Here is a 56719-nt window from a genome sequence, read left to right on the forward strand (position 1 = left end):
GCGTTTCTGCCGTGATCGCCGGCTGCGGCATTACCCATTCCGGACCCGGCACTGCCTCGCCCTGCAGCACCTTCACTGCCGCGATGATTGGCGTGCGCCATTGGTAGGTCGGATAGGTCGGGGCTATCGCCTTAAAGCCTTCCGACTTCCACTTGACCAGGAAGTCCTGCTGGTCCTCGCCGGTAATGATCGGGGGCGGCAGGCCCGCATCCTCGAAGGCTTCGAGGGCTGCAACTGCTGTGGCACCAGCGTCCATCCAGATCGCGTCGATTTTGCCGCGTTGCAGGTAGTCTTCGACGATCGACTTGGTCTTGGCATTGTCGCCCTCGGTGAATTCCTCGCCGATGACGTTCAGCCCTGTCTCCTTGAAAATGCGCTTGGCCGCGGACGCGCGGGTCTCGAGCACATCGACACCCGGTACGATGCGCAGCATCAGGACGTCGGCGCCCGCGGGTGCCGTCGCCGCCACGAACTCGCCTGCCTGGATACCGAAGCCGTAACCACCCACCGGATGGATGAAGGTGACCGGGCATTTGGTGTTGACGCCGCGGTCAAAGACGATCACCGGAAGCTTCGCACAAGCCTTCTCGACTGCAGGCGTCAAGGCTGCCGTCGTATTCGGCGAGACAATCAGGGCCGAACATTTGCCGCCGTTGATGAGGTCGTCGATGTCGGCGATCTGCTTGTCGTCTGACCCTTCGGCATCGACGTGAATGAGCTCCTTGATTTCCGGATGGAGCTTTACTTCGGCCTGCATGTTCGTCCAGCCGGTTACCCGCCAGGCATTGTTCACGCCGGCGTTTGAAAAGCAGATCGTGTAGGGACCTGGCTTCTTGTACTTTGCGGTGTCGGCCATCTGGTCGCCGTAGTACTGCTCCCAAGGCTCCCCGTCGGGACCATTGGCCTTGGCCGTCAGCAGCGTCCGCTGTCTGTCGAACTCGGCAGTATCGTCGAAGTTCAGCTGTTGGCTATGCGCCGTGCCGGCGACGAGCGCAGCCGAAAGTGCGGCGGTCAGCAATTTTTTCATGTCTCACTCCCATTGATCATGATTTTTCAGTTCCTCCCGATGGCCTGGAGCGGAATGCGGAAAGCGCCCGCAACCCGCTCTGACCCTCGAAATCAGGTCCCGCCGGCGCGGTTGCGCCGGTAGGTTGCAAGCACGACTGCGGCGATCAGGATCAAGCCCTGGACGACATCGCGCGTCGGCTTCGGCAGTCCGATGAAGTTGAGCAGCGTGAAGATGGCGGTCAGCGTCAGCGCGCCTGCAATCGAGGCGGGCACGGAGCCGCGGCCGCCGAGAAGCTGCGCTCCGCCGATCACGCAGGCGGTGATCGCCTGCAGCTCGTAGCCGACGCCGACATCGGTTGATACGCCCGCAAATCCACCGAGCAGGATGCCAGCCGTCACCGCGCTCAGCGACGAGGCGACAAAGGCGATGATGCGCACCCTCTCGATCGGCACACCCGACATTTGCGCCGCGCGCGGATTGTCGCCGAGCGCATGCAGCATGCGCCCGAGATTGGTGCGATGCATGAGCCAGAACAAGATGAAGCCGACGACCAACAGCACCAGCAATGCCACCGGCAGGAACTGGATCAATGGAATGCCCTGAAGGCTGGCGCGCCCGAAGAAGCGGAACGTCTCCGGCAGGTAGCCGCGCGGTGATCCGCTCGACCACATGAAGGCAGCACCATTGAGCGTGATCATCATGCCGAGCGTGGCGATCAATGACGGCACCCGCAGATAGGAAACGACCAGGCCGTTCACCACGCCGACGGCGAACCCCACCGCATACATGACCGCAATCACCCACCAGGTCGCATCGGCACTGTTGTCGAGCAGCATCGACGAGCCGACGACCGTCAGCGTGATGAGCGAGCCAGCCGAAAGGTCAAAGCCGCCGGAGACGATGACGTAGATTTGGCCGGCCGCAAGGATTGCAAGAGGAGCGGCTCGCTTCAGGAAATTCATGTAGCCCGTGGGCTCGATGAAGTTCGGGTTCGAAAACGTGATGGCGACGAGAAGGGCTGCCAGCACGAAGAAGACGGGATTGATCTTCGGCAGCCGCCCAATGCTTGCCACGCCGCGCGTCTTTGCGGAGCCGACGGTTTCCTGGATCATGCCACTATCCTCTTTGAACGGACTGCGTAAAAGGCGACGGCGGCGACGATGATGATGCCGCGCATTACCTGCTTGGCGAAGGCGTCAATGCCGGCGAGATTGAAGATGGAATCGATCAGCGAGAAAATGATCACGCCGGCAACAGTGCCCCAGATCCCACCCTTGCCGCCGGAGAGGATTGTGCCGCCGATGACGACGACGGCGATCGATTCCAGATCATAGGCGCCCTCCGTGCCGATCCAGGGCGAACCGGATTTCAGGCGGCTGGCCAAATAGAGGCCGGCGAGCGCCGCGCAAAGGCTGCAGATGATATGGCTCGCCATGACGACCCGCGTCGTGTTGATGCCGGCCGCGCGCGCCGTGTCGCGGTTGCCTCCAACCGAGTAGATGTTGGAGCCAAAGCGCGTGAAGCGCAGGACGATCCATGCGCCAAGGACCAGCAGCGCCAGAACGACCAGGCTGACCGGCAGCCCGAGCACCTCGCCATAGGCGAAATACTGGAACGCATCCGGTACCGAGCCGCCGAACCGGCCATGAAAGGAGGCAAGACAGCCCTGAATGATCAGCGCCATGCCGAGCGTCGCGATAAGCGGGTTGACATCGAGGCGGGTGATCAGGAGCCCGTTGAGGGTTCCGACCACCGTCCCCATCACGAGCACCGCAGCAACGGCCGGCACCATCATCGCCGGGTCGCCGTTCATGATCGCAGAGGACACCACGGCCGAGGCCGAGATGAGATGGGCCACCGACAGGTCGATCGAGCCGACGAGGATGGTGAAGGTCTGTCCAACGGCGGTGATGCCGAGCGCGATGGACCGGTTAAGGATGGAGACGGTCGCCTCCGGTGTCAGGAAGCGTGTCAGGCCGAGGCTGAGCGCAATCGCCGCATAGATCAGGACGGCCAGACCGAGCAGAAGCGCCGGCGCGTAGTGTTCCATGCGCCAGGCCGGACGCCGGATGAGAGTTGCCTTGTTCATGCTGCCACCGCCTCCTCGCCGGTTGCCGCCAACATCACATCGGCTTCAGAGGCCCCGCGCGAAAACGCCGCGACGAGTTCGCCGTTCCACATCACAAGGATGCGGTCGGATACGCCGAGAACCTCCGGGAGATCGGACGAGACCATCATGATGGCCGTGCCCTTGCGCGCGAGATCGCGCATCAGGTGGTAGATCCCGGCCTTGGCATTGACGTCGATGCCGCGTGTCGGCTCGATGAAGATCAACAGCCGAGGCGCCAGCGCCAGCCAGCGCGCAACGATGGCTTTCTGCTGGTTGCCGCCCGACAGCGCCTTGATGTCCTGGGCAAAGCTGCCGGCGCGCACGTCGAGTTCGCGCAGCAGCTTTTCCATCGCTTCCGCCGAAACGAAAGGCGTCGCATTGGCATTGCCGGAAAGGCCGGAGAGTGCGCGAGACGTAAGCATGCCGTTGTCGACGACCGATTGCATCAACACCAGCGCTTCGGCCTTGCGATCGCCCGGCAGCAACCCGACCCCGGCGCGGATCGCCTCGCGCGGACTGGTGAACCGCGCCGGCTTGCCGGAAAGGGTGATCTCACCCTTGGTGAAGGGAGAAAGGCCGAATATCGCCTGCGCGAGCGCGACGCGCCCTGCCCCTTGCAAGCCCGAAAAACCGACGATCTCGCCTGCGCGCAGTTCGAAGGACACATTTTTCAGCCGTTCGTTGCCGGCGCTGCGGACTGAGAGCACGACGCCGCCGATCTCCTGCGGTGCTGCCGGTTCCGCATAGAAATCGCCAAGGTCGCGGCCCACCATGGCTCGTACGATCGCCTCGGGCTCAGGCACATGGTCGAAGCGAACCGCCACCTCGCCATCCTTGAGCACGGTAACACGATCGGCCAGCCGCGTGATTTCGGGCATGCGGTGGGTGATGTAGACGATCGCCACACCGCTTTTCTTCAAGGTGTCGACGAGACCGTAGAGCACCTCGCATTCGGCCTCGTTCAGCGCTGCCGTCGGCTCGTCCATCACGATCACCTTTGCCTCTAGCGACACCGCCTTGGCGATCTCCACCAGTTGCTGGCTGGCGACGTCGAGGTCAGCGACAACGGTGCTCGGCTCGATCCGGTGCGCCGAGCCGAAGAGCGCAAGCACGCGCCGCGCTTCGTCGTTCATCGCCCTGTGGTCGATTAGACCGCGGCGCGTCGGCTCGCGGCCGAGGAAGATGTTCTGTGCGACGGTTCGCTCGGGCAGCAGGGAGAATTCCTGATAGATGACGGCAATGCCCGCGCGGATCGCCGCAAGCGGATGCGTGAAATGCCGTTCCTCACCGTTTACGACAACCGCACCTGCGTCCGGCCGATAGATGCCGGAGAGGATCTTCATCAGCGTCGACTTGCCGGCACCGTTTTCTCCCGCCAGCGCATGGACCTCACCGCAATGCGCGGAGAAGCTGACGTTTTTCAACGCCTTGACACCGGGGAAACTCTTGGCGATGCCGCGCATCTCGATAGCGGGGTGTTTCGTGTTCATGCAGCAGCCCATGTCTTGCGGATGAATGTCGCGCTCTCGGAAAAGAGCGTATCGAAGTCGGGAAACAGCGGCCGCCAGACGCGGGTCGCCGTCGCGATCGCCGGCAGCCCGGCGCCGAATGCCTCAAGCGTCAGCCAACCGTCATAGCCGATCTCCTTCAACACCGTGAACATCGCGCCAAATTCGATATGCCCCCGCCCGGGAATGCCACGATCGTTCTCGGAGACATGGAAGACCCCGATATCCTGGCCAATCAGGCGGATCGCCGCCTCCGGCCGACGCTCCTCCACATTGGCATGGAACGTGTCGTACATGATCTTGAAGGCAGGATGCGCCACGCGATCCACATAGGCACGCGCCTGCTCCATCGTGTTGAGAAAATAAGTCTCGAAGCGATTGAGCGGCTCGAGGCTCAAATGCATGCCGTTGGCCGCCGCCCGCTCCGCCAGCGCATGGTGCGCGTCTGCCCCATACTTCAACTCGTCTTCGCTGGCGCCCCTGCCGGTAAAGAAGCCGATCGGGGCATGAAACGGCCCGCCCATGCTTTCAGCACCAAGCGCTATTGCGCAATCCAGCGCCCAGTCGAGATGGGAAAGCCCGCGCGCCCGCACTTCGGCATCGCAACTGACGGGGTTTGCCTCAGGCGTCGGGACGATCGATGTGGTGGATCGGCCAAGGCCGAGCCCGTCCAGTTCGCGGCCCAGGCGTTCGTAGTGACTGACCTTGCCCGACAGAACCGGCACTTCGACGCCATCATAGCCGAGATCGCGCAACCGGCCGATATTGTCGAGATGCCTCTCCTCGACGAAATCGGTCAGGCAAAGGAGATTGATACCAAGCTTCATGACGCGCTCACTTCAGCGAAATGCCGAGATCGCGACACGTCGCGCGGATCCAGGCCAGTGACGTTTCGATCATCGGGCCGGCGGCGCCTTCGCATTCGAGGCTGAGTACGCCGTCGTAGCCGTGGTCGCGAAGCATGGCGAGACAGGTCTTGATATTCTCGGCATTGACGCCATCGCCGAGCGCACAATGGCTGACCGCGATCCCGGTCTGTCCGCCACGGGCAGCCGCTGCCAGCGACGGTGACACGTCCTTAAGATGGACATGAGACACCCTGTCGATGAACCGCGACAGAAACTGCGGCGGTTCCTGGCCGGCGATGAAGGTGTTGCCGGTGTCCATGTTCATGCGCAGCCACTTGCTGTCTGCGAAGGCGAGCATGCGCTCCATGAATTCCGGACGCGTCGTGAAATGACCATGAGGCTCGATGTTGACGACGATCTCGTGCGCTTCAGCGACTTCGACGATCTTTTCGTAGCTGCGCTTCATCAGCGCCATCGAGCCTTCTTCGGTAAGTCCGGGCGGCATGTGGAGCCCGTCGGTCGTGTCGACGCAGGGACTGCCGGCCTGCGCGGCCCAGGCAATCGACTTCAGCACATAGGGCACACCTCTGAGCGGTCCGTCCTCACCAGACAGCGGATAGGCCGCATCGACCTGGGAAAAGCGCACGCCGTAACGCTCCATCTTGCGACGCAAGAGGACCGGGTCCTCGTAGAGCGCGACATGCGGTTGATAGCCCAGTCCGTGGATCCAGCTCACGCCGTCGATCAGACCACACTCGATGAAGTGCAAATCGTTGTCGCTTGCCCATTCCAGGCATTTTTCAAACGACCAGTAGGCCGAGTTGAACGCGTCCGTGTGGAAGCCTATCCGCACCGGCAAAATCCTCCCAATTTCCCCCATGCCATTGAGTTTCAATGGCAAATCATCAGCGTCTCCAAAATGGAGCTTGATGATGTCCAAGCATTGCGCAATAAATCGCTGCCTGCGTTCGAAATAGACGACTGGTAAATTTTAAACATCCGCGGGGGAGCGGAATGACGAAGAGCAGCAACGAACGGGCCGTCAATCGGCCCGCTGTCTTCCGCGAGCCGGGCGCCCTGCTCTATGCCGGCAATTGCCAGGACCTGATGAAGGCCTCGCTTGCGGGCCAGGTGTCGCTCAACGCCTGGACGCGACGCGGCTATCCCGGCATCGACCTCGGCGCGGCGCTGCCGCAGGTCTGTTCCGTCGGCGGATGGGATGCGACGACCCCGCAGGACTGGGGCCTGCGCGAACATTGCAACGAGGGGGTCAAGATCGCCTATCTGGCGCGCGGCTCATTGACGATCACCATGGATGGCCGCAGGACGACGATCAATGAAGGCCAGATGTTCGTCGTGCGGCCCTGGCAGTTGCACGCGCTCGGCGATCCCAATGTCGGTGCCAGCCACATAATCTGGGTGCTCATGGATATGGGCGTGCGCCGACCACACGAAACCTGGCTGTGGCCCGACTGGATCGGCTGGCCCGAGCGCGACCGAAAGCGCCTGAGCGAACTTCTGTCGAAGAACGAACAGATTTCCTACAACGCCTCCCGCGAAGTTACCCGCACCTTCCTCGACATCCACGAGGTGGTGGCAGGCGGCGATATCGACGGTGGAGAGGCGCACCTGCGCCTCTTGATTTCGATGATGCTGCTGCAATTCCGCCAGATGCTGGAAAGCCAGGCACCGGTTCTCGATCTTGCTCTTGCAAGCTCGAAGCGCACGGTCGAGATCTTCCTGAAGCGGCTGCGTCATGCGCTCGACGAGGACTGGACGCTCGAGAACATGGCGGCGGAGTGCAATCTTTCCCGCACGCAATTTTCGCAGCATTGCCAGGTGCTGACCAATATGACGCCTGTCCGCTACCTCCAGACGCTCCGACTCAACGCCGCACGGCTGCTTCTTGAAAGCGGCGCGCAATCGGTCACCAACATCGCCTTTGATTGCGGCTTCTCATCGAGCCAATACTTTGCCACCTGTTACAAGAAGCGCTTCGGGTTTTCGCCAATGGAAACGCCGCGTCAGTCGCTATCGATCGCCAACTGAAAGTGGGCCGCCGCGACCGGATCAAAGCCGAATGGACAAGAAAGCTCTCCTGACGCCACGAAAGGTCGCTTCGCAGCAACGCTCGCGAGCGATGATCGAGGCCTTGGTCGAAGCGACTGCGCGTGCATTGATCAAAGAAGGATTTGAACGCGCCAACACAAACCGGATTGCCGAAGAGGCCGGCGTCAGCATCGGCTCTCTCTATCAGTATTTTCCGGGCAAGGAAGCGCTCGTCGTTGCCGTCATCGAACGCCACAAGAGCGAGATGGTGGATGTCTTGCGGGGTACGCTGGCCAAAGTGGCGACGCTGCCGCTCGACAGTGCCGTGCGCGAACTGGTCAAGACGATGATCGATGCTCATCGTGTGAACCCGGACCTTCATCGGGTGTTGGTCGAGGAAACGCCACGTGCAGGGCGGATCGGTACGATCGACGGTTTTGACAGAGAGTTCTATGGGTTGATCAGGGCTTATCTCGAATTGCACAAGGAAGAACTGCGGCCGATGGATCTGGATCTGGCCGCTTACATTTGCGTCAGCTGCACGGAGGCGCTGACGCACGGCGCGGTGGTCGACAGTCCAGAGAAGCTAAACGATGGGAACGTCGACGCCTTCATCAACGAAGTGACGACGCGCCGGCGTCCAACTGCGCGAACTACCGGGGGAATATGAACCGGGAGCGCTCGCAGAGACAGCTTCTCGAACGCGAGTAGATTTTTGCGAGTGATCGCTCACAATTAGGCCTGCACGCGGCCAGTCCGACAGCCAACCTCGTGTCGAAATCAAATGCAGCACGAGCGGTCGAGCGACCGCTTCTCGAAGCTCCATACCAAGGTAACAAGAGATGTACGCACACGTCGTGATGATTCATGCCGCGGCCATGGGCACGGTATTTCTGCTGTTTGCAGCAAGGGAGCTCCTTTTCATTTCTGCCCGGCGAGGGCAAATCGGGGCTGCAAAGTTGGCCCTGACCGCAAACAGGATTGCAGGTCTGCTCACCGGCATAGGGATTGCCGGAGGCATTGGCCTCATCGTTTTGGGTGGGTGGCCGCTATCGACACCCTGGCTACTGATGTCATTCACCCTGATCGCCGCCTTGATGATTGTCGAAAGCAGGGTCGTGCGGCCATGGGAGGCACAGGTGCATCCAGCCCTTGAAGGCACGATCGACAAAATGGAAGTCCGAACGCTTCTTAGAAACAAGCGCGCTTTGGGCGGCCGCCTGGCATCGATCTCGCTTTTTGCTCTGATAATAGCTCTGATGGTCGTCAAACCCGACCTACTCGGCGCCTAGGGCGACGCCATCGGACGCATCGGTCGCTCATCAACGGAGTTGAACTCACCGCCCCTATATGCGGAGCGATGAGTTGTCTTTTCAGGGCGTCATCACGCCAGCGCGGGCAGCAGCTGGTCGATGCTCTTCTTGGCGTCGCCGTAGAACATGCGGGTGTTGTCCTTGTAGAACAGCGGGTTCTCGATGCCGGAGTAACCGGTTCCCTGGCCACGCTTGGAGACGAACACCTGTTTGGCCTTCCAGACTTCGAGCACCGGCATGCCGGCGATCGGTGAGTTCGGATCCTCCTGGGCGGCCGGATTGACGATGTCGTTCGAGCCGATGACGATGACGACATCGGTTTCGTGGAAGTCTTCGTTGATCTCGTCCATCTCGAGCACGATGTCGTAGGGAACCTTCGCTTCGGCCAAAAGCACGTTCATGTGGCCCGGCAAACGGCCGGCGACCGGATGAATGGCAAAGCGCACGTTCTTGCCGGCCGCCCGCAGCTTGCGGGTGAGCTCGGAGACCGATTGCTGCGCCTGCGCCACCGCCATGCCGTAGCCCGGCACGATGATGACGCTGTCGGCGTCGTTAAGGGCTGCGGCCACGCCATCGGCATCAATGGCGATCTGCTCGCCGGTGATTTCCATGGCCGGCCCCGTGGTTGCCCCGAAGCCGCCGAGGATGACCGACAGGAACGAGCGGTTCATCGCCTTGCACATGATGTAGGAGAGGATCGCGCCCGAGGAGCCGACCAGCGCGCCAGTGACGATCAACAGGTCGTTGCCGAGCGTGAAGCCGATAGCCGCGGCCGCCCAGCCGGAATAGCTGTTCAGCATCGACACCACCACCGGCATGTCGGCGCCGCCGATGCCCATGATCAGGTGATAGCCGATGAAGAAGGCGGCGAGCGTCATGACAAGCAGCGTCCAGGTGCCGGCGCCATTGACGTAGAGCACCAGCAGCACGAGCGAGAGAAGGGCAGCACCGGCATTGAGCAGGTGACCGCCCGGCAGCTTCTTGGCCTTGCCGTCGACCTTGCCGGCAAGCTTGCCGAAGGCGATGACGGAGCCGGTGAAGGTGACGGCGCCGATGAAGACGCCGAGGAAGACCTCGACCTTCATGATCGACAGCTCCACCGGTTCCTTGTGGGCAAGGATCGCGGCAAAGCCGGTCAATGCAGAGCGGGCCGCCGCATCGAGGCCGGCGACATCAACCGCTTCGATATGGGCGTTGAAGCCGATGAAGACTGCGGCAAGACCGACGAAGGAATGGAGTGCTGCAACGAGTTGCGGCATCTCGGTCATCTGGACGCGGGAGGCGACGAAGTGGCCGAGCAGGGCGCCGCCCGCGATCATCAGCGCGATGATGAACCAGTTGCCGACATCAGGTCCGAAGACCGTGGCGACAATGGCAAGCGCCATGCCCGTCATGCCGTACCAGACGGCGCGCTTGGCGCTTTCCTGGCCCGAAAGCCCGCCGAGCGAGAGGATGAAGAGGACGGCTGCCGCAATATAGGCGGCCGATACGATACCGATCATCATAATGTTTACCCCTGCCCGATCAGGATTTCTGGAACATGGCGAGCATGCGCCGCGTGACGAGGAAGCCGCCGACGATGTTGATCGTGGCGATCAGCACCGACAGCGCCGCAAGCAGCACCACCAGCCAGTTGCCAGACCCGATCTGCAGCAGCGCCCCGAGAATGACGATGCCGGAAACCGCGTTGGTGACGGCCATGAGCGGGGTGTGCAACGAATGCGAGACGTTCCAGATGACCTGGAAGCCGACGAAGCAGGCGAGCACGAAGACGACGAAGTGGCTCATGAAGGCAGGCGGAGCAAAGGCGCCGACCAAAAGCAGCAGCGCCGTGCCGACGGCGAGAAGCGTCAGCTGGCTCTTCGTCTGGGCCTTGAAGGCTGCGGCCTCGGTCGCACGCTTTTCCTCCGGCGTCGGCTCCTTCACCTTCTCCTTTGGTTTCTGCGCCGCGATCGCGGCGATCTTCGGCGGTGGCGGCGGATAGGTGATCGCACCCTGGAAGGTGACGGTCGCGCCACGGATGACGTCGTCCTCCATGTTGTGGACGAGCTTGCCGTCCTTGCCCGGCGTCAGGTCGGTCAGCATATGGCGGATATTGGTGGCATAGAGCGTGGACGCCTGCGCGGCCATGCGGCTCGGGAAATCGGTATAGCCGATGACGACGACGCCGTTGTCGGAGACGATCCGCTGATCGGCAACGGTCAGGTCGCAGTTGCCGCCACGCTCGGCCGCAAGATCGACCACCACCGATCCCGGCTTCATCGCCGCCACCATGTCGGCAAGCCAGAGTTTCGGTGCATCACGGCCCGGGATCAGCGCCGTGGTGATGACGATATCGATCTGGGGCGCAAGCTCGCGGAACTTGGCAAGCTGCTTCTCGCGGAACTCCGGCGAAGAGGGAGCCGCATAACCGCCGGTGGCAGCGCCATCCTGCTGACCGCCATCGAAATCGAGATAGACGAACTCGGCTCCCATGCTCTCGATCTGCTCGGCGACTTCCGGCCGCACGTCAAAGGCATAGGTCTGAGCACCAAGCGAGGTGGCGACACCGATCGCCGCAAGACCGGCGACGCCCGCACCGATCACCAGGACCTTGGCCGGCGGCACCTTGCCGGCGGCCGTCACCTGGCCGGTGAAGAAGCGACCGAAATTGTTGCCGGCCTCGATCACCGCGCGATAGCCGGCGATATTGGCCATCGACGACAGCGCATCCATCTTCTGGGCGCGCGAAATGCGCGGGACCATGTCCATGGCGATGACGTTGGCGCCCTTTTCCCTGGCGAGCTCCAGAAGTTCGGCATTCTGGCCCGGATAGAAGAACGAGATCAGCGTCTTGTCCGCAGACAGATAAGCGACCTCGCTCGCCTCGGGCGGCCGTACCTTGGCGACCACATTTGCCGAAGCCCACAGCGCCTCTGCCGACGGGGCCACCTCGACGCCCACGGCCCGATAGGCATCATCGGAAAAACCGGCCGCAACGCCCGCGCCCGTCTCAATGATGCTGCTATAGCCAAGTTTCGCAAGTTGCACCGCGCTGTCAGGTGTCAGCGCCACGCGCGCCTCGCTTGCGGTTACCTCCCGCGGCGCGCCAATTTTAATCGCCATGCTTGTCTGTCCTCTCCTGCCGACTAGGCAATGCCTTGTCCCTCAACAATGCGACAGCAGAACAAGCAAACCTTGAGAGTACTGTCCAGTACGCTTTGCCGCGAATCCGTCCATTCTTGTCGCTTTTTAGTTTTCACTAATCGTTTTTATCGGCCAAGCACTCCAGCCGACGGGCCGCTCGGGCACCAATGGCCAACAAAAAGGGGACGGCGACGCCCCCATGAAGAGGGTGCTGCATCGGCTCCAGGGGGCCGCCGATTGCGTATGTGAAGCGACGCTTCACCAGAGAGGGGTCCCGAACCTGCGCGCGTTTCATGAAACGATCATGCCGAGCCGCGACTGACAATCCGGCGCCTGGCGTCGACACGCTACGGGGCCGCTGCTGCAAGCCCTCCTTCGGAGGTTCTTATTTCAATGCCCTCGGCACGGCACGGCGACGCGGTCTGGCCGCGTGCCGCGCCGTGCGGCCCCTTGGGAGGACGTTCTAGTTACGGCTTTCGTAGCTGCTCAGATTTAAAGGGGTGACGAGCTCGAACGTGAACGACCCGCGCGTCCACGTCCTCAAAGGGATTCGTCGACAATGACGACCGGTCGCCCCAGGGAGCAGGCCTCCACCCGCGCCTCGACGCGATAAACCGAGCGCAGCATATCCGCGGTGATGACGTCGTGGGTGGGGCCGCTCGCCAGCACCGACCCGCCACTGATGACGATCGTGTCGTTGCAATAGCGCAGCGCATGGTTCAGGTCGTGCAGCGCGATCAACACCGCCATACCCGACTGCGCCGACAAACGCTTCATGAAGCCAAGGACCTCGATCTGGCGAAAGAGATCGAGCGCCGAGGTCGGTTCGTCCATCAACAGCACTTCGGGCTTACGCACGAGAGCTTGCGCGATGGAGACGAGCTGGCGCTGGCCGCCTGAGAGCTCACCAAGGCCACGAAAGGCGAGATCGGCGATCCTGAGTTCGCCCAGCACTCGGTCGATCTCGGCGAGTTCGGCGTCCTTCACCTTCCAGCCTGAGCCTTGCTTGGCCGACAACAGCACCGACTCGTAGACAGTCAGCACGGCATTGGCGCCGGTATCCTGCGGCATGTAGCAGATGCCCTCGGACCCCTTGGCCGTATCGGACAGGTGGACAGTGCCGGGACCGGAGGTCAGGTTTGCTATGCGCTTGAACAGCGTCGACTTGCCGGCCGCATTAGGACCAATCACCGCCGTCAGGCCACCGCCGCGCAAGACACCGGTGTTGACATCTAAGAGCACCGTGCGCCGGCCATAATTCGCGCCGACCTTTTCCAGCGACAGGCTTACCATGCGCGCCTCCTGTTGGTGAAAATCAGCACGAAGAAGAAGGGCACGCCAACGAGCGCGGTGATGACTCCAATTGGCAGGACGGCGCCCGGAATGATCATCTTGCTCACGACCGAAGTGACCGAAAGAAGGAGCGCGCCGCACAGCACAGAAGCTGGCAGGAAGAAGCGCTGATCCTCGCCGACCAGCATGCGCGCGATGTGCGGAGCGACGAGACCAACAAAGCCGATCGTGCCAACGAAAGAGACCGGGATCGCCGCAAGCAGGCTGACCGTCATCATTGCTTCGAGCCGGAGCCTTCGAACATTGATACCGAAGCTCGCAGCCTTATCGTCGCCAAGCCGAAGCGCGGTCAGCGCCCAGGCGTGGCGTGCAAACAGCGGCAAGGCGAACAGCAGCACCGCGCCGGTGATCCAGACCTTTGGCCAGGTTGCCTTGGTGAGACTGCCCATCGTCCAGAAGACGACGGCGGCCAGCGCCTGTTCGGAGGCGAGATATTCGAGCAGCGATAGCGCGGCATTGAAGGTGAAGACGAGCGCAATGCCGAGCAGAACGATTGTTTCGACCGTAACGCCGCGCATGGTGGAGGCGAAATGGATGAAGAGCGCCGCCAACATCGCCATGAGGAAGGCGTTGATTGGCACCATGTATTGGACGGCGACGGGAAAAACCGCCACGCCGGCAACGAGACCGAGGGCCGCACCGAAGCCGGCAGCGGCGGAAATGCCGAGCGTGAATGGACTTGCCAGTGGATTGGCAAGGATCGTCTGCATCTGCGCGCCTGCGACCGACAATGAGGCACCCACCGTCACGGCCATCAGGGCGATCGGCATGCGAATGTCCCAGATCACCACCCGGAGCTGGTCGCTTACAGTTTCCGGTCGAAAGAGCGCGGTCAGCACATCCGCGAGTGGATAGTTCGCAGGCCCGAGAGCCATGTCGACTGCAACCGACGCAAAGAGCGCGACGATGAGGCAGAAGATCAACACCAAGCGGCGCAAAACGAGAGAGCGGTAGCGCCCTCGCCCTTCAACGCCGGATACTTGTTCGGTCATGGCAACCATCATTCACCACTCTTTGGAAGCGAGGCGAAGTAACCCGCGCGGTAGGTCACCGGCAGAAACTTCTCATGGAACTCGCGGAAAGTCCGGTCAGGGTCTATGTCGGCAAAGAGCTCCGGATGGAACCACTTGGCAAACTGCTGGATCGGAATGAACTCGTAAGGGGCGCCGTAGAACTGATGCCAGACGGCATGCACATTGCCCTCCTTCACCGCCTTCAGGCCGGGAAAGCCCGGGCGCTGCATAAGGCCGCGCAGGCGATCTTCTGCCGCCGCCGCATCGGCGCCGCGTCCGACGCTAACGAACTGGTTGAGATCGGATTCCGCCGACCAGTTACTGCCGGTGATAATGACATGATCCGGATCGCTGACGATCAGCTGCTCAGGATTGAGGTCGCCGAAGGTCCCCTTGATGACGTCAGAACCGATATTGTGGCTGCCGGCCTCTTCCACCATTTTGCCGAAGTTGGCCGGACCGAAGGTGCGGCAGCAGACAACGTCGCCGGTGATGCCGGGAGAGCGCTCGATGAAGACTTTCGGCCGCACAATTTCCCCCGCCTTCTTGAGGCGGTCCGTCACCATCGCGATTTGAGCATTGCGATAGTCGATGAATTCGCGGGCCTTCGCTTCGGCACCGAAGAGCTGGCCGAGGATTTCGACCGATTTTTCGCTATTGGCGGCAGGATCCACGCGGAAATCGAGATAGACGACGGCAATGCCGGCGGCAGCGGCCTTTTCGATGAAGCCCGATTCTTCGACCGCCTGCTGCGCTTCGAGATTGAGCGTCAGAACATCAGGCTTGAGCGCAATCGCTGCCTCGAGGCTGAAATCGCCCGAAGGGATATAGCCGAACCGCGGCAGTTTCTCGATTTCGGGGAAGCGCTCCACATAAGCAGCGTAGGAGTCCGGATCCTTCTTCAAAAGATCATCGCGCCAACCGACGATCGTGTCGAAGACATGCTCGCCTTTCAGCGCTGCGGCCACGTGGATCTGCCGCGCCTCGCCCAACAGGACGCGCTTGGCCGGAAGCGCAATTTCGACCCGACGGCCGGTGACGTCGACGATTTCAGCCGCACTGGCGGGCAAAGCCGCCAATACCAAGGCTGCGACCATCGCCGACGCGATTTTCCCGAAGATCGACATTCTCATTCCTTTTTAGTTGCGACGCCGGAGTCCTCCCCTCCTCCAGCTGTCGAACCGCTTACTTGGCTGACGTCAGCGAGACGAAGTAGCCGCTCTTGTAGGGAAGCGGCAGGAAGCGCTCATGCAACTCCTTGAACGTCGCCTCCGGGTCTAGGTCCGCGAAGAGATCCGGGTGCAGCCACTTGGCGATCTGCTGGATGGCCACGAACTGGTAGGGATTGTTGTAGAACTGGTGCCAGATGGCGTGAACCTGGCCGTCTTTCACGGCTTCAACGCCGGTGAAAGCCGGGCGCTTGGTCAGGTTTTCGAGCTTGCGGGCCGCTTCCTTCTCATCGGCGCCATAGCCGACGCCAACCCAGGCACCACCCGGCACATAACCCTGCCAGTTGCCGCCGGTGATGATGATCTGATCGGGATTGGCAGCGATGATCTGCTCCGGATTGACCACGCCGAAGGTGCCGGGAATGATGTCCTTTGCCATGTTTACGCCGCCGGCGAACTCGACCATCTTGCCGAAGTTCTCGTTACCGAAAGACATGCAGCAATCGTCGGAGTAACCACCGGCGCGTTCGACAAAAACGAGCGGCTTCTTCGGATTGGCCTTCGCCAAAACGTTTGTCACCTTGGCGATGCTCTCGGCGCGAAACTTGATGAACTCCTCGGCCTTCTCTTCCTTTCCCAAAAGCTTGCCCATCACGCGCATGCTCGGCTCGGTGTTTTCCATCGGCTTTTCGCGGAAATCGACGTAGACGAGCGGGATACCGACCTTGGCGAGCTTCTCGATGTAGCCAGCCTCCTCCGTCGCCGTCTTGGCGTCGACGTTCATCAGAACGACATCGGGTTTCAAGGCAACCGCCTGCTCGATGTCGAAGGTGCCATCCTTCATGCCGCCGAAGGTCGGCAGCTTGGCAATCTCAGGGTACTTTGCGAGATAGGCGGCATAGCTTTCAGGGTCTGCCTTTGCCAGATCATCGCGCCAGCCGACGACGCGCTTGAACGGCTCGTCGCGGTCGAGCGCGCCGAGGAAATAGATCTGCCGCCCTTCGCCGAGAATCACGTGCTCGACGGGTACGTTGACCTCGACATCGCGGCCCGTGACATCCTTCAACGTCACGACATCAGCGAAGGCTGCCGTAGAAAAAAGCACGCAAAGGCTTGCGGCGGCCGCAGCCACCCTGTTGAAAAACCGCATTGTTTTAGCTCCGCTGGAAAATTCAGGCGATCTAATGTTTCATGACTTTATTAGTCAACATTTATCTTTTAGAACGCCTCCAAACAGGAACGAGCGGTATCGACATGAGCGATGTGACGGAGCGGCAGAACTACAACCTGCGCGATGAAATCAAGGCCTACTGGTCGGACCGCGCGGCTACCTTCGATCTGTCCCCGGGCCACGAGATCTTCTCGGAGGAAGAACGCGCGGCCTGGCATCAACTGTTTCTCCGTCACCTTGGGCCGGGCGCAGGGCGTGCCGCGCTCGATCTTGCGAGCGGCACCGGCGTCATCTCGCATCTTCTCGATGAACTCGACTTCAAGGTGCAGGGCCTCGACTGGGCCGAGCCGATGCTCGAACGCGCCAGGGATAAGGCGCGCAAGCGCGGGCGAGCGATCCGCTTCGCCCTCGGCGACGCCGAAAATACCATGGAGCCCGACAACCACTACGATGTAATCGTCAACCGGCATCTGGTCTGGACGCTCGTGGACCCGGCCGCAGCCTTTGCCGAATGGCGACGGGTCCTGAAGCCCGGCGGCATGTTGCTGATCGTCGATGGCGACTTCGTCAATACAACCGCGCTCGAGCGGCTGTTCTCCAAGCTCAGCACATGGGGACAGCGCCTCGGCCTGTTCAAGGCTGAGACGCCAACCGGTTCGCCGCAGATGACGGCGACGCACCGCAGCATCCTCTCCCGCGTGCATTTCGCACAAGGCGCCCGCGCCGAGGCCGTCGTCGCGCTGTTGCGCGAGGCCGGCTTCACCGAGATTACGATCGACAGGGACCTTCGCGAAATCCATCGCACCCAGGCCGCGAATTGGAACCTTTTCAAGGGCTTGGCGCGACAGTCGCAGCATCGCTACGCCATTCGCGCGACGAAACCTTAGGGTCGAGGCAAACCCTACGCAGTCAGTGACTGTGTTCATGCGCAAAAACGACCAGGCTCACGACTGCGCAATCTCGCTGCCAATCCGCAGGACCTCCGAGATTAAAAGGTTCAGGTCGTCCGGGCGGGTGCGATGATTGCAGATCGCCGCGCGCAGGCAATGCTTGCCCCGGATCGTCGTGTCGGAAAGCGCCGCCACGCCGGTTTCCTGCAGGCGCAGCATGATCTCGAGGTTGGTCTCCTTCAGTCGCTCCTCATTTAGACCGTCGGGCGCATAGCGGAAGCAGACGATGTTGATCTCCGGTTCAACGATGAGTTCCAGAGGCGGATTCGAACGGACGAGATCGGCGAGGAAGGCGGCCTGCGCGACGTTCTGGTCGATCAGCCGGCCGAACTTGGCGATGCCGTGCTCCATCAGCGCCATCCAGACCTTCAGCGCCGCAAAGCCGCGACTGGTCTGAAAGCCGAATTCGTGAAGCCATTGGCCGGAAGCGATGCCACGTGACATGCCTTGGAGGTATTCGGGCGACACCGCAAAGGTTTCCCGGTGCCTCGTCCGATCCCGGACAAGCGCGCAACCGACCTCAAAGGGGGCATGCAGCCATTTGTGCGGGTCGAGCGCGACGGAATCCGCCCGCTCGATGCCCTTGACGCGCCAGGCGTTCTCGGGCGCGATCGAAAGCAGCGCTCCGATACACCCGTCTACGTGGAACCACAGGTTCTCCTCCGCGGCGATCCCGGCCAAGGCGGTGAGATCGTCTACTGCACCGGAATTGACCGTACCGGCAGTACCAATTACGCAGGCAGGCCTGAAGCCCCGCGCGCGATCCTCGGCGATCGCCGCGCGAAGCGCCTCAAGGTCGATGCGGTAACGGGAATCGGTCGGGATCCGTCTAAGTGCCTTGTTGCCGAGGCCGAGCGTCTCGACCGCCTTGCGATGGCAGGAATGAACCTGATCCGAGGCGTAGAAGCGCATGGGTTCCGTGAGGGCCGCAACGCCCTCTTCGCGCAGATCGATGCCCGCCGTGGCGTTGCGGGCAACCGTCAGCCCGACGAGGTTGGCCACCGAACCGCCGCTGACCAGCGTGCCGCTCGCTGCCTTAGGAAAGCCGATCATGTCGCGCAGCCATCCGACGACCTGCTGGTCGACGAGGGCAGCGGCATGGCGTCCGCCCCCGAGATTGGAACCCTGGATCGCTGCGAGAAAATCGCCGAGCGCCCCGGTGAAGTTGCCGGAGCCCATGTACCAGGACCAGAACCGTGGATGGATGTTGCCCATTGGATAGGCGAGCACCGTGTCCTTCACCTGTCGGTACACGTCCTCGAGGGGCGTCGGCCGATCCGGGACCGGCGCCTGGTACAGCGCTTCGATCTCGTCCGGCAGCGGTTGCCAGACCGGACGCTCGCGCACGCGGCCGAGATGGCCGACGGCATCGTCGATGATCCGGTGGGCGAGCGCCGAGACGGACGACCAATCGGGTGGGTCGAGGGTCTCGAGCGTAGCCAGGAGTTCCGGTTGCGTGAAGGCTCCCACGCTTTGCCTCGGTGATCGCGCTCCCATCGTTCCTCTCCCTATTCGGCGGCGAACTGGAAGCCAGGCGTGGATCGCGACAGCTCCATCTCCTCGTCATCCATGTCCGCCGGGATCGTTTCGAACAGCGGCGTCGACAGGTAGCGCTCCCCTGTGTCAGGCAGCATGCACAGGATCACCGAGCCGGCCGGCGCGTGCTCCGCGATCTGGCGCGCAACGCCGAAGGTCGCGCCGCCCGAAACGCCAGTGAAGATTCCCTCTTTCTGTGCGAGCGCCTTGGCCCATTCCATCGCCTTCGGACCGGCAATGGCGACAAGTTCGTCATAGTAGCGGTTGTCAATCGCCTCCTGCAGGACGTCTGGTATGAAGTCCGGTGTCCAGCCCTGGATCGGATGCGGCTCGAAGGCGGGATGGCTGGCGGCCGGCGCACCGCCCGTTCCGCGCTGTTGCGCATGACCGCTGCCGAGCAACTGCGCGTTGGCGGGCTCGGCAAGCACGATCTTCGTCTCCGGACGCTCACGCCGCAAAACCCGGGAGACGCCAACCACCGTGCCGCCGGTGCCGTAGCCTGTGACGAAGTAATCAAGACGGGAGCCGGCAAAGTCGTTGACGATTTCCCGGCCGGTCGTCGCCTCGTGGATCGCGGCGTTGGCTGTGGTCTCGAACTGCCGGGCGAGGAACCATCCGTTCTTCTCTGCGAGTTCGATCGCCTTGCGATACATGCCCAGGCCCTTCTCGGCGCGCGGCGTCAGAACGACCTTGGCGCCCAGCATGCGCATCAGCCGGCGGCGCTCGACGGAGAAGCTATCGGCCATGGTGACAACCAGCGGATAGCCTTTTTGCGCACAGACCATCGCCAGTCCGATGCCGGTGTTACCGCTGGTGGCCTCGACTACGGTCTGTCCGGGCTTCAGCTTGCCTGTGCGCTCGGCCTCCTCGATGATCGCAATCGCCAGCCTGTCCTTCACCGACGAAGCCGGATTGAAGAACTCCGCCTTGACATAGATGGTCGCGTTGCCGACGCTGAGATTGTTGACGCGGATCGCCGGCGTATCGCCAATCGTCTCCAGCACGCTGTCGAAAAGCCGCCCGCGGCCGCTCGTGGTTCTCAGTCCAGAATTGTTTGGCATGGGTCCTCTCACTCTTCCGGATGCTAGGTTCGGCGAGGGATGCTAAAGTGCTGCCGTGGGAGCCGGCGTGGGAGTGCGCATGGAAACGGATGGCCCGGACGTGGTTTTTTCGGCAAAGGAGCTGGAACTGCGGCTGCTCGGGCCGATGAAACTCATGCGCCGCGGGGTGGCCGTGCCGTTACCGCCGTCGCGCAAGGTGCGCGCGCTGCTCGCTTATCTGGCCCTGACGCCAGGTTCGGTTCCTCGGGAACGGCTCTGCCATCTGCTCTGGCAAGTGCCGAGCGATCCGCGCGGTGAATTGCGCTGGAGCCTGAGCAAAATCCGCTTGCTCATGGACACGGATGGCCGCAAGCGCGTGATCACGGCTAACGACCGGATTTCACTCGATCTCGAAGACTGTGACATCGACGCACGCCACATCCAGGCAGCAAGGCGTCGCGGTATCGGAAACCTCGATCTGGAGGCGTTGCGGCCGATTGCTGGACGATGCGGAGGCGATCTGCTCGAAGGGGTCGAGATCGACAACAGCCCTGCCTTCGAGCACTGGCTGACATCGGTGAGGAGCGAGTTTCGCCTGTACGCGCTGGAGATCGCGGCAGAAATCGGCAAGAAAACACCCGTCGGCGGTGAGGACGGCTTGCCGGCAGCCCGGCAATGGCTCGACCTCGCGCCGCTCGACGCAGACGCAAATCTCCGCTTCCTGGCGGAATTGTCCCGCAGGCGGATGGGCGACGCCTGCAACCGGCATCTCGATGCGGCAGCGCGCCTCTTTGCCGATGAGGGCGAGGACTTCGCGCCGATCCGAGAGGCATGGGAACGCCTCAGGCCCCTGCCCCGACAACCGGCGGTCGTCGTCGTTTCTGACGGTGTTGGCAGACCTTCCGAGCCCATCCACGTGACGGTCGCGCGCCGCGCCTCAATTGCCGTCATGCCGTTCCGCGAACTTGTCGCGGGCGGGGCGGGCCGGAACGATCTCGGCAGCGCGGTCGCGCATGACGTCATCAGCAAGCTGGCGCGCCTGCGCAGTCTCTTCGTTATTGCCCGAGGCTCTGTTTTTGCCATCGCTGGCGAAGGGCTCGAACTGCCGGAAATCGGCCGCCGGCTCGGCGTCGACTATGTCGCCACCGGCTTCCTAGAACAGCACGAACTCGGGATCGCCGTGAACGTGGAGGTCGCAGAGGCGGCCACCGCCCATATCGTCTGGACTGAGCGGCTCGAGGCGCGCGCGGCCGAGCACTTTGCCGTCGTCGACGAGATCAGCAACAGCATCGTGTCGTCGATCGCCGCTGAAATCGAGAACGAAGAGCGCAACCGCGCGATCCTGAAGCCTCCGGATTCGCTCGACGCCTGGGAGGCCTATCATCGCGGCCTCTGGCACATGTTTCGCTTCACCGCCGAGGAAAACGAGCGCGCCGCCGAGTTCTTCCGCCTTTCGACACGCCTCGATCCAACCTTCTCACGCGCCCATGCAGGGCTGTCCTTCACCCACTGGCAAAGGGCATTCCAGCGCTGGGGCGACCGCGACGGCGAGACCCGGGACGCGCTCAAGGCCGCCGGGCAGAGCCTCTTGGTTGACGATCAGAACCCCGCCGCGCACTGGTCGATGGGGCGTGCCCTCTGGCTGACCGGAGACCACGACCAGGCGGTGCGCGCACTGGAGCACTCGGTCCTTCTCAGCCCCAATTTCGCCCTCGGGCACTATGCGCTCTCCTTCGTGCACGCGCAGTCCGGCGACCCCGCAGCGGCGATCACCGCATCTGATTACTCGCGGCTTTTGAGCCCCTACGACCCGCTGCTGTTCGGCATGCTCGGCACCCGTGCGATTGCGCTCATCCGGCTCGGCGCCTTCGAGGAGGCTGCAGACTGGGCGATCAAGGCGGCAGCCCGTCCGAACGCGCATGTGCACATCCTCGCGATCGCAGCCCATTGTCTTGCGCTCGCCGGACGCCTCAGTGAGGCTCGCAGCTACGCGGCCCGCATCCGCCTGCAGAAGCCGGATTACCGGACGGACAATTTCCTCGACGCCTTCCACTTCACACCCGACGTCATCGCCCGATATCGCCAAGTGGCGGCCTTGATCGGGCTGGCGACCTGAGTGATCGGTGCCGGCCAAATTCGCCTGCGTGTTTTAGAGCCGCTGGAGAAGGCGGTAGCGTTCAAGGATTTCAGCGATTTGTTCGTCCTGTGCCTTGTTTGGCAGAAGTGCTGGCTGTCGGCTTGCGCCGACAGATGCATCCTGCAGGTAGAGGGCGCGCTTGACCATCGCCGGGGCAAAGCCGAGTGCATAGAGGTCGGTCCGAAAGGCAGCAAAGGTTGCCTGCTGCTTCTGCGCTTCGACAACGTCGCCGGCATTGAAGGCCTTCAAGATACCTGCAAGTACATCGGGCATGGCGTTGCCGAGGCCCGAGATGCAGCCAGCCGCACCATTCTGCAGTGCCCAGAGCACGAGATGATCGGGGCCGGAGTAGACTTCGAAACCGTCGACCTCGTTGGCAACCTGCAGATAGGCTTCCAGCGTTTCTTTCGCACCGCCGGAATCCTTGATGCCGGCAATGTTGCCGTGGCCGGCAAGGGCGCGCGCCGTGTCGGGCTCGATATGGTTCTGCGTGCGGGCGGGTATGTCATAGAGGTAGACTGGCGTCTTCACGGCATCGGCGACGGTCGAGAAATGACGGACAAGGCCATCCTGGGTGCAGGCAATGAAGAACGGCGTGATCACTGCGATCCCGTCGACGCCGATCCGGTCGAATTCTCGGGCGAGTTTTACTGTCTCGAAGGTGGCAGGCATGCCGGCATTGACGATCACCTTGACGCGGCCGCCGACCTCATCAACCACCTCCTCCGTCAGGCGCACCTTTTCCTCGTATGTCAGCGCGGTGAAGTCACCGTTGGTTCCGGCGCACATGATGTTGTTGCCCGCTGCGACCTGTCGGCGGACCTGGGCGCGCGTCGCCTGGTAGTTAATGGTCTCGTCGTCGTTGAAGCAGGTCACGAGGGCGACGAAGGCTTGCTTGGTCATGCGGATTTTCCTCTCAATGGACGGCGCCTCAGGACGCGCGCTGAAGACGGGCGGCGCGATGAGCGGCCTGGACGTCGGGATCGGGGTCGAGGCCGGCTGCAAGCAGCGCACGCGTATAGTCTTGCTGCGGCGCGTCGAACACCTCGCGCACCGTGCCAAGCTCTACGATGTTGCCCTTCTGCATGACCATGACGTGGTCGGCAAAGTCGCGCACCACCGGCAGATCGTGGGCGATGAAGATAAAGGCGATACCCATTTCCTTGCGCAGCCGGTCGAGCAGCGCGATCACCTGCGCCTGCACCGAAACGTCAAGCGCCGAGACCGCCTCGTCGCAGATGATCAGCTGCGGCTCGAGTGCGAGTGCGCGGGCAATTGCGATGCGTTGGCGCTGGCCGCCGGAAAACTGATGTGGGTAGCGGCCCATGTGCTCCGGGCCGAGACCGACCTGCACAAGAAGATCAGCCACCCGCTCGCGCCATTTCGCCTTGGGCAAGATATCCGAATGAATGACCCAGGCCTCGGAAATGAGCTGGTAAACGGTCATACGCGGATTGAGCGACTGCGTCGGGTCCTGGAAGACCATCTGCAGGTCGCGGCGCAGCTTGTAGAGTTCGGCCGGCGACATGGTGAAGAGGTCGCGGCCCTTCCACAAGGCGCTGCCACTATCCGGTTCGTCGAGGCGAAGCAGGATGCGCGCCAGCGTCGACTTGCCTGACCCGCTCTCGCCGACGACGGCCATGGTCTCGCCGGGCATGAGGTCGAAGGACAGGCCCTTCAGCGCCTCGAAGGAGCCATAGCGTTTGCGCACGTCGCGAACTGAAAGAACGGGTTCGGCGCGAGCGGCTGGCACATGCATCTCGCCCTTGCCTGGAGCGGCGGAAATCAGCTTTTTGGTATAGGGATGCTGCGGGTTCTTGTAGACCTCGCGCACCGTGCCGGCTTCGACCAGGACGCCTTTTTCCATCACCACCACGCGATCGGCGATCTCCGCGACCACGCCGAGGTCGTGGGTGATGATGAGGACCGCCATGCCGGTCTCTCGCTGCAATTCCTCAAGCAGCGCGAGCACTTCGGCCTGCACGGTGACGTCGAGCGCCGTCGTCGGCTCATCGGCGATCAGGAGATCTGGCCTGAGCGCCAATGCCATCGCAATCATCACGCGCTGGCGCTGGCCGCCGGAGAATTCGTGCGGATATTTGTCGAGCGAGCGCTCAGGGTCGGGGATGCCGACCCGGGTCAACAGCCGCAACGCCTCGGAAGCGGCTTTCGCGGCGTCGGTCCCGTGGGTGGTGAGCGCCTCGCGGATCTGCCAGCCCACGGTATAGACCGGGTTGAGATGGCTCAGCGGGTCCTGGAAGATCATGGCGATACGGCGCCCGTTGACCTTGCGCCTTTCCTGCGCCGGCATTGTCAGCAGGTCGACGCCGTCGAGCAGGATCTCGCCCGAGCTGATGCGTCCCGGCGGCATGTCGATCAGGTTCATGATCGCCGAGGAGGAGACCGACTTGCCGGATCCGCTTTCGCCAAGGATTGCGAGCGTCTCGCCACGGTCGAGATGGTAGGAGATATTGCGGACCGCTTTCACGACGCCGACTGCGGTGTGGAATTCGACCGACAGGTCGCGAACTTCCAGGAGATGGTCAGCCATTCTTGCGACCTTTCATTTCGAGACGCCAGCGCTGCACTGGGTCGAGCGCGATGCGCAGCCAGTTCGACAGGAGGTTTAGCGACATGGTGGTAAGGATGATCGCAAGGCCGGGCCAGAACGAAAGCCACCATGCGTTGGTGAGGTACTGGCGTCCCTGCGAGATCATCAGGCCCCAGGTGATTTCCGGCGGCTGGATACCGATACCGAGGAACGAAAGCGCGCTTTCGGCTAGCATCACATAGGCGAAGTCGAGCGTCGCAAGCGTCGTCAGCGTCGGCAGCACGACAGGCAGAATGTGGCGGAACAGGATGCGCTTGCTTGATGCGCCCATCACGCGCGCGGCCTGCACGAACATGCGTTCACGGATTTCCAGCACTTCGGCGCGTGTGGTTCGCAGGTAAACCGGGATGCGTGTGATCGCCAGCACCAGCATGAGGTTCAGGATCGACGAGCCGAGAATATAGAGAACGATGACCGCGATCAGCAGCGACGGAAAGGACATGATCACGTCCGCAAGCCGCATGATGATCTGATTGACGCGCGGCGAGGAAAAGCCGGCGACAAGGCCGAGGAAGGTGCCGACGGTTGCTGAAAGCGCGACGGCACCGGCGGCCACCATCAGCGTGTTCTGGGTGGCAACGATGATGCGGGCAAGCAGCGGCCGCCCGAGGGAATCAGCCCCCATCCACCAGACCCAGCCGCGCTCCCAGTCGAAAGGCACGGCGTTGCGGCCTCTAAGGTTCTGTTTGGTCGCGAGATCGCCGAGCCAGGTCGGCCCGATGATTGCGATGATGAGAACGAAAAGCAGGAAGATCGCGGCGCAAAGCGCGAATTTGTCGGCAAGCAGCATGCGGAACATGCGGGTCGCAAAGCGCGGTTCTTCGGTAACAACGGTATCGGCGGTCTGCAGGGTCATGGTCCCCTCCTCAGTGCCGGATGCGCGGATCGAGCAGCGCGTAGGCCAGATCGATCAGCAGGTTCATGAGGAAGATCGCCAGCGCCGTGACGAGGATGGCGGCGAGCACGACGTTGAAATCGCGCTGCAAGATGGAATCGATCATCAGCTTGCCGACGCCCGGAAACCCGAAGATCGTCTCGACGATGACCGCGCCGTTCAAAAGGCTCGCGGCCTGGTCGCCAATGACGGTGATGACCGGCAGCATGGCGTTGCGCAGCGCATGCACGAAGATGATCGGCCCGGATTTGACGCCCTTGGCGCGCGCCGTCTTCACATAGGCCGAAGAAAGCGCCCCGATCATCGAGCCGCGCACCACCTGGACGATGATGCCGAAAGGCCGGATGAACAGAACCGAGATCGGCAGGATCCAATGAAGCAGCGACCCCGTGCCCGAAGTCGGCAGCCAGGCGAGGTTTACCGAAAAGACGACGATCGCGACGATGGCGATCCAGAAATCGGGAACGGAAGCGCCGACCAGCGAGATCAGCGAGGAGAGCCGATCGAAGAAGCCTCCAGCGCGGAAGGCGGCAAGCGAACCGACGACGATCGCAGCACCAGCGACCAGCGTCATGGTGATGACTGCGAGCCAGAGCGTCCAGGTGAAGGCCTCAAGCACCACGTCCAGAGCAGGACGCGCCTTGCGCAGGGATTCGCCAAAATCGCCGGTGACGACGTCGCCGACATAGCGTCCGAACTGCACCAGCATTGGATCGTTCAAGCCATGCAGCTCGCGGAATTGCGCCTTCATCTCTGCGGAGGCTTCGACCGGCAGGAACAAGGCGGCCGGATCACCTGTCAACCGCGACAGGAAGAAGACCATGACGAGCAGCCCGACGAGCGAGATCAGACTGGCCACGGCGCGTTTTCGAACGAATTTCAGCATGGCGCCCTCGAAGAAATCCGGCGGCGGGATCATCCCACCGCCTTGATTGCTGTTGTGACTGGCGAACCTCGTTCGCCAGGGCAGATTACTTGATCTTGATCTCCGAGAGCTGCAGCGTCCCGTTGGTCGCCATCGTTGGCTTGAATTCGAGCCGCTCGGAAACGCGGGAGAAGCCTACCATGTGGAAGAGCAGGACGTCGGCAACGACATCGTCGTGCACATAGGCGATCAGTTCCGACCAGAGCTTGGCACGCTCGTCGCCGACGGCAGCCGACGCGCGCTTGATCAGGTCGTCGACCTTCGGATCGGAGAAGCCGGACTGGGTGCCTTCGGTTGCGTATTTGAAGAACATCGAGAACGACGGATCGCCCTTGGAATTGTCGTGCATGGCGGCAACGATCTGCGGGCCGCGACCTTCCTTGAAGGGCTTGGAATAGTACTGCTCGTGCTCGGCGACCTCGACGAATTTCAGCTCGACCTTGAAGCCGACTTCCTCAAGCTGCGCCTGAATGGCCTCCATGATCTCGGTCACGTTCGGAAAGTTTGCAGAACGGGCGATGATGGTGATGGGCGTGTCGACTTTGACGCCATCGGCCTTGGCTTCCTCAAGCAGCTTCTTTGCGCCTTCCGGATCGTAGGGGAAGACCTTTACGTCGGGGTTCCAGCCAAGCGTCGGTGGCGGCACGATCGCGGTGGCGAGCAATGCGCTTTCGGGAACCAGGGTACCGAGGAAGGCCTGGCGGTCGATGGCGACGTTGAGCGCGCGGCGGACACGAACGTCGTTCAGCGGTTCGATGTTGTGATCGATGCGCAGGTAGACGGTTTCGCTGTCGAGGTAGGAAAAGTCCGTTGCCGGGTTCGTGGCATCGAGCTGCGAGATCGACGGCGAAAGGTCGGCTTCGCCGGTCTGCACCATGGCTGCGCGCACCGACGGGTCGGCGCGGAACAGATAGGTGGCTTCCGTCACTTCGGGCTTTGCGCCCCAATAGTCGTCACGGCTGGTCAGCACGATCTGCTGGCCCGGCGTCCAGTTGGTCAGCTTGTACGGACCGGTGCCGACCGGTTCGCGCACGAACTCAAGCGGCGTTTCCTCCGGCACGATTGTGACGAGAGACATCAGCAGCGGCAGGATCGGCTGAACCGGATCGGCCTTGAAATCGATGGTGTAGTCGTCGACGACCGTCGGGGTCACCGTGATGCCGCCGAAGTAGCGGCGCGATTCACAGGTGTTCTTGTCGCTCATGATGCGATCGAAGCTGTGCTTGACGTCCTTGGCGTCAAAGGTCGTGCCGTCGTAGAACTTGACGCCCTTGCGCAGGTGGAAGCGCCAGCTGCTGTCTTCGTTCTGCTCCCATTTTTCGGCCAGACGCGGCATGACGCCCTTGTCACTGCGAACGTCGAGTTCGGTCAGCGTTTCGCTGACGTTCTGCATGATGACGCGGCCGATGTTCGAGCGCGTGGCCATGCAGGGCTCCAGCAGGTCGGCCTCCTCGGCCAGCACGATCTTAATGGGGCCGGACCCGGCGAATGCGGGCGACAGGGCCGAACTCAACATGAGTGCACTCAAGACAAATAATTTCTTCACGGCATTTCCTCCCTAGTGAAATTCGTTCAGCTGGATGTTGCTTTTCCGGATCGCGCGGCAATTAGCGCCGCGCAACCGATGAGCCCGCCGCCGCAAAGGGTGGTGAGGGCGATCTGTTCGCCAAAAAGCGCGAAGCCGCCGAGCGCCACGAGCGGCAAGCGCAAAAAATCGACCGGCGCGACGATCGTGGCGGGCGCGAGTGAAAAAGCATGGGTCATCATACCCATGCAGGCAGTTCCCACGACACCCTGCAGCGCCAGAAGCGTCATCTCCCTCGCCCCAGGCATGGTCCAGAACGGCAAGGCGAAAAGAAGCGCGATCGGAACGGTCAAAAGGAGATTCCAGACGACCAGCGTTGAGGTCTTATCGCCCTTCGACATGGACTTCAGGATCAACTGAATGGTCGACTGGAGCACCGCGCCAGTGAGGGCGAGAAGGATGGCGAGACTGAAGCCGGTTCCCGAGGGGCCGATGATCAGCATCGTGCCGCCAAAACCGAGCACCACCGCACCGATCATAGCCGGGCCAGGCCTTTCGCCCAGCGCCAGTGCGGCACCGAGCAAAAGGAAGATCGGCGACATGAAAGCGATGGCCGTCACGTCAGCAAGCGGCCCCCAGCTGAAGGCAGCGAAGAAGGCGACCATGGCGAGCAGCTTGAAGCCGGCACGGACCGCATGCTGACGCAAGGGGTGGCTCGACTTGAGCACCGATGGGCGCAGGGCAACAAAAGGCAGAAGGATGAGCGCGCCGAAGAAAGCGCGGAAGAAGCCGATGACGAAAGGATGCACGGCGCCGTTCAGCGCCCGCACGATCACCGCGTCGGCGGCAGCAAGGATCGCTGCACCAACCGCGAACATGACCGCCATCTTAGCCCCCTTCGGGCTGGCTTCCAGCATCAGACCTCCTCCCGGCATCCTCTTGCCGGCTTGTTCAGACCATCCACCTTTCACCAAAGTTTGTCAAATTAATTCGCGATGTAAATTTTGTATGGAAATAATCACAATAAATATATCAGTAAAATCAGTGCGTTATGCGTAATGGTAAACGAGCACATGTCTATTTGTAACTTTATCAAACTTGACAACTTTGAAAATTGGGTGATTTTCGAAGCACACAGGAGGAACTCATGGACCCTGAAGAAATCGCCCGCAGCATGAATGGCCTGCTTCAAACCGTGTCGCCCGAGCGTATGGAAGCGCTGTTGCCGTCGCCGATGATCCAGAACCATGCAGCCTTCCTGCATCTGCTTTCAGACGGCGCGCTCGCCTGTGCCTGGTTCGGCGGCACGCTCGAGGGCAAATCGGACATTTCCATCTTTGCTTCGGTGCTGCCCAAGGGGGCGACGCAATGGGGACCGCCGCAGCGCCTGAGCTTCGATGCCGCGCATTCGGAGCAAAACCCGGTGCTCTTCACTGCGCCCGATGGCAGGTTGTGGCTCTTTCACACCTCCCAACCCTCAGGCAATCAGGACGAGTGCCGGATCCGGATGGCTGAGGTCCGCCGCGATGCTTCCGATCCGCTGGTACTAGCGACCGGCGAAGGCCGTTACCTGGACCTTCCCCGTGGCTGCTTCATCCGCGCGCCGCTCGTGGTGCGCGGTGACGGCGCGTGGCTGCTGCCGATCTTTCGCTGCGTTCAGCGCCCCGGGCAGAAGTGGAACGGCAGCCATGATACGGCAGCCGTCGGCATTTCGCTTAATCAGGGCGAGACCTGGCAACTGGAAGAACTGGATCAGTCCATTGGCTGCGTGCACATGTCGCCGGTGTCGCTTGGCGAAGGCCGTCTTGCTGCCTTTTTCCGCCGGCGGCAGGCCGACTGGGTCTACAGGACCGAGAGCCTCGATGAGGGCCGCTCCTGGTCCGGGCCCGAGGCCAGTGACATCCCGAACAACAATTCCTCTATCGCCGCTCTCAGTCTGAAAGACGGCCGGATCGCGATGATCTGCAACCCCGTAAGCGCGGCCGACACCGCCGAACGACGCACGTCGCTTTATGACGAGCTCGGCGAGGACGACAACCGCCCGGACGCCGACCCCACGGGCGGTTGCGTTCCGATCTGGGGTGTCCGGCGCGCGCCAGTCTCTCTTTGCCTCTCTCAAGATGGCGGCAAGACATTTCCCGTGCGCCTGCTGATCGAGGACGGCCCCGGGACATGCCTTTCCAATGACTCGACCGACGGCCGCAACAAGGAGATGTCCTATCCCTGGCTGCTGGAGGGGCCGGACGGCGCCATGCACCTTGCCTACACCTACCACCGGCGCGCCATCAAATATGTCCGCCTGGCCCCTGGCTGGGACCACGCTGACCAACGGAGACCTTCATGAGCAATATCATCGGCATAACCATGGGCGACCCGTGCGGCGTCGGCCCCGAGATTTCGGTGCGCGCGCTGGCCGACATGTCGCCGCAAGAACGCGATACGGTCCGGATCTACGGCAATCTCGCGACGCTCGAAGCGGCCCGCGCCGCTCTCGGCCTTGAGGTTGATCTCACCGGACATGTCGTCGATCTGCCGATTGAAGGTGCGCCGCTTGCCTGGGGACAGCTGAGCCCTGTCGCCGGCGACGCGGCCTTTCGCTTCATCGAAAAGGCAGTGCGCGACGCAGAAGCCGGTGTGATCGGTTGCATCGTCACGGCGCCCATCAACAAGGAAGCGCTAAACCTTGCTGGTCACCACTATGACGGCCACACCGGAATGCTGCGCAGCCTCACGGGCTCCAAGGCCGCCTACATGCTGCTTGCCTCCGAGCGCCTCAAGGTCATCCACGTTTCCACCCACGTGGCGCTGCAGGAGGCGATCCGACGCTCGACGACCGAACGGGTGCTCGCCACGATCCGCGCCGGCGACGCTCATTTGAAGCGTATCGGCTACGTAGCGCCCAAAATCGCGGTCGCCGGCATCAATCCCCACTGCGGCGAAAATGGCCTGTTCGGCACCGAGGATGACGACCAGATCGTGCCGGCCGTTGCGCAAGCACGCGCGGAAGGCATCGATGCCTATGGGCCGATTTCAGCAGATACGGTGTTCCATCGCGCCTATTCGGGCGCCTTCGACCTCGTGGTCGCGCAGTATCACGACCAAGGGCACATCCCCGTGAAGCTCGTCGCCTTCGACACCGCCGTGAACGTCTCGGTGGACCTGCCGATCGACCGAACCTCGGTCGATCACGGCACGGCCTTCGACATCGCCGGCAAGGGGATCGCCAACCACGGCAACATGAACTCCGCCATCGCCTATGCCCGCAAGTTGGTGGCAGGCGACGCCAAGCGAGGATGACACCATGACCATCGCTCCCATCACCCTTTATCAGCCGCGCCGCCTCGCCGTCGGCGCCGGCACAATCGCAGAGGTCGGCGCCTGGGCGGCCGATGCCCGTTCAGTGCTCGTCATCGCCACGCCGATCACCGCAGGCTTCGTCGACCGCCTGAAGCTTTCCGGCCGCGTTGCGGTGTTCGACGCCATCCCGGGCGAACCCGATGTCGACACGCTCGATGCCGCACTCGACTTCGCGCGCCAAAACAGCCCGGACCTCATCGTCGGCCTTGGGGGCGGATCGGTGCTCGACGTCGCCAAGCTTGTCGCCGTGCTTTGGGACTCCGAGCAGACGCTTGCCGATGTCGCCGGGCCAAACCGCGTACTCGGCCGCAACACCCGCCTGGCTCAAGTCGCAACGACCGCCGGCACCGGCTCGGAAGCCGGGATCCGCTCGCTCATCACCGACCCGGTCAAGGGAAACAAGATCGCGGTCGAAAGCCCGCACATGATTGCCGACCTGGCTGTTCTCGATCCGGAACTCACCTATTCCGTGCCGCCGGCGGTAACCGCCGCCACCGGCGTCGACGCCATGGCCCATTGCGTGGAAGCCTTCACCAATCGCCGCGCCCATCCGATGATCGACGGCTTTGCCCGAATGGGCTTCAAGCTCGTGGGCAAACATCTCGCCCGCGCAGTCAGGGATGGAGCCGATACCGAGGCGCGAGAAGGGATGATGCTTGCTTCCTACTACGGCGGCATCTGCCTTGGGCCGGTCAATACCGCGGCTGGCCATGCCATCGCCTATCCGCTCGGAACGCGGCTTCGCCTGCCCCACGGATTGGCAAACGCCATCATCTTTCCGCATGTGCTCGCCTTCAACCAACCGGTTGCCGCGGCCAAGACGGCAGAAGTCGCAAAGGCGCTTGGTCTCGGCGAAAATCTCTCCTCCCAGGAACTCCTGGGCGCTGCCCGTGGCTTCTGCCGTGATCTCGGCATCGAGATGTCGCTTGCCGCTCACGGCGCAAGTGCCGACGACTTGCCGCTTTATGCAAGCGAGGCCCATGCCAACCGAAGGCTCATGGACAACAACCCGAGCGATATGAGTGTGGAGGACGTGCTTGCCGTCTACAAGGCAGCCTTTTGATCCATAGACCATGCAAAAAACAAAACCCCGGCGTCTGCCGGGGTTTTTGCTTTGTCGATTACTTGGTCGCTTGGAACAGACGTTCGCGGGATCCGGAAAGGTGGTCATGCATGAGTTGTCTCGCCTTTACGCCTTCACGCGCGGCAATCGCTTCCGCGATCGCTTCGTGCTCCCCGAAAACGCGCGTCAGCCCGGTCGTCTCCCGTTTGACCGAGGCGCCATGAAACCGCATCCCGACCGCGATGTGATCCTTGAGCGCTTCCATTGCCGTGAAAAAATAGCTGTTCTGGGCCGCACGTGCGATCGCAAGATGAAACTGGAAGTCCGCATCCTCCCGGTGCGATTGCCGGTTGGTGGCGTCCCGCATCAGTTCCAACGCCTGGCGGATGGCGGACAAGCTGGCCGCGTCATGCCGCTCGGCAGCAGCCTGCGCGGCAGCCGGCTCGACCGTCAATCGGAACTCGTAGCAGTTCAGAAGATCGGCGACATTTTCCAGTTGTCCGAAGCCCAGCGGCTCACGCATCCCGACAGCACGAACGAAACTGCCGGCGCCGCGGCGTGAATAGATGAAACCCTGCTCGCGCAGCCGGCGCAACGCCTCTCGAATGATCGGACGGGAAACCTCGAATTCACTTGCCAGTTCGTGCTCGGTCGGCAAGCGCTCGTCCGGCTTGTAGGCGCCGGACTTGATCGCACGGTGCATGCGCTCAAAGACGAGATCGCCGAGGCTCTTGCGTGCTGTTCCGTTCTCCAGTCCCATCCGTCATCCCATCTTGCGAAGGACAGCCTCCGCGATTTCCTTAAGCGTATCCGGCGCGCCGAATCCGCCGGACTTGGCAATGATGCAACGTCCATCGACCTCAGCCAAGCCCAGGCCGGGCAGGCACTCGCCCAGCAGGCGAAAACGCTGGATGCCCATTTTCCTCAAAACTGCCTCTGCAGTTGCGCCGCCGGACAGAAGCAGTGTCCCTGCCCGTTCGACAAGGCCCGGACAGACGCTCTCGGCAAGCGCCTCGGAAACGGCCTCCGGCGTCACCTCCCCTTCACCCGGCACCGCCTGAACGAGCGTGATTGCGCCGCCGGTGTCGTCTGCGGCCGAAAGCCGCCCGTTGGGCGCGGGCAAATAGGATAAGGCAAGGTCGTTGCGAAGCGTGTCGATCTGGGCAAGGGTAATCGGGTCTCGGGACCCAATGACGAACAAAGCCCTACCGGCAATCACCTGGGCAGCCCGCGGTTGTTGACCGCCACTCATCCGTTCGGCAAGCGCCTCGGCCAAACCGCGCGCTCCAATCAGCAGATCCGTACCACTTCTTTCCGCATTCTCAAGCAAGGCGCGCATCTCGGCTTCAGTGGATACGTCCGGGATGATGGCCTTGGCCGCATGCCGGCCGAGCTTCTCGGCAACGGAGATGGGGGTATCTACCCCAAAGCCTTGCACGCTGCCGGACATGACAACCCGACCGAAGGCCGGGATGGCGGGCGCCACGAGCGCCGATCCGAAAGACATTGCGTCGAGTTCGGCAACGATGTTGCCCTTAAGACGGGAGTCGACCTTCTTGAATATGCGCGAACCCGAAGGCAGCGCAGCGAGCGTGGCAACTGTTCGTTGCCGGGCGGATGCGGGGCTGCGTTCTCGCGATCCGAGATTGACCGAAACCACGTCCGGCCCCGTTTTCAGGACATCATCGATCGCCTCGGGCGCCAAAGCGACTTCGACATAAAAGCCCCTCGCGGCAAAGGGCGCCGCGGCATCCAGAGCGCCGGTCAGATCATCAGCGACAATGACGAGCATCTCAAAATCCAGACGATTTGTTGTTATCTTTAATTGTCCATTTTATATTGAAATGTCAATATTTTTTGACAAAAAATTACAAATTAGGCGCTCTCTGCCGCGGCCGATGTTAAGTATCGGTTCTCGTCCGTGAGCTCCCGTGCGCCCATTTTCAGGAAGCGCTCGCCATAGCCTCGCAACGGCAGGTTTCCCGGCGCGATGCCATAGACCTCGATCACGAGGACTGCGACGGTTTTCGCCGCTCTCGTCTAAGGGCGCCACGTCATCGGACCGAACAAACACTGAGCTTCCCGGCGCCGTCGCGAACGCATGGTGGCTGGACGTCGCGAGCGTTATCGCTGTGCGACTGGGCGTACCAGTGGCGTCACGCGTCGGATGGTCACGCGGCGGTTCTCTTCCTCCGGCTCGGGCGTACTGATCTTGAGGAAACGCTCGCCGTAGCCTTGCGTCACCAGGTTCTCCGCCGGGATGCCGTAGACTTCCGTCAGGAGGACCGCGACGGACTCGGCACGCTCGTCGGAGAGGACGAGGTTCGACCGGTCGGAACCGACAGCGTCCGTGTGCCCCTCGATGAAAAAGGTTTCACCGGGATCCTTGCCGAGCACCTTCTGCATGGCGTCGGCGACCGTTCGCAGCGTCTTTGCCTGTGACATCGACACTTCGGCGCTGCCGGTTTCGAAATGGATCGTGTCGAGATCGATGCGCCGGACCTTGTCACGGAGACGGGCGGAATTGCGGACTTCATCGATGGAATAGACACGCTCCACGCGCTCGACCGGCGGTTCGGACAGAAACGCGTAGTAATCTCGATCCGGCTCCTGCGAATAGTCGACGATGTAGTCATCGACCGGGATCGTCAGGCGCATCGGCGGCAGGTCATAGCCGACGTCGACGATCGCCGGGCGCCTTTCGTCCTGATAGTCCGGCGCGTACATCAACACATATTCGTTGCCGTCGCTGTCGACGCGCGAGCGCTGCAAGACGTCACCGTAACGGTCATAGACGGTGACGATCCGGTAGCCGCCCGGGCGCACGATCGTTTCACGCACGCGGCCGCGCGGAAGCTCGTCGTAGTACGCCTCCCGCGCGCCGTGGCGCAGGCGCGGACGATCGTCGCCACGCACAAAGATCTGGTCGCCGACGCCAAGGACGACACGATCGTCGAGCCTCTCGACGACGCGCACCTCGGTCACATCATTGTTCGTCGTGCTGTTGACAGTCCTGTTGTTGATGACGGTCTTGTTGACGATGTTCGTCGTGTCCGGAACCGCGAATGCTGGCACCGCGTCAACGCGTCGACCTTCCTCCTTCATCCCGGCCTCGATCCTCTGCGCGGCCGTCTGCCGCACGTCGGCCGGGATTTCAGCCTGGGCCGCGGCGTCATCCGTCGGTGACGCTATGTTCTTCCCCTGGACGCGCAATTCTTCGCGCTGCTTGCGCCGAGCCTCGCGCCCCTGGTTGCCGCCGGACTTGTCGGCGTCCTTGTCACTGTCGAGCACGGCCGCGCCGTTATCGACCGGAAGCACAATGGTTTCGTCGGTCGCTGCCGGATCCTGGGCGATCTTTCGCTTGTCTGCCTTCGTGCGCTTGTCGACGACAACAGGTGCAGGCTTGGCCTGAGGCTCCTCACTCTGGCGCTGTTCGGCCGTCGCGGGCTGTTCAGACCCTGGAACGGGCTGCGGCTCACTCTCACCGGTCTGTGGCGCCAGCTTTTGCTCTTCCGGCTGCTGACGTTCAGCTTGCTGCTTGCGCTTCTTGGGCACCGGTACCTGCGCTTCCCCAGCGTTCTGCGGAGTGCTCTCATCTATAGCGGGTTGCTGTCCTTCTGCCTGCTCTTTGCGCTTCTTGCGTTCAGGTGCTTGTTGTTCCTCAGCCTGCCGCGGAGCGCCTTCCTCTATGGCGGGTTGCTGTTCTTCTGCCTGCTGCTTGCGCTTCTTGCGTTCGGGCGCCTGTTGTTCTTCAGCCTTCCGTGGCGCGCTTTCCTCGGTACCGGGCTGCTGTTCTTCAGCCTGTTGCTTGCGCTTCTTGCGCTGAGGCGCCTGTTGCTCTTCACCCTGCCGCGGAGCGCCTTTCTCGATGGCGGGTTGCTGTTCTTCTGCCTGGTGCTTGCGCTTCTTGCGTTCGGGCGCCTGCTGTTCTTCAGCCTTCCGTGGCGCGCTTTCCTCGGTACCGGGCTGCTGTTCCTCAGCCTGTTGCTTGCGCTTCTTGCGAGACGGCTCTTCTGCCTGGCGCTGCGGCTCCTCGGCCTGCGGTTGCTGCTGTTCTACCTGCCCTTCCCCCCCGCCCTGCTGCTTCTTGCGCTTCTTGAGCAGCAGTAAATCCTCGGGCGACTGCTGGTCGACGCCTTCCTGAGCGACCTGGAACGGCACCCTCAGGTTCTCGGCCAGCGCCGGCTGTATCACGAATGATGCGGCGAAGACTGGAAGGGCCACCGTTGCGAAAAGTTTGGAAGGCATCGACATGATTTTCACTCCTGTTACTGGGAGACCCGAGCGCCCGTTGGCGCTGTACGAACGGCGCGCCTTAAGACGCGGCACAAGCGGGGCCATCACCCGAGCCTCCGACTTTTGTGGCAGTCAAAGGCTAGTCCCAACGCAGCAGCGAACAAACGGTTCCGCCCAGCAGACCCTATTGCGAAACTGCCAACTGCAGGGTCGGGCGGCCGGTCCCGGGAAACGGAAAGGCAAAAATGAGGAGTATCGGCCAGGTGTACGAGCAGCCGTGATCACTAAGATATCTGTCGGTCGTGGCGATCCACTTGAGCGGCCGCCAGCCGCGACGCTGGCCGATCCGGATTGCCGTTCAGTAGAGGCGCGAGGCGGCATTGGGCATGCTGGGGTTCGATCGCCCCATCGGCGGAGCAGACGTCCGTCCTGTTGATCCTGGATGAAGTGGTATCGGCAAAAAACTCTCTCCGCCGCCACCATTGCTCGCGGGGCTCTCCGGCACGCCGGAAGGCCGCCAGGTGCTGGAAGAGGCCAAGGCCCTGGCCCGCGCTCTTGAGCGACGTCTTGGCAGTTCGGATCCGGGAAGTTTCAATTAGGAGCTCGATCGTCTGGGGTTGCAAGATCCGGCTGTAGTCGATCGCATCAAGGACGTCGCCAGCCTTGTCAATAGGACACCGGGCGGAGTTGAGCCGGGCCTATGAACTCACGTGTGGGCTGAAGAAGGGACTGGGCTTGGGCATGTGAGGCATGTCGGCGATGTGAGGTACCCAGAACCGCTGAGCCAGATTTAAGAAAGAATGCCCAGTATTTCACGGCGCTGTTCGAGGTGTTTCGCGGGGTTCTGTTCCTTCAGCTTTACGAGGTTGAGGACCTTCCAGCGGACAGCCGGAAGCTCCGCTGCCTGTGGAAGGCCGATCGCGTCGAAATCGGGCTCGCCGTCATGGAGCGTTAGAAGGAACCGCATGGCCTTTTCATCCAGCCTTGCGAGAATATCGCCGGTCAATCGGTTCCTCACCCCTTCCAACTCGTTAAGGCTGACTGCTTCCGATGTCATGCCCTCGAACTCTTTTACGAAAGCCTCGTCGAGCTTCACGAGCGACGGACGCACCAATTCGTGCGGCGGTCGGCCGGAGCTTGCGACATAAACGAGGAACGTGTGAAACAACGCATCTGTCACACCTTCATTCTCGTACAGCAGCTTCACGTCGAACAAGTCACGTGGATGCTGGCGGTCGACAGCTGCATGCAGCTTGCCGCCGAAAAGGTCCTCGAACGAAACGACCTGCATTTCCGCAAAGCCGAATTCGTCTTCGACCGCTTCGCTCACGCGTCGTAGTTCAGGCGGGTGGACCGTCCCTCTGGCGACCGGCGAGGTCTCGATCTTGATTTCGGCGCCTCCTTGCCGGACGAGGACGCGCGTGTCGTTGTTGCCTCCGCCGGCTATCCTCTGCACCGTGACACCCCGGAGGTTTCGCAGTAGGTCGTCGCGGATTTGCTCGAGTGTGGTGTCGATACCTTTCAGCGTCGTCTCGCGATCCTCGATCGGGAGATAGGTCAGATCAATATCGACTGATAGTCGTGGCATGTCGCGGTAGAAGAGGTTGATCGCCGTGCCACCTTTAAGGGCGAAGGTTTCCTGACGTGCAATGAAAGGAAGGGTCCTCACCAGGAGTTCCACTTGCCGCATATATTGCTCACGCGCCACGGGGCGTCTCCTTTGGCATCAGCTCGTCTGGAATGGTGATTCGGTAAGCCGGGTGAAGCCGACCACCTGGGGTGAGTGCTCGGTCGCCCGTGCCGAGATCGATCGCTGACATGTCGATGTGCCTGCGCCAGGCGTGCCCGTGCTTGTCTGCATAAACGAAGAAGAGGCGCTTGGTCTTTACACTTCGGCACTCCGCCAGAAGTCTTGTCAGCAGCTTCGGGCGCAGATTGGCCAGGCTCTCGAACGTCATGTCGACGGTGTGGAAGCTTTCGCTCTTTGGCAGCTCATCGAGCATTTCGATGATCGCGCGTTCGGGAGACGACATCGGGATCGGCCAGCGCCAGGGGCTCAGGGCGAGCTCGCCGTCGGCATCGTCCGATAGATTGAAATCAGAATGTTCAACGCCGAGGGCCGCGTCTCCAAACAAATTGGCGCTTCTGGTCAGGATCCGCGCATCGGTATGCAGTTTCGACAGCCACAACGGAATGTCGGAGCCGTAGAGGCAAAGAACGAACTCGCCGCTGAGCGAGAGATAGTGACTGTGGCCCCGCAGGGAGAGAGCACTTGCCCCGCCAACGTGGAATTTGTGCCGCATCAGCCATATGGCCGAAAGCAAAGGGATCTTCCATCCCGTAACGGCATCCGGGTTCGTGTCTGGCGAAAATGGACGTCTATAGAGGCCCGTCAATGCTGGTTCCAACCAACCGCGTTTGACGTAGCCCGAAACCGATTGTCGCGAGATGGCGTGACGAGCCATCCACGCAGTGTCCACCAGGAATCCAGGTGGGACGGCTTGGAGAAGCTGCTTTAGCTTTGTCTCGCTTTGTCCACTCATGTTTGACATTGTAGCGCGTCTGTAAAGTTATCGCCACTGCTACTTTAATGAAAGCTGCAAATGTCAATTGAAAATTGACAAAAATCGGCTCATCCAAAGTGGGTCGTCCGTTTTTTTCTCTCGGTTTTTGATAGCCGCAATCAACGCGCCCGGGAATCGTTGGCCTGTTGTCTTCTCGTCCCGTTGCCACCACGAGATCGGATCGCGATAACTGTCGCAGCGATCACCGACGCCTTTCAACCGAGCTCGCATTCGGGATTGCCGGCTCTCTCTACGTTCGGGCGGTCACGCGCGCTCCACGGCTCGCGCTTGTGCAGCACTTCGCCATGGCGACAGGCCCAAGCACGAAAGAACGGGCCCCGGACGTTGCCTTTTTGGCAATCGACCTTGCGAATATCTGTGCTTCTTCGGCAAGGGAAACTCTGAATAATTGGCCGTGCAAGCAACTCTTCAGAGATCCGCAAGATGGCCTATGTCATTACCGAACCCTGCATCGACGTGAAGGATGGCGACTGCACCGCCGCCTGCCCTGTGGACTGCATTTACGAGGGTGGCCGCACCTTCTACATCCACCCCGACGAATGCATAAATTGCGGGCTCTGTCTTTCGATCTGCCCCGTCGATGCCATTGTCTGGGATCAGGAGATACCAAACAACCAGCGCCACTTCATCGCTGTGAACAAGGAGTTCTTCGGGTCTGATGTCACGGGGATGGGGTCGCCCGGCGGCTGGAACAAGGAGTGCTCCACGACGCAGGACCATCCTTTCGTTGCCGCCTTCGAAAAGGCAGCCGCGATCGCTTAGCAAGTCCGCCCCCTATAGGAGACCAGCGGGTGACGCCTACCGCCTTGTCGCCGCGCTCACCAGCTGGCGTAATAGGCCCTTGTTGCCGCGGCCAGTTTGGTCACGCGTCCGCGCTCGGCGGTCAGCCGCGGAAGGTCAGCGCGCGCCTGCTGCAGGAGTTCGGCCCGGGCAGCCTCGAAATCGACCCGGGTCAACCGTCCATCGCACATGATCTCCTGTCCACCGACATAGAGCGCCTTTGCATGCGCGGCCGTCATCCGGGTAAGCAGCACCTCCGCTTCATCCAGGTCGTCCATCAGGCTGTCGGCAACCAGCGCAGCATAGTCCACGAGCACCAGGTCTTCGTTCGCCGGGGCGTTCACCACCTTGGCGCCGACATGGATCGCGGCATCGAAGACACGTCCCACCGTAAAGGTTCGCGTCAGGTCGCGGCCGCCATGCAGCAGATGGGCAAGGCGCAATTCGCGCCAGAGATCCTGGTCATCGTCAAAGCCCGTTCCGTCGAGGCCGAACGCGAAAGCGGGGCCGCTTGGCGGAATGGTGGCGACCGGCGCCACGCCTGAACGCAGGCGCAAATTCGCCGAAGGGTTCGAAACGAGCTGCACGCCGCGCGCAGCCAGCAGCTCCAACTCGTCCGGTCGCAGCTGGACGCCGTGGGCGACGGCGAGGCGGGGCGAAAGGAAGCCGATCTCGTCGAGGTATCGGACAACCCCTTGCGGAAAGCGCCGATCCAGCCATTGCCTCTGCCTCGGGCTTTCAAGGAGATGCATGTGAATGCGCCGGCCGGTTGCGTGAGAGGCCTCGGCGATCGCTTCGAGCAGTGCATTGGAACACCATTGCGGCCCGATCGGACCATACTGCACATCGATCAACGGACTTGTGTTGGCCGCAGCGACCGCGTCGGCTGCCGAGATCTGCACCGATGGCGACGCATAGCTCGGGATCGAGCCGCTGAGATCGTCCCAGTCTGCCGGATCAAGATATGGCCGCAATCGCTGAGGCCCGCCGTCATAGGCCCACGGATCGTAGTCGAGAAGCGGGCAGGAAAGCGCAAGCCTTATGCCTGCATCGCACGCCGCGCGCATGACCGCGCCTGCCTCGTCGACGAGACGGTCGATGTTCAAAGAATTATGGCAATGCATGGTCGCGCCGACGCCCGTTTGGGCCAACCTTGAGAAGGCCACCAGCGCTTCCAGATAGGGCTCGGTTCGCGGTCGAAGCCGAAGTCCCGGGATCCACACTTCCAGGGCATCGTCCGCGTTGCCAAAATCGAGCGTGCGGATGCCATAACCATGGTCATGGGCGTTGACGGGCGGCGGCATAAGCAGAGCACCGGCCGGGATCGTCGTCCATGAGGCGCCCTCAGGCAAATGATCCAACAGATTTTGCGTGCGCCCTGCGGCCTCGTGGCCCGGCCGCAAGAGAAGTCGCCCGGGAACGGATGCTGTATTCACGGATGGATCGCTTCCATGATCTGGTCGCTGAACCTCTGCAGTTCCGCGCCGACAAATTCGATGACGGCTTCCGCCGCATGCGTGCGCTGCCGGCGTCGCTGCACCAGAATCCCGACATGCAGGTTCTGAAGGCGCGAGCCGGAAAGCGGTATGGCGACGAGATCGCCCGACCTGATCTCGGCGAGGAAACCGATCGGCGTGAAGAAAGCCACGCCCTGCCCGGACAGGATGAAAGGTTTGAGCATCATCTGGCTGTTCGAGAGAACAAAAGGCCGCCCGGTCCGCTCGAAGACCGAGAGTTCGATTTCGATGAGCGAGCGGATCGGTTGCGTGTCGAGTTGCAGGAGAAGGTCGTACTGGGCGCATTCGGCAAGCGAAACCTGCCGCTGTTTGGCCAGCGGATGTTCCCGTCCGACGAAGGCCATCAGCGGCATCGGCACGCGAAAGAGCATCTCGGTATCGTCCGGCCGGGCCAGATCGAAGGTCAGGCCCATATCGACATCGCCCTCGGCGACCAGGCTGCTGATATTGCCGTGGCCGGCGGTGTGGATGTGAAAGCTCACGCCGGGATGGATACTGTGGAACGCGTTGACCATGTCCGGCAGGAATTGGATCGCGAGGCTATCGAGGCAGGACATCTGCACGCGACCGGTCTTTTTCCCCTGCAGGGCGCCGAGGTCGCTGCGCAGCAGTTCGAAATTTTCCAGCGTCACCCGGGCGTGGCGCAGCACGTTTTCCCCGGCAACAGTCAGCCTCAGACCATTCGAGAGCCGCTCGAAGAGCGCGATCCCAAGCTCGTCCTCCAGTTTCTTGATCTGCCGGCTGACCGCCGAGGATGCGACATGAAGCTCCTCGGAGGCCTTGCGAATGGACCCGGACCGAGCGACCGAGACGAAGTATTTCAGGATGCTGGCGTGCATTCGATTGGACCCCTCCTCCCCTAGGCCCCGACCTATAACACGCTCACCGTCCCCTCCAAACGGGCGCGCGCTTCTCCTGAAAAGCGCGCACACCTTCCAGCGCATCCTCGCTGTTCAGCGCCTTCACAAGCGCGGGTGTGCGTAATCCCTGGGCTTCCGCCGGAGACAGGTGCCCGGTGCGATTGACCGTCTGCTTGATGGCGCGCAGCGAGAGCGGCGCACAGGCGACGATTTCCTTCACCCAGCGGGAGACGGCCGCGTCGAGTTCGCCCGGTTCGGCAAGTTCGTTGACGATACCAAAGGCGTGCATCTCGGCGGCCGAGAACCGCCGCCCGGTCAACAGCACACCCATGGCAAGGTTGTGCGGGATCCGGCGCTGAAGAAGCACCATGCCGCCATCGAGCGGCAGGCGCCCGACGCGAGCCTCGGGCAGGCCGAAGGCCGCCTCCGTCGAAGCTATGACGATATCGCAGCCGAGAACCATCTCGAATCCACCACCGAGCGCATAGCCATTGACCCTCGCGATGACAGGAGCATCCAGAGAGCGGCGAAAGGCCAGTCCTCCAAAGCCGTTCGGCCGGCTTTCGGTCCAGTAATCAAGGCCGGTCTTTTCAGCCCCCTTCAGATCCGCCCCGGCGCAGAACGCCCGTTCGCCGGCGCCCGTCAAGACGACGCAGCTGATGTCGTCGCGTGCTTCGATCTCCTCCCAGATCGCATCCAGTTCGCGCTCGGTTGCGGCATCCACCGCGTTCATCCGCTCGGGACGGTTGAGAGTGACGCTTGCGACGCGATCCTCTACCACGAAGGTGACGCTCATGCCGCATCTCCCTGACGAACCGAAAGCCCTGAAAGGATCTCGTCATTGTGCTCGCCGAGCGTCGGCGGCGCGATGCGAACCGTCACGGTCGCCGCCGACATGTCGATCGGCGAACCAACCAGCCGGATCGGACCGGCCTTCGTCTCTCCCGCGTCCAGGATCATGCCGTTGATCGTCGTCTGCTCGTCGTTAAGGGCTTCGGGAAGCGAGCGTACCGGTGCGCAGAGAATGTCCACCTGTTCCAAGCGGCCGAGCCAATGGGCGCTGCTGTTTTTTGCGAACGCCTCGCGGAAGATTTGCTGCAAATCCGGACGGCGCTGCATCTGCGCGTCGAAATCGACAAATTGCGGCTGGAGGGACAGGTCCTCGATCTCAAGGGCATTGCAGATGTCGCGCAGCGGATTCTGCTTGAAGGCACCGACCATGACGATGGCGCCGTCGGTCGTCTCGAACACGCCCGTCAGCGGGAAGGCGCCCCAGTTCAGGTCCTTTTCCCGCATCATGTGCGTGGTGCCTTCCTGCATCTGCATGGCGAGCATCGAACTGTAGAGGCTGACCGCCACTTGCTGGCCGTGCCCGGTCTTTTCGCGATGCAGCAAGGCAAGCAGAATGCCCTGCACCAGGTGCATGCCGGCCGAGTAGTCTGCAAGCGGCGTCGCGTAGATCGACAGCGGATGGCTCGCGTCGGACTTGCGCCGCATGACGCCCGAAAGCGCCTGCGCCAGGATGTCCTGCCCGCCCTTGTGCCGGTAGGGGCCTTCAAGGCCGAAGCCCGTGCCGACGGCGTAGATCAGCCGTGGGTTTGTCCGCTTCAGCTCTTCATAGCCGAAACCCATGCGCTCCATGACGTCAGGACGGAAATTGTTGACGACCACGTCGGCAGTGTCGATCAGCGCGCGGACGGCTGCCCGCGCCTCGTCCTGCTTGAGGTCGAGTGCAAGGCTCTTCTTGTTGCGGTTGAGCGAGGAGAAAACCGGATTGTTGAGGCCATCCGGGTCGGAGCCCAGCGACCAGCGCGAGAGGTCGCCGATCTTGGCCTTTTCGACCTTGATGACCTCGGCGCCGTAGTCGGCCAGCATCTGCGTGCAGCACGGGCCAAGCATGACCTGGGTAAAGTCGACGACGCGGATACCGTCGAGGGGAAGAGACGTCATTCTGCGGCCTCCAGATAGGTTGCATTTTCGGATGGTACGTCGCCGGGATCGGCACCCTGCGCCCGCAGCTGCTTCTGGATCGCCTTGACGTCGGCGTCTCGCACCTTGACGCCGGCATTGAGCGCGACGGTGGCGGCAACACCGGCCGCCTCGCCCATCGCCATGCAGGGCGGGATCTCGCGGCTCGATTTTTGCGCCTGAATGGTCGCGGAATAATGCCGGCCTGCGACGATCAACTGATCGACCTCCTTGGGCAGCATGGCCCTATAGGGCGTGTAGTAGTCGCGGCCACGGCACACTGTGTCGGTGAAGTGCTGGCGGTTCATCACGTCGTCCTTGGTGACGACATATTCGCCCTGGAGCAGTCGCGACTGGCGCACGCCCGTCTGCGGCGCAAAGTCGATCACATGGGCATTTTCGAAGCCCGGCAGGTTGGCGCGGGCGAAGTCGAGCAGGCGGGCAATGCGGCCACGGCCCTCGAGTTCCGCATAGGTTAAGTCTTCGACACGGAGGCCAGAGAGCTTCGGCATGTGCGGGCAGTTGAGCCAGATGACGCCCGGCAGCGGGGTCTTCAGCCACCAGAACGACCAGCAACCGCCAATCAGACGCTTGGCCTCGTGGTCGATTGCCTTGAACTTTTCGGGTTCCTCAAATTCGAAGCGCTCGGCGGCTTCAGTGTCGATGCCCCCCCAGCGGGAAACCGTCGTCAGGATGAAATTGCCGTCCGTATGCTGGGCGCCGGCATCGGCCGCAACGTCGAGGTCGCCCGAGGCGTCGATGACGACGTCGCCCATGATGGCCTCGCGGCCGGATTTCGTCTGGCAAACCACACCCTTGATCGTGCCGTTCTCGAGGATCGCCGAGGAGAACCAGCTATGGGTCCTCAGCTTCACGCCGGATTCGCGCAGGATGTCATAGGAGACGCGCTTGAAGGCGTCCGGATCGAAGGCGGCCGCATAGCAGATCGGGTGCGGCGCAGACGGCGTGTGGAAGTCGAACAGGCCCCAGCGCGCCCATCTTTGCCAGGCCTCCGGCGTATCGCGAATATCGAGCTGGCGGTCGCCATCCGTCGGCGTGACGCAAAGGCCGAGCGTCTTCATCCGTTCGATCATTTCCATGCAGATGCCACGCACGGTGATTTCGACGCCGTTGACCATGTCGTCGAGCACCAGAACCATACCGCCTGCGGCAAGGCCGCCGACATAGGGATAGCGTTCGATAAGCGTGACGCTGGCTCCGGTGCGTGCCGCCGAAACCGCGGCGGAGATCCCAGCCGGTCCACCGCCGACGACGACGACGTCCGAGCGGTCGACGATCCGGGCATTGCGCAGGGGTTCTCTGATTGTTTCCATAGTTGTTTCCTCCATAGGGGACGTGTCCGGCGAAATGTGAGGAGCTCACAGCCAGTGACTTCGTCGGTGGACCGGACCCGGTTATCCAGGTCCGGTAGCAAAGGGTTTGGGGGTCAGTGGTCCGTCGTCGGTTTCCAGCGGACGATCTTCGATTCCGCGTAGGAGACGGCAAAGAAGAGAACCACGGCAAGCGAGGCCGCAATCACCACCGTCGCGTAAAGCAGCGGCGAGCGGAAATTGTAGGTCGCCTCGATGATCAGCGCACCGAGACCGTAGCTGGAGCCGATCCATTCGGCGACGATCGCACCCATCACGCTGCTGGTCGCCGCAATCTTCAGCGCGGCGAAAAGGAAGGGCAGCGAGCCCGGCAGGCGAACCTTCCAGAAGATCTCGGAATTGCTGGCAGACAGGATGCGCATCAGGTCGAGCATTGCGGGGCTCGCCGATTTCAGTCCCTGCACCATGTTGACCAGCGTCGGGAAGAAGCAGATCAGGCCGGCGATGATGATCTTCGGCGCGATGCCGTTGCCGACAAGCAGCACCAGGATCGGGGCAAGCGCGATGATCGGGATCGACTTGATGATGACGGCGATCGGATAGAAGGCGCGTTCCGCGAGCGGGCTATAGACGAACCAGACCGCCAGAAGGACGGCGATGACATTGCCGAAGATGAAACCGAGAACGGCCTCCATGAGCGTCGGCCAGAAGTTCGTCCAGAGCACGCCGGCGTTTTCGCCGAAGGCCTTGATGACGTCGACCGGTCCGGGCGCCATGAAGGTCGGCACCGAAAAACCCCAGACGACGAGTTGCCACAAAAGGATGCAGCCAAGGATCGCGAGTGTCGCCGGAAGATGTCGCAGGATCGCAGCGGCAAGACCATCGAGTATCCGGAACCGGTTGCCGTCGGTCAAAGCGCGGCCTTCCGCCTGTGAAGGAAGGGCATTCACCATCAGCATTCTCCCAAAAGTTTGCGCAGGTGGGCGGTCACCTGGATGAACTCGACCGTGTCGCGCATCGCGAGAGTTCGCGGATAGGGCAAGTCGACTTTCATGAATTCTTTGACGCGGCCGGGATGGGCAGCGAGCATCAGCACATGTTGACCGAGGAAGACGGCCTCGGGGATCGAATGGGTGACGAAGAGGATCGTCGTGCCGGTTTCCTGCCAGAGGCGCAGCAGTTCTTCGTTCAGCTTGTCGCGCGTGATCTCGTCGAGCGCGCCGAAAGGCTCGTCCATCAAGAGAATACGCGGGCGGGTCACCAGTGCCCGGGCGATCGCCACGCGCTGGCGCTGGCCGCCCGACAATTCGTGCGGCATCGCCTTCTCGCGCCCCTTCAAGCCCACGAGGGCGAGAAGCTCTTCCGGATCGGCATAGGTCGCGCCCGGTTCGCGTTTTCCCACCAGCAGCGGGAGACGTACATTGTCGATCACATTGCGCCACGGCAGCAGCGTCGCTTCCTGGAAGACGAAGGCGAAATCGCGCCCCTCGCGCGCCTTGCGCGGTGTCTGGCCATGGACGGACACCGAACCGTCGGTGATGTGCACGAGATCCGCGACGGTACGCAACAAAGTCGACTTGCCGCAGCCGGATGGGCCGAGCATGGTCACGAGCGAGCCGGCCGGTATCTCGACCGAGACATCGGAGAGTGCGGTGAAGCCTGAATCATCCGCGCCAAAGCGAATGTGAAGGTTCTTCACCGACACCGCGGCGTTGCCGAGCGAAGCCTGGCCGGGTCTGATAAGCGTTTCCAACATCGCCTTATCCTACGCTCTTGCGGACATCGGCTGTCGCATCCAGGATTGCCATTGTGTAGACGTCGTCGACGTTGGGAACCGGACCTGTGAACTGGCCGAGGTCCGCATAGGTCTTGATTTGCTCCGCCCAGTTTGCCTGGTCCATGCCTCCCCAACCCTCGCTCGCGGTGGTTTCGTTGAACACGAACTTCATCAGCGGTCCGATGGCCTCCAGCTCGCTCGCCTTGTCGAGGTTGGGGTAGGATTCAAGCAGGATGTCGACGGCCTCTTCCTGATGGTCGCGGGCATAACCCCACCCGCGCGCCGAACTGGATACGAAGGCTGCGAGCTGGTCCGCGTGATTTTGCAACTGGTCGTCGGTGGTATAGTAGACGTTGGCATAAAGCCGGATACCGCCATCCCAGAGCGTCAGATCGACCCGGTCATCTCCAAGCACTTTCAGGGCGTTGACGTTCGTCAGCCAGCCACAGACCGCATCGGCCTGGCCGGTCACGAGCTGGTTCATGTCCGAGCCCATGTTGACGATCTTGACCTGGTCTTCCGATATGCCGTTCTTGGCGAGAAGCGCGCGCAGAAGAATGACCGAGGTCGGGATCGCGGCGATCGTCTTGCCAATCATGTCCTGAGGCTTGGCGATCGGATTTGCCTTGCGAGAGAAATAGGCGAAGGGATGTTTTTGGTAGCCGGCGGCAAATGCCTTGATCGGTGCGCCGGCCGAACGAGCCAGCATGACTGACGGGCTGGAGGAAATCTGACCGATGGTCGACTGGCCAACGGCAACACCCGCAACACCATCGACATTCGGTCCGCCGGGCACGATTTCGAGCTCTATGCTCTTCTCGGCGTAGTAACCCTTCTTGCGGGCCACGAGCTCTCCGAGAAGCCCGTTCGATGGCAGCCAACCGAGCTGCATGCGTATCGTCGCGGAATCGGCCGCAAGGCCTGGTGAAACATTGATGAGGCTATGAGTTGCGGCAATCGCGCCCATTGCGGCCGCATTCGAAAGGAAACCTCGGCGGTTCATCATAAAACGAGACATATCGTTCCCCTTGCTTGTTATGGGAGCGATGATGATGGAATTTGGCATCTCATAAAGCACAATTTTTAGCGGTTGGCATTGCCGATACGGCAACGCTCGGGTCGCGATTTGGGTTTGCCGTTTTGGCAATGGCGGGGTCGAAAGATTGTTCTTTCTGCCGGATCCATCGCATCCGATAAGCAGAGACATGATCAAAGTGTGAGCGCCGCGGAGGATAGATATGGTGCAGAAAAACCTGATCGATGGGGAATGGATCGCCGGTAGCGAAGCGTTCCGCAACATCAACCCGTCCGATACCAACGACGTGGTCGGCGAATACGCCCGTGCGTCAGCCGAGGATGCGCGCGCAGCGATCGCTGCCGCCAAGGCGGCGTTTCCGGCCTGGTCGCGCTCGGGTATCCTCGAGCGCCACGCGATCCTGAGGAAGACCGCCGACGAGATCCTTGCCCGCAAGGACGAACTCGGGAAGCTCTTGTCGCGTGAGGAAGGCAAGACCTTGGCCGAAGGCATCGGCGAGACGGTGCGAGCCGGCCAGATCTTCGACTTCTTCGCCGGCGAGTGCCTGCGGTTGGCGGGCGAGGTGCTGCCGTCGGCAAGACCCAATATCGGCGTCGAGATCACCCGCGAGCCGGTCGGTGTCGTCGGCATCATCACGCCCTGGAACTTCCCGATCGCCATTCCCGCCTGGAAGATCGCGCCGGCGCTTTGCTACGGCAACACCGTCGTCTTCAAGCCGGCCGAACTGGTGCCCGGCAGTTCCTGGGCGATCGCCGACATTCTTCACCGTGCCGGCCTGCCGAAGGGCGTGTTGAACCTCGTGATGGGCAAGGGCTCGGTCGTCGGCCAGGCGATGCTCGACAGTCCCGACATTCACGCCATCACCTTCACCGGCTCGACCGGCACGGGCAAACGCGTGGCGCTCGCCTCGGTCGAACACAATCGCAAATACCAGCTGGAGATGGGCGGCAAGAACCCCTTCGTCGTGCTCGATGACGCCGACCTCAATGTTGCAGTGGAAGCCGCGGTCAACTCCGCCTTCTTCTCGACCGGCCAGCGTTGCACGGCATCGTCGCGCCTCATCGTCACCGAGGGCATTCATGATCGCTTCGTGGCGGCCATGGGCGAACGGATGAAGGGGCTTGTGATCGACGACGCCTTGAAGGCCGGCACCCAGATCGGTCCGGTGGTCGATGAGAGCCAGCTCAACCAGGACACCGACTATATCGCCATCGGCCGACAGGAAGGCGCCAAGCTTGCCTTCGGCGGCGAGCTTCTGAAGCGCGACACGCCCGGCTTCTACCTGCAGCCGGCGCTGTTTACCGAAGCGACGAACGCGATGCGCATCAGCCGGGAAGAGATCTTCGGGCCGGTCGCATCCGTCATCCGCGTCAAGGACTACGATGAGGCGCTCACGGTCGCCAACGACACGCCCTTCGGTCTGTCCTCGGGCATCGCCACCACCAGCCTCAAGCACGCGACCCATTTCAAGCGCAATGCCGAAGCCGGCATGGTGATGGTCAACCTGCCGACGGCGGGCGTCGATTTCCACGTGCCCTTCGGCGGGCGCAAGGGCTCGTCCCACGGCTCGCGCGAGCAGGGGCGCTACGCCGCCGAGTTCTACACCACCGTCAAGACGGCCTACACGCTCGCTTAAATGTGAGGCAAGCCCCGGCCTCCAACATCCATCTCGGTGTTGGGCGGCGGGGCTGTTTCGATATACAGATGAGGCCGCAAGGATAATTTCCGAGGCCGCCAGCTCAGGAGGTCGCGATTTTCTCTCAGAGAACCGGATAGAGGCCTCGCGAAGACACCACGTACTGGATCGCCGCAAGCAGGATCGCGACCACAACGATCACACCGATACGCAACGTTCTTTCAAGGAAAGTTTCCTGGCCCTGCATCGTCAAACCTCGTTCTGAAACAGGTGTATCGACAATCGGCAAGGTCAGAGTATCAGGCGCGCGAGCGCGAGCACAGACCGCAATGACAAGTCGCAGAACGGGAACGACCTTTAAAAACCCGTCCGCCGCTTCAGATCAGAGACGGACGGGGGCCCCCGGGGAGAAGAAGCGGCCTAGAAAGCAGCTCGCCTGTCGTATCTCGCGAGACGGGCAAGCAGATAGTCCACTTCCGCCCGCGCTGTCGGGGTCAGCATCTGGGCTGGCTTGCGTTGCGCGTCGGTGGCGATAACGCCGCGACGCTTCAGAACGTGCTTGCGAATGGCAAGGCCAATCCCGAGCTGCTGCTCGTAACGGATCAACGGCAGGTGCGCGTCGAATAGATCGTGCGCTTCATCCCTTTTCCCGGCCGCAGAAAGCTCCATCAGTTCGGTAAGCATGTCCGGAAAGCCGTAGCCGGTCATGGCACCATCGGCACCGCGCTCCGGCTCGAAGTCGAGGAAGAGGCCGCCATTGCCGCACAGGATGGAAAATTCGCGAAGTTCGCCCGCCTTCTGCATGGCGCGCAACTTTGATATTTTCTCAAGACCGGGCCAGTCCTCGTGCTTCAGCATCAGGCAGGACGAATGGTTGGCGATGATCTTCGCGATGACGCCAGGCGCCATGACAACCGTGAGGGTCAGCGGATAGTCCTGCAAAACCCACGGCACATCTTCGCCGACCGCTTCCACCGCACCTGCGAAATAGTTGACGATCTGATCATCCGTGCGCAGCGCAGGTGGCGGAGCGATCATGACGCCGGCGGCACCCATCTCCATCGAGTCACGCGCCAGCGAGCGCATGCTGGCAAAACCTGGAGCGGATACCCCGACGATGACAGGAATCTTCGACCGGGAGACCACCCGCTTGACGATGGCTCTGCTTTCCTCCGGTTCGAGCTTCGGGGCCTCGCCCATGATCCCAAGGATCGTGACGCCGGTGCAACCGCTCTCCTCATAAAAGTCTGTCAACTTGTCGATCGAATTGAAATCGATCGAGCCGTCCTCGAAGAACGGTGTCGTCGCGATGGCGTAGACGCCCTTGGATTGCGTGCTGAACGTCATTTCTGGCTTTCCTTCCACGCCTCGTACCGGGCCTTCGTTTCAGCGTTCATCGGGTAAAGACCGGGAAGCGGCACGCCCCGATCCACTTCAGTCATGATCCAGGCTTCCATACGCTCCTGCTCGGGTGCCTCAGCGAGCACCTCTTCGAGAAGCGCGGCCGGGATCAGGACTGCGCCGTCGTCGTCGACGACGACAATATCATCAGGCAGAACGGCGACGCCGCCGCAATTGATTGGCTCCTGCCATCCAACGAAGGTCAAGCCTGCGACTGAAGGCGGTGCCGCAACACCATTGCACCACACCTTCATGCCGCTCGCCAGCACCCCCTCGGCGTCCCGCATCACGCCGTCGGTAACGAGGCCGGCAACTTTGCGTTTCGCCATGCGGGCACACAGGATGTCGCCGAAGATGCCGGCATCACTGACGCCCACTGCATCGGCGACGGCGATGCAGCCCTCTGGCATCGCTTCGATCGCCGCCCGCGTGGAGATTGGCGACGCCCAGCTCGCAGGCGTGGCGAGGTCTTCCCGGGCAGGAATGAAGCGCAGCGTAAAGGCCTTGCCGACAACCCGTCCCTGGCCGGGCTTCAGTGGTTTCGTGCCGCGCAGCCAGATGTTGCGAAGCCCTTTTTTCAGGAGAACCGTAGTGAGCGTCGCGGTGGAGACGCTCTTCAGAGTTTCAACGACGTGAGGCTCAAGTGTCATTAGAAACCTCGCACATCAGATGCTGTTGATCAGCCCGCCATCGACACGGATGACTGAGCCGGTGATATAGGATGCGCGGGGGCTCGCAAGGAAGCTGACGGTGTCGCCATATTCCTTCGGATCGCCGTAGCGGCCGACCGGGATCGACCCGGTGCTTTCAGCCGTGACATCGGCGACGGGGCGCTTCTCGCGCTTGGCCTTCTGTTCGTCCAGAAAGACGATCCGCCCGGTGGCAATACGCCCCGGCAGTACGATGTTTGCGGTGATACCGTCGCGACCAACCTCACGCGCCAGGGTCTTCGACCAGCCGACCAAGGCCAGGCGCAGGCTGTTCGATATCCCGAGATTTGCAATCGGCGCGACGACGCCGGAGGACGTCGAGGTAATGATGCGTCCCCATTTGCGCTCGCGCATACCCGGAAGCACCGCATCGGTGACCGCGATCACCGAGCGAACCATGAGGTCGAAATATTTCGACCAATCGTCGGGCGACTGTCCGGCGGCGGGCGTTGGCGGCGGCCCCCCGGTGTTGTTGACAAGGATGTCGACCGGTCCGAACGCAGCTTTTATGGCATCGAGCTTCTGACCGATCAGGGAAAGGTCGCCGATGTCCCAAACGAGCGGAATGGCCTTGCCGCCTGCGCCGCTGATTGCCTCTGCCGTCGCCGTGGCGCTTTCCTCGTGGATGTCGGCGACAACGACGGAAACGCCTTCGGCCGCGAGCGACCTGGCGATCGCGCCGCCAAGCCCACCACCGGCGCCGAATACGAGCGCCGTCTTGCTGTTCAACTGAAGATCCAACTCTTCCTCCTGTTGTTTGACGGCACTATGCCAAGGCGGAAACGGAAGAAAAACCTTCCTTTTTATCCCTTCAGACGATAGTAAAACTAAGGATGGAAACGCGCTTTCTCGAAACCTTTCTGACGGTGGTCCAGCATGGCTCGCTCGCCGAGGCGTCACGCCGCATGGGCGTCACGCCAGCGGCGGTCGCGCAACGGATCCAGGCGTTGGAAGACGAGATCGGACTGCCTCTTCTTGCGCGATCAGGCCGGCGGGTGAAGCCAACCGAAGCGGGCGTCGCAATCCTGGAAAAGAGCCGGCGCGTTCTTGCCGAAGTCAGGCAGCTGAAAGGCTTGGCGCGCGACGACCAGGCATTCGGAGAACTCCGTCTGGGCGCCATCTCGACGGTTCTGACCGGCCTGCTTCCGAACGCCTTGCGGAGGGTTTTCGACAGGACGCCGGGCGTCGACATCTTCCTGCTGCCGGGCACGTCGGCCGAACTCTATAACAGTGTCGCTGAAGAGAAGATCGACGCGGCAATCCTTGTCAAACCGCCCTTCCCCATTCCAAAGACGCTCAACTGGGACCTCATCCGGTCGGAACGGTTCGTACTCCTGGCCCCCCCGGACCTTTCAGAGACCCCCGTCGATCGCCTGCTTCGCGAGCAACCGTTCATTCGATACGACAGAAGCAACTGGGGTGGCCGACTGGCCGATACCTACCTTCAAACCCAGCGAATTCTCCCTCGAGAGTGGCTGGAGCTTGATTCACTTGAAGCCATATCGATGATGGTTGAGGCTGGACTTGGCGTGTCGCTGATGCCCGACTGGCGCTCGCCGCTCTTCGACAACCTGCGCGTCGCCCGGCTACCGCTGCCGAACGCGCCGAGCCGTGAGATCGGTTTGCTCAGGCCACGCAACGCACCGTCAGGCCGACTGATACAGACCATCCTCGACGCCATCCGATCATAGAAAACGAGGGGCACGTCGGCGGTCGAGTTCTAGGAGATTTGCTCTACGCAGCGGCCTGCCGCCGGAACCGAGGCCGGCGATCCCGCAACGCGAGCACAGATTATTCGCCAACTCCGAAATAACATTTCTGTCCGTGACGGATTATCGGACCGGGCTGCACGGCACTATCGTCACTCTTGGTCGATCCGGGCTCCTAGATGAGTATGTACCTCGATCGGCCCACGGCATTTCAAACCCGTTCACACCGCACCAACCCGCAGAACCACCCCGAGATCGTTCGCACCAGCGCCCGACGAAAGGAACCGTCATGACCACAGAAAAGGTAATCTCCATCGCGATTTTGAAGGCCAAACCGCACCAACGCGAGGCCCTCCGGCAAGGCCTGCTTGGTCTCATCGCTCCAACGCGGGCAGAACCCGGCAACCTCGACTATGTCTTGTTCGAGCTGCGGGATGAGCCCGGTACCTTCTACATGCGCGAAGCTTTCGCCGACCAGCTTGCGCTCGACGCGCACTTCGCGACACCCCATTTTCAAGCCTTCGCGACCGAAATCGATACCCTCCTTGAAGAACCTCTGCGCCTGATTTTCTTGGATCAGGTCTCCCCGTGAGCCGCGGTGACGATCTCGAACTTGCGGGCGGTATCGCCGGAGCAACTGGTTAGGAGGCGAAATTGCGCTTGTAGGTCGACGCGATCAACGCTGCAGCGCGTTCGAATGCCTTGTCCTCGTCGCGTTCTTCGATCGCGACGAGGATCGCCTCATGCTGGGCCAGGGATTGGCCGAAACCGCCTGTAGCCGCCATCGTCTTCGGGATGCTGATGGAGAGCGCTGCCCGAATGACGGAAGCAACCGGCAAGAGGAAGCGGTTGTGCGCGGATTGAAAGATGTTGAGGTGAAAGGCGATATCAGCCTCGATCGCGTCTTCGACACGAGCGCCGCCTTCCGCCATTCGTGCGAAAGCGGCCCGAATCTCTGCATGCTCGGCCGCAGATCCGCGTCTGGCGGCAAGGCGTGCAGCAAGCGGTTCGATCGACAGGCGGAGCTCGAACAGTTCTTCGGCAAGCGTTGCCTGATCCTCCGCGTCACTTTGCCACGAAAGCACGACGGGATCGAGGGTGTTCCAGTTTTCGGCCGCCCGCACGCGTGTCCCGAGGCGGGGCTTTGCCTCAATGAAGCCCTTGGTCGACAGGATCTTCAGCGCTTCGCGCAACGTCGTGCGGCTGACGCCGAGCGTCGCCAGCATGTCGGCTTCCTTGGGCAGGGTATCGCCAACCTTCAGCTCGCCGAGCGTGATGCGGCGGCCAATATCGCCTGCGATGCGAGCAGGCAGGCCGCGATCCTCCCGAGCGATTGCCTTCATGCCCACTCTCTCCATTGCATCTCCGCCCCGTTCATAGCCGGTCGCCCCGATCAGGAAAAGCCACCCATCGCGGCCGCGTAGCGGCGGGTCATCTCGATGCCAATCGCGGTCGGTCGCATGGCCGGCGCACGGTCGTGGATGGTTATGCCCGCCCGTTCGCCGAAAAGTCGCTTCCCGTAACAAAGCAGCGTCTCGATGCCCTGCATGGTGAAGACCACGCCGGGCAGCATCCGCCGATAAGCCTCTTGCGCGTGCTCGTCCCAACCGTCTGAAAAGAACTCGTAGGCGCGCACGGCATAGTCGATCGAATCTGGCGCAAGGATCAGGCCGTGGCAACCGATGCGCAGGTTCTCGAGCAGCTCGAGGCCCGCACGACCATTAAATACCGGCAGCCGGCCCTCGGTAACCTCGATGAGATGGGCGATGTCGACGACAGGCCCCTCGCCCTTCACCAGCCGGATGTTCGGGTGCTGGCGCACCAGCTCGCGAATATCGGCGGCCGTCAGCCCTCGTCCCATCAGGGCCGGGGCGTTCTGAATGGCAAGCGGCAGCTCGGTCTGATCGGCGACGCGGCCGAAGAAGCGGATGTACTCGGCGGCCGAGAACTGGCCGACCATCGGCGGCTGGAGGATCAGCCAGTCGGCGCCGGCCCGTGCCGCATGGCGCGCCTGGCGCACCTGTTCCTCGACCGACGCGCCAAAGATCGTCAGGGCGACCGGCACCTGGCCGGCCGTATCCTCGACCAGCCACTCCATGATTGCCATGCGCTCGGCCTCGTCGAGCTTGGAGGCCTCGGTCGCAAGGCCGAGCCCTGCCATGCCGTGCACGCCGCTTGCCAGGCAGATCTCCGTCTGGCGGCGCATGGCGGCGCGATCGAGCTTTTCGTCCTTGTCGAAAAGCGCGTAGAGGATGGCGTGGATGCCATGAAGGCTTTCGATACGAAAGTCGTCCACCGTCGCCTCCTCAATGGCTTTCGCGCGGAACTGCGTGGCCGCGGCCGCCGACAAGAAAATCGAGATCCGCGCCGGTGTCGGCCTGCATCACGCGCTCGACATAGAGGCCCTGATAACCACCGACCATTTCCGGGGGTGGCGCGGTCCAGGCGGTTTTTCGGCGCGCCAG

The 56719-nt window shown here is 62.1% G+C and carries 53 protein-coding genes (2 of these 53 running past the window's edge); 12 read left to right on the plus strand and 41 right to left on the minus strand.

The window, feature by feature from the left end; translation table 11 throughout:
* The 6 genes from OVA00_RS37815 to OVA00_RS37840 all read right to left on the minus strand — a co-directional run.
* On the minus strand, window positions 1-1027 hold the 5' portion of the coding sequence (locus OVA00_RS37815) for a substrate-binding domain-containing protein (protein ID WP_060580779.1). It extends 98 nt beyond the left edge of the window; 1027 of the gene's 1125 nt are visible here — the first part of the coding sequence; its start codon is at window positions 1025-1027; the stop codon falls past the left edge of the window.
* Window positions 1028-1119: 92 nt separating this feature from the next.
* Entirely contained in the window at window positions 1120-2121 is a 1002-nt protein-coding gene (locus tag OVA00_RS37820; RefSeq protein ID WP_060603467.1) for an ABC transporter permease, read from the minus strand.
* Window positions 2118-3098, minus strand: a complete 981-nt coding sequence (locus tag OVA00_RS37825) for an ABC transporter permease (RefSeq protein ID WP_090298716.1) — start codon at window positions 3096-3098, stop codon at window positions 2118-2120. The genes OVA00_RS37820 and OVA00_RS37825 overlap by 4 nt, the downstream gene beginning before the upstream one ends.
* Window positions 3095-4609: a sugar ABC transporter ATP-binding protein gene (locus tag OVA00_RS37830; protein WP_268090953.1), complete on the minus strand. Its 1515-nt coding sequence runs from the start codon at window positions 4607-4609 to the stop codon at window positions 3095-3097. Before OVA00_RS37830 ends, OVA00_RS37825 begins: the two co-directional genes overlap by 4 nt.
* On the minus strand, window positions 4606-5454 hold the full coding sequence (locus OVA00_RS37835) for a sugar phosphate isomerase/epimerase family protein (RefSeq protein WP_060518036.1): 849 nt from the start codon (window positions 5452-5454) through the stop codon (window positions 4606-4608). Before OVA00_RS37835 ends, OVA00_RS37830 begins: the two co-directional genes overlap by 4 nt.
* A gap of 7 nt (window positions 5455-5461) precedes the next feature.
* On the minus strand, window positions 5462-6328 hold the full coding sequence (locus tag OVA00_RS37840) for a sugar phosphate isomerase/epimerase family protein (protein WP_162250972.1): 867 nt from the start codon (window positions 6326-6328) through the stop codon (window positions 5462-5464).
* A gap of 161 nt (window positions 6329-6489) precedes the next feature.
* Between OVA00_RS37840 and OVA00_RS37845 the strand changes: the two genes are divergently transcribed.
* The 3 genes from OVA00_RS37845 (at window position 6490) to OVA00_RS37855 (ending at window position 8816) form a co-directional block, all read left to right on the plus strand.
* Entirely contained in the window at window positions 6490-7524 is a 1035-nt protein-coding gene (locus OVA00_RS37845) for an AraC family transcriptional regulator (RefSeq protein ID WP_060518040.1), read from the plus strand.
* A gap of 91 nt (window positions 7525-7615) precedes the next feature.
* Window positions 7616-8194 (plus strand): TetR/AcrR family transcriptional regulator, encoded by a 579-nt coding sequence (locus OVA00_RS37850; RefSeq protein WP_268090957.1) that lies wholly within the window; start codon window positions 7616-7618, stop codon window positions 8192-8194.
* 172 nt (window positions 8195-8366) lie between these two features.
* Window positions 8367-8816 (plus strand): DUF2269 family protein, encoded by a 450-nt coding sequence (locus OVA00_RS37855; RefSeq protein ID WP_268090958.1) that lies wholly within the window; start codon window positions 8367-8369, stop codon window positions 8814-8816.
* Between the two features lie 92 nt (window positions 8817-8908).
* On the opposite strand, the gene OVA00_RS37860 is transcribed toward OVA00_RS37855, so the two are convergent.
* From OVA00_RS37860 to OVA00_RS37885, 6 genes are all read right to left on the minus strand, one after another.
* Window positions 8909-10342 carry an NAD(P)(+) transhydrogenase (Re/Si-specific) subunit beta gene (locus OVA00_RS37860; RefSeq protein ID WP_268090959.1) on the minus strand — a complete coding sequence of 478 codons (1434 nt, stop codon included), beginning with the start codon at window positions 10340-10342 and terminating at the stop codon, window positions 8909-8911.
* A gap of 19 nt (window positions 10343-10361) precedes the next feature.
* Window positions 10362-11936 (minus strand): Re/Si-specific NAD(P)(+) transhydrogenase subunit alpha, encoded by a 1575-nt coding sequence (locus tag OVA00_RS37865; RefSeq protein ID WP_268091162.1) that lies wholly within the window; start codon window positions 11934-11936, stop codon window positions 10362-10364.
* A gap of 567 nt (window positions 11937-12503) precedes the next feature.
* A complete protein-coding gene (locus OVA00_RS37870; protein ID WP_060518046.1) occupies window positions 12504-13256 on the minus strand; it encodes an ABC transporter ATP-binding protein in 753 nt (250 codons plus the stop codon).
* Entirely contained in the window at window positions 13250-14317 is a 1068-nt protein-coding gene (locus OVA00_RS37875) for a FecCD family ABC transporter permease (RefSeq protein ID WP_226020927.1), read from the minus strand. Before OVA00_RS37875 ends, OVA00_RS37870 begins: the two co-directional genes overlap by 7 nt.
* A complete protein-coding gene (locus OVA00_RS37880) occupies window positions 14317-15456 on the minus strand; it encodes an ABC transporter substrate-binding protein (protein WP_442780595.1) in 1140 nt (379 codons plus the stop codon). Before OVA00_RS37880 ends, OVA00_RS37875 begins: the two co-directional genes overlap by 1 nt.
* A 58-nt stretch (window positions 15457-15514) precedes the next feature.
* Complete coding sequence (locus OVA00_RS37885) at window positions 15515-16648, minus strand: ABC transporter substrate-binding protein (RefSeq protein WP_268090961.1); 1134 nt, start codon at window positions 16646-16648, stop codon at window positions 15515-15517.
* A 104-nt stretch (window positions 16649-16752) separates the two neighbouring features.
* Here OVA00_RS37885 and OVA00_RS37890 point away from each other — a divergent pair, with 104 nt between their 5' ends.
* Window positions 16753-17556 (plus strand): class I SAM-dependent methyltransferase, encoded by an 804-nt coding sequence (locus OVA00_RS37890; RefSeq protein ID WP_268090962.1) that lies wholly within the window; start codon window positions 16753-16755, stop codon window positions 17554-17556.
* Window positions 17557-17613: 57 nt separating this feature from the next.
* Here OVA00_RS37890 and OVA00_RS37895 read toward each other — a convergent pair whose 3' ends face one another.
* On the minus strand, window positions 17614-19116 hold the full coding sequence (locus OVA00_RS37895) for a pyridoxal phosphate-dependent decarboxylase family protein (protein WP_268090963.1): 1503 nt from the start codon (window positions 19114-19116) through the stop codon (window positions 17614-17616).
* Window positions 19117-19127: 11 nt separating this feature from the next.
* Window positions 19128-20216: a PLP-dependent cysteine synthase family protein gene (locus OVA00_RS37900; protein WP_060643877.1), complete on the minus strand. Its 1089-nt coding sequence runs from the start codon at window positions 20214-20216 to the stop codon at window positions 19128-19130.
* Between the two features lie 79 nt (window positions 20217-20295).
* On the opposite strand from OVA00_RS37900, the gene OVA00_RS37905 reads away from it, so the two are divergent.
* The gene (locus OVA00_RS37905; RefSeq protein ID WP_268090965.1) at window positions 20296-22311 is read left to right on the plus strand and encodes a transcriptional regulator; all 2016 of its coding nucleotides are present in this window, start codon (window positions 20296-20298) and stop codon (window positions 22309-22311) included.
* Window positions 22312-22344: 33 nt separating this feature from the next.
* Here OVA00_RS37905 and OVA00_RS37910 read toward each other — a convergent pair whose 3' ends face one another.
* The 6 genes from OVA00_RS37910 to OVA00_RS37935 form a co-directional block, all read right to left on the minus strand.
* Window positions 22345-23235 carry a dihydrodipicolinate synthase family protein gene (locus OVA00_RS37910; protein ID WP_060643879.1) on the minus strand — a complete coding sequence of 297 codons (891 nt, stop codon included), beginning with the start codon at window positions 23233-23235 and terminating at the stop codon, window positions 22345-22347.
* Between the two features lie 28 nt (window positions 23236-23263).
* Window positions 23264-24883 (minus strand): ABC transporter ATP-binding protein, encoded by a 1620-nt coding sequence (locus OVA00_RS37915; RefSeq protein WP_060643880.1) that lies wholly within the window; start codon window positions 24881-24883, stop codon window positions 23264-23266.
* Window positions 24876-25799, minus strand: a complete 924-nt coding sequence (locus OVA00_RS37920; RefSeq protein WP_268090967.1) for an ABC transporter permease — start codon at window positions 25797-25799, stop codon at window positions 24876-24878. The genes OVA00_RS37915 and OVA00_RS37920 overlap by 8 nt, the downstream gene beginning before the upstream one ends.
* A gap of 10 nt (window positions 25800-25809) precedes the next feature.
* Window positions 25810-26724 (minus strand): ABC transporter permease, encoded by a 915-nt coding sequence (locus OVA00_RS37925; protein ID WP_034796335.1) that lies wholly within the window; start codon window positions 26722-26724, stop codon window positions 25810-25812.
* Window positions 26725-26809: 85 nt separating this feature from the next.
* Window positions 26810-28279, minus strand: a complete 1470-nt coding sequence (locus OVA00_RS37930) for an ABC transporter substrate-binding protein (protein ID WP_442780607.1) — start codon at window positions 28277-28279, stop codon at window positions 26810-26812.
* A 56-nt stretch (window positions 28280-28335) separates the two neighbouring features.
* Window positions 28336-29205, minus strand: coding sequence for a DMT family transporter (locus tag OVA00_RS37935; RefSeq protein WP_268090969.1), 870 nt, complete (start codon window positions 29203-29205; stop codon window positions 28336-28338).
* A gap of 230 nt (window positions 29206-29435) precedes the next feature.
* On the opposite strand from OVA00_RS37935, the gene OVA00_RS37940 reads away from it, so the two are divergent.
* The 3 genes from OVA00_RS37940 to OVA00_RS37950 are packed head-to-tail and all read left to right on the plus strand — an operon-like array spanning window position 29436 to window position 32708.
* Window positions 29436-30632 (plus strand): sialidase family protein, encoded by a 1197-nt coding sequence (locus tag OVA00_RS37940; RefSeq protein ID WP_268090970.1) that lies wholly within the window; start codon window positions 29436-29438, stop codon window positions 30630-30632.
* Window positions 30629-31585, plus strand: a complete 957-nt coding sequence (gene pdxA / locus OVA00_RS37945; protein WP_060580796.1) for a 4-hydroxythreonine-4-phosphate dehydrogenase PdxA — start codon at window positions 30629-30631, stop codon at window positions 31583-31585. Before OVA00_RS37940 ends, pdxA begins: the two co-directional genes overlap by 4 nt.
* Window positions 31586-31589: 4 nt before the next feature.
* The gene (locus OVA00_RS37950; protein WP_268090971.1) at window positions 31590-32708 is read left to right on the plus strand and encodes an iron-containing alcohol dehydrogenase; all 1119 of its coding nucleotides are present in this window, start codon (window positions 31590-31592) and stop codon (window positions 32706-32708) included.
* A 58-nt stretch (window positions 32709-32766) separates the two neighbouring features.
* Here OVA00_RS37950 and OVA00_RS37955 read toward each other — a convergent pair whose 3' ends face one another.
* From OVA00_RS37955 to OVA00_RS37980, 6 genes are all read right to left on the minus strand, one after another.
* Window positions 32767-33468: a FadR/GntR family transcriptional regulator gene (locus tag OVA00_RS37955; protein ID WP_034796126.1), complete on the minus strand. Its 702-nt coding sequence runs from the start codon at window positions 33466-33468 to the stop codon at window positions 32767-32769.
* A 3-nt stretch (window positions 33469-33471) separates the two neighbouring features.
* Window positions 33472-34500: a four-carbon acid sugar kinase family protein gene (locus tag OVA00_RS37960; protein ID WP_268090972.1), complete on the minus strand. Its 1029-nt coding sequence runs from the start codon at window positions 34498-34500 to the stop codon at window positions 33472-33474.
* Window positions 34501-34583: 83 nt separating this feature from the next.
* Complete coding sequence (locus OVA00_RS37965) at window positions 34584-34718, minus strand: hypothetical protein (protein ID WP_268090973.1); 135 nt, start codon at window positions 34716-34718, stop codon at window positions 34584-34586.
* 114 nt (window positions 34719-34832) lie between these two features.
* Window positions 34833-36962, minus strand: a complete 2130-nt coding sequence (locus OVA00_RS37970) for an OmpA family protein (protein ID WP_268091163.1) — start codon at window positions 36960-36962, stop codon at window positions 34833-34835.
* Window positions 36963-37734: 772 nt separating this feature from the next.
* On the minus strand, window positions 37735-38652 hold the full coding sequence (locus OVA00_RS37975; protein WP_268090974.1) for a nucleotidyl transferase AbiEii/AbiGii toxin family protein: 918 nt from the start codon (window positions 38650-38652) through the stop codon (window positions 37735-37737).
* On the minus strand, window positions 38642-39496 hold the full coding sequence (locus tag OVA00_RS37980) for a type IV toxin-antitoxin system AbiEi family antitoxin domain-containing protein (RefSeq protein WP_326494165.1): 855 nt from the start codon (window positions 39494-39496) through the stop codon (window positions 38642-38644). Before OVA00_RS37980 ends, OVA00_RS37975 begins: the two co-directional genes overlap by 11 nt.
* 456 nt (window positions 39497-39952) lie before the next feature.
* On the opposite strand from OVA00_RS37980, the gene fdxA reads away from it, so the two are divergent.
* Window positions 39953-40291 (plus strand): ferredoxin, encoded by a 339-nt coding sequence (fdxA, locus tag OVA00_RS37985; protein WP_060644539.1) that lies wholly within the window; start codon window positions 39953-39955, stop codon window positions 40289-40291.
* Between the two features lie 56 nt (window positions 40292-40347).
* Here fdxA and OVA00_RS37990 read toward each other — a convergent pair whose 3' ends face one another.
* The 8 genes from OVA00_RS37990 to OVA00_RS38025 form a co-directional block, all read right to left on the minus strand.
* A complete protein-coding gene (locus tag OVA00_RS37990) occupies window positions 40348-41613 on the minus strand; it encodes an amidohydrolase family protein (RefSeq protein WP_326494181.1) in 1266 nt (421 codons plus the stop codon).
* A gap of 128 nt (window positions 41614-41741) precedes the next feature.
* Complete coding sequence (locus OVA00_RS37995) at window positions 41742-42665, minus strand: LysR family transcriptional regulator (protein WP_034796085.1); 924 nt, start codon at window positions 42663-42665, stop codon at window positions 41742-41744.
* A gap of 43 nt (window positions 42666-42708) precedes the next feature.
* Window positions 42709-43482: an enoyl-CoA hydratase-related protein gene (locus OVA00_RS38000; RefSeq protein ID WP_268090976.1), complete on the minus strand. Its 774-nt coding sequence runs from the start codon at window positions 43480-43482 to the stop codon at window positions 42709-42711.
* Window positions 43479-44636, minus strand: coding sequence for a CaiB/BaiF CoA transferase family protein (locus tag OVA00_RS38005; protein ID WP_060518083.1), 1158 nt, complete (start codon window positions 44634-44636; stop codon window positions 43479-43481). The genes OVA00_RS38000 and OVA00_RS38005 overlap by 4 nt, the downstream gene beginning before the upstream one ends.
* Window positions 44633-45988 carry an FAD-dependent oxidoreductase gene (locus OVA00_RS38010; protein ID WP_060644542.1) on the minus strand — a complete coding sequence of 452 codons (1356 nt, stop codon included), beginning with the start codon at window positions 45986-45988 and terminating at the stop codon, window positions 44633-44635. The genes OVA00_RS38005 and OVA00_RS38010 overlap by 4 nt, the downstream gene beginning before the upstream one ends.
* 113 nt (window positions 45989-46101) lie before the next feature.
* Entirely contained in the window at window positions 46102-46938 is an 837-nt protein-coding gene (locus OVA00_RS38015; RefSeq protein WP_268090977.1) for an ABC transporter permease, read from the minus strand.
* On the minus strand, window positions 46938-47741 hold the full coding sequence (locus OVA00_RS38020) for an ABC transporter ATP-binding protein (protein ID WP_034796056.1): 804 nt from the start codon (window positions 47739-47741) through the stop codon (window positions 46938-46940). Before OVA00_RS38020 ends, OVA00_RS38015 begins: the two co-directional genes overlap by 1 nt.
* Before the next feature lie 4 nt (window positions 47742-47745).
* Complete coding sequence (locus OVA00_RS38025) at window positions 47746-48780, minus strand: ABC transporter substrate-binding protein (protein ID WP_060518084.1); 1035 nt, start codon at window positions 48778-48780, stop codon at window positions 47746-47748.
* A gap of 220 nt (window positions 48781-49000) precedes the next feature.
* Here OVA00_RS38025 and OVA00_RS38030 point away from each other — a divergent pair, with 220 nt between their 5' ends.
* A complete protein-coding gene (locus tag OVA00_RS38030) occupies window positions 49001-50434 on the plus strand; it encodes an aldehyde dehydrogenase family protein (protein WP_268090978.1) in 1434 nt (477 codons plus the stop codon).
* A 124-nt stretch (window positions 50435-50558) separates the two neighbouring features.
* Here OVA00_RS38030 and OVA00_RS38035 read toward each other — a convergent pair whose 3' ends face one another.
* The 4 genes from OVA00_RS38035 to OVA00_RS38050 form a co-directional block, all read right to left on the minus strand.
* A complete protein-coding gene (locus tag OVA00_RS38035; RefSeq protein WP_255381371.1) occupies window positions 50559-50681 on the minus strand; it encodes a hypothetical protein in 123 nt (40 codons plus the stop codon).
* Between the two features lie 173 nt (window positions 50682-50854).
* Window positions 50855-51781 (minus strand): dihydrodipicolinate synthase family protein, encoded by a 927-nt coding sequence (locus OVA00_RS38040; protein WP_192439357.1) that lies wholly within the window; start codon window positions 51779-51781, stop codon window positions 50855-50857.
* Complete coding sequence (locus tag OVA00_RS38045; RefSeq protein ID WP_060520875.1) at window positions 51778-52485, minus strand: ribonuclease activity regulator RraA; 708 nt, start codon at window positions 52483-52485, stop codon at window positions 51778-51780. The genes OVA00_RS38040 and OVA00_RS38045 overlap by 4 nt, the downstream gene beginning before the upstream one ends.
* 15 nt (window positions 52486-52500) lie before the next feature.
* Window positions 52501-53286 (minus strand): SDR family oxidoreductase, encoded by a 786-nt coding sequence (locus OVA00_RS38050; RefSeq protein WP_113189318.1) that lies wholly within the window; start codon window positions 53284-53286, stop codon window positions 52501-52503.
* A 92-nt stretch (window positions 53287-53378) separates the two neighbouring features.
* On the opposite strand from OVA00_RS38050, the gene OVA00_RS38055 reads away from it, so the two are divergent.
* Both OVA00_RS38055 and OVA00_RS38060 read left to right on the plus strand, forming a co-directional pair.
* A complete protein-coding gene (locus tag OVA00_RS38055; protein ID WP_268090979.1) occupies window positions 53379-54236 on the plus strand; it encodes a LysR family transcriptional regulator in 858 nt (285 codons plus the stop codon).
* A gap of 307 nt (window positions 54237-54543) precedes the next feature.
* Complete coding sequence (locus OVA00_RS38060) at window positions 54544-54846, plus strand: putative quinol monooxygenase (protein WP_060520872.1); 303 nt, start codon at window positions 54544-54546, stop codon at window positions 54844-54846.
* Between the two features lie 49 nt (window positions 54847-54895).
* On the opposite strand, the gene OVA00_RS38065 is transcribed toward OVA00_RS38060, so the two are convergent.
* The 3 genes in view from OVA00_RS38065 to araD are tightly spaced (at most 50 nt apart) and all read right to left on the minus strand, a layout consistent with a single transcriptional unit that may run on beyond the window.
* Entirely contained in the window at window positions 54896-55597 is a 702-nt protein-coding gene (locus OVA00_RS38065) for a FadR/GntR family transcriptional regulator (RefSeq protein WP_268090980.1), read from the minus strand.
* Window positions 55598-55647: 50 nt separating this feature from the next.
* Window positions 55648-56550, minus strand: a complete 903-nt coding sequence (locus OVA00_RS38070; protein ID WP_029742697.1) for a dihydrodipicolinate synthase family protein — start codon at window positions 56548-56550, stop codon at window positions 55648-55650.
* Window positions 56551-56560: 10 nt separating this feature from the next.
* A protein-coding gene (gene araD / locus OVA00_RS38075) for an L-arabinonate dehydratase (protein ID WP_268090981.1) crosses the window boundary here: on the minus strand, window positions 56561-56719 show its 3' portion. The gene runs 1557 nt beyond the window's last position; only the last 159 of its 1716 coding nucleotides appear in the window; its start codon lies off the right edge, out of view; it ends in the stop codon at window positions 56561-56563.

Source organism: Ensifer sp. SL37 (genome assembly GCF_026672675.1).
GTDB classification, from domain to species: domain Bacteria; phylum Pseudomonadota; class Alphaproteobacteria; order Rhizobiales; family Rhizobiaceae; genus Ensifer; species Ensifer adhaerens.

Excerpts from the sequence above, each read along its gene's own strand:
- OVA00_RS37820 (WP_060603467.1), bottom strand. The coding sequence starts at position 2,121 with ATGATCCAGGAAACCGTCGGCTCCGCAAAGACGCGCGGCGTGGCAAGC.
- OVA00_RS37825 (WP_090298716.1), bottom strand. The coding sequence starts at position 3,098 with ATGAACAAGGCAACTCTCATCCGGCGTCCGGCCTGGCGCATGGAACAC.
- OVA00_RS37830 (WP_268090953.1), bottom strand. The coding sequence starts at position 4,609 with ATGAACACGAAACACCCCGCTATCGAGATGCGCGGCATCGCCAAGAGT.
- OVA00_RS37835 (WP_060518036.1), bottom strand. The coding sequence starts at position 5,454 with ATGAAGCTTGGTATCAATCTCCTTTGCCTGACCGATTTCGTCGAGGAG.
- OVA00_RS37845 (WP_060518040.1), top strand. The coding sequence starts at position 6,490 with ATGACGAAGAGCAGCAACGAACGGGCCGTCAATCGGCCCGCTGTCTTC.
- OVA00_RS37850 (WP_268090957.1), top strand. The coding sequence starts at position 7,616 with ATGATCGAGGCCTTGGTCGAAGCGACTGCGCGTGCATTGATCAAAGAA.
- OVA00_RS37855 (WP_268090958.1), top strand. The coding sequence starts at position 8,367 with ATGTACGCACACGTCGTGATGATTCATGCCGCGGCCATGGGCACGGTA.
- OVA00_RS37860 (WP_268090959.1), bottom strand. The coding sequence starts at position 10,342 with ATGATGATCGGTATCGTATCGGCCGCCTATATTGCGGCAGCCGTCCTC.
- OVA00_RS37870 (WP_060518046.1), bottom strand. The coding sequence starts at position 13,256 with ATGGTAAGCCTGTCGCTGGAAAAGGTCGGCGCGAATTATGGCCGGCGC.
- OVA00_RS37875 (WP_226020927.1), bottom strand. The coding sequence starts at position 14,317 with ATGGTTGCCATGACCGAACAAGTATCCGGCGTTGAAGGGCGAGGGCGC.
- OVA00_RS37880 (WP_442780595.1), bottom strand. The coding sequence starts at position 15,456 with ATGTCGATCTTCGGGAAAATCGCGTCGGCGATGGTCGCAGCCTTGGTA.
- OVA00_RS37885 (WP_268090961.1), bottom strand. The coding sequence starts at position 16,648 with ATGCGGTTTTTCAACAGGGTGGCTGCGGCCGCCGCAAGCCTTTGCGTG.
- OVA00_RS37890 (WP_268090962.1), top strand. The coding sequence starts at position 16,753 with ATGAGCGATGTGACGGAGCGGCAGAACTACAACCTGCGCGATGAAATC.
- OVA00_RS37895 (WP_268090963.1), bottom strand. The coding sequence starts at position 19,116 with ATGGGAGCGCGATCACCGAGGCAAAGCGTGGGAGCCTTCACGCAACCG.
- OVA00_RS37900 (WP_060643877.1), bottom strand. The coding sequence starts at position 20,216 with ATGCCAAACAATTCTGGACTGAGAACCACGAGCGGCCGCGGGCGGCTT.
- OVA00_RS37905 (WP_268090965.1), top strand. The coding sequence starts at position 20,296 with ATGGAAACGGATGGCCCGGACGTGGTTTTTTCGGCAAAGGAGCTGGAA.
- OVA00_RS37910 (WP_060643879.1), bottom strand. The coding sequence starts at position 23,235 with ATGACCAAGCAAGCCTTCGTCGCCCTCGTGACCTGCTTCAACGACGAC.
- OVA00_RS37915 (WP_060643880.1), bottom strand. The coding sequence starts at position 24,883 with ATGGCTGACCATCTCCTGGAAGTTCGCGACCTGTCGGTCGAATTCCAC.
- OVA00_RS37920 (WP_268090967.1), bottom strand. The coding sequence starts at position 25,799 with ATGACCCTGCAGACCGCCGATACCGTTGTTACCGAAGAACCGCGCTTT.
- OVA00_RS37925 (WP_034796335.1), bottom strand. The coding sequence starts at position 26,724 with ATGCTGAAATTCGTTCGAAAACGCGCCGTGGCCAGTCTGATCTCGCTC.
- OVA00_RS37930 (WP_442780607.1), bottom strand. The coding sequence starts at position 28,279 with ATGTTGAGTTCGGCCCTGTCGCCCGCATTCGCCGGGTCCGGCCCCATT.
- OVA00_RS37935 (WP_268090969.1), bottom strand. The coding sequence starts at position 29,205 with ATGCTGGAAGCCAGCCCGAAGGGGGCTAAGATGGCGGTCATGTTCGCG.
- OVA00_RS37940 (WP_268090970.1), top strand. The coding sequence starts at position 29,436 with ATGGACCCTGAAGAAATCGCCCGCAGCATGAATGGCCTGCTTCAAACC.
- pdxA (WP_060580796.1), top strand. The coding sequence starts at position 30,629 with ATGAGCAATATCATCGGCATAACCATGGGCGACCCGTGCGGCGTCGGC.
- OVA00_RS37950 (WP_268090971.1), top strand. The coding sequence starts at position 31,590 with ATGACCATCGCTCCCATCACCCTTTATCAGCCGCGCCGCCTCGCCGTC.
- OVA00_RS37955 (WP_034796126.1), bottom strand. The coding sequence starts at position 33,468 with ATGGGACTGGAGAACGGAACAGCACGCAAGAGCCTCGGCGATCTCGTC.
- OVA00_RS37960 (WP_268090972.1), bottom strand. The coding sequence starts at position 34,500 with ATGCTCGTCATTGTCGCTGATGATCTGACCGGCGCTCTGGATGCCGCG.
- OVA00_RS37970 (WP_268091163.1), bottom strand. The coding sequence starts at position 36,962 with ATGTCGATGCCTTCCAAACTTTTCGCAACGGTGGCCCTTCCAGTCTTC.
- OVA00_RS37980 (WP_326494165.1), bottom strand. The coding sequence starts at position 39,496 with ATGTCAAACATGAGTGGACAAAGCGAGACAAAGCTAAAGCAGCTTCTC.
- fdxA (WP_060644539.1), top strand. The coding sequence starts at position 39,953 with ATGGCCTATGTCATTACCGAACCCTGCATCGACGTGAAGGATGGCGAC.
- OVA00_RS37990 (WP_326494181.1), bottom strand. The coding sequence starts at position 41,613 with ATGCCGCCGCCCGTCAACGCCCATGACCATGGTTATGGCATCCGCACG.
- OVA00_RS37995 (WP_034796085.1), bottom strand. The coding sequence starts at position 42,665 with ATGCACGCCAGCATCCTGAAATACTTCGTCTCGGTCGCTCGGTCCGGG.
- OVA00_RS38000 (WP_268090976.1), bottom strand. The coding sequence starts at position 43,482 with ATGAGCGTCACCTTCGTGGTAGAGGATCGCGTCGCAAGCGTCACTCTC.
- OVA00_RS38005 (WP_060518083.1), bottom strand. The coding sequence starts at position 44,636 with ATGACGTCTCTTCCCCTCGACGGTATCCGCGTCGTCGACTTTACCCAG.
- OVA00_RS38010 (WP_060644542.1), bottom strand. The coding sequence starts at position 45,988 with ATGGAAACAATCAGAGAACCCCTGCGCAATGCCCGGATCGTCGACCGC.
- OVA00_RS38015 (WP_268090977.1), bottom strand. The coding sequence starts at position 46,938 with ATGGTGAATGCCCTTCCTTCACAGGCGGAAGGCCGCGCTTTGACCGAC.
- OVA00_RS38020 (WP_034796056.1), bottom strand. The coding sequence starts at position 47,741 with ATGTTGGAAACGCTTATCAGACCCGGCCAGGCTTCGCTCGGCAACGCC.
- OVA00_RS38025 (WP_060518084.1), bottom strand. The coding sequence starts at position 48,780 with ATGTCTCGTTTTATGATGAACCGCCGAGGTTTCCTTTCGAATGCGGCC.
- OVA00_RS38030 (WP_268090978.1), top strand. The coding sequence starts at position 49,001 with ATGGTGCAGAAAAACCTGATCGATGGGGAATGGATCGCCGGTAGCGAA.
- OVA00_RS38035 (WP_255381371.1), bottom strand. The coding sequence starts at position 50,681 with ATGCAGGGCCAGGAAACTTTCCTTGAAAGAACGTTGCGTATCGGTGTG.
- OVA00_RS38040 (WP_192439357.1), bottom strand. The coding sequence starts at position 51,781 with ATGACGTTCAGCACGCAATCCAAGGGCGTCTACGCCATCGCGACGACA.
- OVA00_RS38045 (WP_060520875.1), bottom strand. The coding sequence starts at position 52,485 with ATGACACTTGAGCCTCACGTCGTTGAAACTCTGAAGAGCGTCTCCACC.
- OVA00_RS38055 (WP_268090979.1), top strand. The coding sequence starts at position 53,379 with ATGGAAACGCGCTTTCTCGAAACCTTTCTGACGGTGGTCCAGCATGGC.
- OVA00_RS38060 (WP_060520872.1), top strand. The coding sequence starts at position 54,544 with ATGACCACAGAAAAGGTAATCTCCATCGCGATTTTGAAGGCCAAACCG.
- OVA00_RS38065 (WP_268090980.1), bottom strand. The coding sequence starts at position 55,597 with ATGAAGGCAATCGCTCGGGAGGATCGCGGCCTGCCTGCTCGCATCGCA.